We start from the raw sequence: 56,045 nt of genomic DNA, 5'->3' as shown, positions 1-56,045 counted from the left end.
CACCGTCGGTGCCCATGGGGACGCGCGACATGGACTCGACCCCACCGGCGAAGACGACCTCGTCCCACCCGGAGCGGATCTTCTGGGCGGCCATGTTGATGGACGTCAGCCCCGAGGCGCAGAAGCGGTTGATCTGCACGCCGGCGACCGTGTCGGGCATGCCGGCGGCCAGGGCCGCGATGCGGGGCAGATCCATCCCCTGGTCCCCGAGCGGGGTGACGATGCCGAGGATGATGTCCGAGATGCGGTTCTCGTCGAGATCGGGGAACCGACGACGCGTCTCCTCGATGAGGCCGACCACCAGGTCGATCGGCTTGACCCCGTGTAGGGCACCGCCGGGCTTGCCCTTACCTCGCGGTGTCCGGATGGCGTCGTAGATGAATGCCTCGGTCATGGGTGGGCCACGCTCTTTCTCTTAGCGAACAGGTTCGTATTCCAGTCAGGTTGGTAGCGACCCCATCGGGCTGTCTCTGTGAAGTTCAGCGCTGACGTGATGAGGGTTGTAGTTGTGCGAGGTGAACGCGCTCGCGGTGGCTGGGTCAACGCTCTAGATCAATTCCCGTGCCCGAGAACGCGAGTAACACAGATGGTGGATATGAGGCATGGCCGCAGTTCGAGTTCTATCTCCGATGATGGGCTACTGCCGCCTGTGCCCCCGGCCCGGGTGGGCCGGGGGCACGTATAGCTGGAAGATCAGGGCGGGCACGGTCATGTCCTAAGACTGCTCCGTCGCTCGATATGAGCGTCGATCACCAGCTGGAGTAACCCGGAGCGACTGCCGACCACGGCGTTTTGGTCTCGATCTGTCCGGCCAGACGCAGGAGTATGTCTTCGCGGGCGTAGTCAGCGGCGAGCTGAATCCCGACAGGTAGCCCGTTGTCGTCTGCCCCAGCGGGTAGGGAGATCGCGGGTTGACCCGACACGTTGAACAGGGAGGTAGTAGTGGAATAGGTGGCAGCACGGGTCCAGAGAGTCTTTGGGTCTGTCACGTCGAGATACCCGATCTCGGGGACGCTGAGAGGTACCGACGGCAACAGCAGGACGTCGACGCCGTCATCGCCGAACAGAGTTCCGAGTTGCCAGCCGATGCGCTGCGCGGCCTGAAGGTCGAGGTTGAGGTTGGCCGCAGTCAGTCCGCGCCCATTGTCGAGGATGGTACGGGTGAATGGTTCGAGGTCGTCGTCACGGAGTTCTCGGCCGAGTTGGGCTAGTCGTTTGTCGACGGTTGCCGACATCTGTGCCATCATGATCCGTCCACTGACTGTGATCGCATGGACGACGTCGATGCCTAGGTCGACTTCGTAGAGCTCGTGACCGAGCTCTTCCAGCAGCGCAGCTGTGCGGTCCACGACCTCGGTGATTACGGAGTCTGTGGGGAAGGGTTCGGGTGCTGCCCGAACGATTCCGATCCGTAGCTTCCCCGGATCGATGCCGACTTCGTCGAGGAACGGCCGGACTGGAGTCGGAGCTCCGAAGGCGTCGCCGGGCAGGTGTCCGCAGGTTACGTCCAGCAGCGCCGCGGAATCCCGGACGGTCGTGGTAAGTGCGTGGTGCGTGGTCACTGGGGAGGCAAAGCCCGCCGGGTGGGGCCAGGTCGGGATCCGGCCCCGGCTGGGCTTGAGGCCGACCAACCCGCACGCCGAGGCGGGGATCCGAATGGACCCACCGCCGTCGGTGCCGTGCGCGACCGGAACCATTCCCGAGGCGACGGCTGCCGCCGACCCGCCGCTGGACCCGCCGGTAGAGTAGCCCGTGTTCCACGGGTTACGGCACGGTCCGTAGAACAGTGACTCGGTCGTGGGCATCTTGCCCATTTCGGAGACGTTGGTGGTACCCAGGACCACCATGCCAGCAGCTTTGTAGCGTCGGACTATGGCCGAGTCGGCCTCGGCGATAACGTCCGCGAATAACCGGGAGCCGTCGGTGGCGGGTTGGCCGCACACATCAGCTCCGAGGTTTTTGATCAGAATAGGCACGCCCCGCAGCGGACCGTCCGGCAAGCCGGCGTCGATCTCGGCGAGAGCGTCATCGGCTCGCGTGGACACCACGGCGTTGAGTTCTGGGTTGAGCGCCTCGATGCGACGCAAGGCCTCTTCGGCGACTTCACGGGCGCTGGTATTTCCTGAGCGGATTTCCGCAGCCAAGCTGACCGCGTCACGGTGCGCGGAGACGGCAGGCGGTGATGCGGGGGAGGTGGTCGTGTCGGTCACGGCTCAATCCTCGAGGTAGGCGTCGTCGAAAAGAACTACCGAGTGCGTCGTTGACTTGGCCCCGTGCAGGGACTCGTCGATGATCACGTACTCCACGCCGTTAGCGAAGACGGTGTAGGGGAGCACCTCGTTGTGGACTTCCTGGAGTCTGGCGGCCGCTTCCTTCTGAGAGTCGATGTCGGCTGCGGCCTTGAGCTCGGTGATGGCTGCGGTGAGTCGGGGGTCGTCAATCCCGGTAAGGTTTGTGGCACCACCCGGGGTCATGCCAGAGGCAAACGTGGACGCCGGGTCGGCGTCGGATACGGCAAGTCCTCCCAGCACCAGTTCGTAGTCGCCCTTGAACTGGCGCGCCGTCACCTGCGAGATTGGCGCGTTCTCGATCGTCACGTCGAAACCTGCCGCGTCCAGCAGTGCCTTGACCACGACTCCTGACTCGACCAGCTCCGGTGCGTCTGAGATTAACAGCGTGACTTTGCCGTCCCAGCTTTTCTCCTGCTTGAGCTTGGTCACGAGCGCAGCCGCCCGGTCCTTGTCGAACGCCGGCCCCTGCGCACCGCCGGCAAACCGCGACGTTTCGGCAAGGATGGCCGAGTTGGGCTGCCCCTCGCCACCGTTGAGCCGCTGGTCCATCAGCTCGCGATCCAGGGCGAATCCCACCGCCTGGCGGGCACGCGGATCGGTAAACACGCCGTCGTACCCGCCCGTGCCGGAGTTCATGTTGACCACAGCACCGGAACTGACCACCTCGAGGAAACCCTTCTCCCCTGCATCCTGAGCGGCGTTGACGAACTTGGGCCCCCGAAGGAACCCCGCCTGCAGTTCACCATTCTGGAAGGCGTCAAAGGTGCCCTGTGAACCCGGAATTTGCACGAATCTCAAGGTCGGGCAGACGGGGCCACCGTAGTAGTCGGGATTGGGCTGCAGGACCACCTTCTGATTTGGGATGTACTCATCCATGACGAAGGCACCGGCACCGATGGGCGCCCGCGCCCACTCCTCCGGACTACTGGCTTCGTACGCCTTCTGCGGGATGACTTCCCCGACCGTGCCTGACAGCAATGCCGGGAAGCCCGCCCACGGTTCGGAGAGAGTCATCTGCACGGTTCGCGGATCAACCACCTTGACGTCGTCGATCTGCATGGCGTCGGTCATCGCGACCGACCGAGTAGCCGGGTTCTGATGCAGCCCAACGGTGAACGCAACGTCCTGCGCGGTCAGCGGATCACCGTTGGAGAAGTTCACGCCCTCACGGAGTGCCAACGTCCACACGGTGTTGTCCTCGTTCGACTCCAGCGACTCCGCCAGTTGTGGGACGAACTCTCCAGCCTGACTGTCCCAGCGCATGAGACGGTCGTAGATGGCCGCGGACTGAGCTCCACCGCGCACACCGAACTGACCCTGTCCCGGGGCGAACGACGGCAGCATGACGTACTCACCCATGGTGATCGTCCCACCGACCTTGTCCGGGGTGCACTCCTCACCCATGGTCGGCACCAGCGCGCCGGCGTCGACTTGATCGACGGGCCCCTCGCTACTTCCACACGCGCTCAGGACAACAGTCGCAGCCGTGAGAATTGCCGCAGCATTGGCGTATTTCATTGCGCTCCAAAAGGTGAGTTAGAGGGGTTCGTAGTACGAGACGAGGAGCCGACGACTCGACTCTGCGTGACGAGTATCACGAACTGTGGACAACTAGTCAATAGCTAAAAATGGCGACCTGATGGCGTGGCGAGATGGGTGAGGCGACCGAGTTTTCGCGCTGAGGCGTCTCGTTGACGCCTGTATCTCGACGCGTCGAAATCGAGCATAGCGGACCGTCTACCAGCAGTTATGGGCGAAGCATTGACACCGTAAGGGGCAACCCTTACAGTGCATAAATGTGACTGGAGCCACTTCTCGACAGGCGATGATTGACGCTGCTGAGCGAATTGTCGCCGAGCGAGGAATGCCTGCGCTCACCTTCACGGAAGTTCAAGCCGCGGCGAATCAACTGAATAACTCGGCCGCGAAGTACCATTTTGGTTCTCGGGAGAATCTGCTCGGCGCCGTGGTGGAATCTCGAATGGCGCGTGTCCATATTCGCCGGCAGGAGATGCTCGACGAACTCGAACAATCAGGCCGGAGCCCATCCGTGCGTCAGGCCATGGAAGTGTTGGTTCTTCCACTAGCCGCGGAGACCGTCTATCGGGAAGGGAGTCGCTGTGCCCGATTTCTGGTTCAGGCCGTGTTCGACCCCGCACTGGAGGCCGTCCTGCGCGGCCATCTCCACGCTGATAGTTACTTGGCGACAATGAAGCTGTTGACCGATCTGTCCCAAGTCTCGCCCGAGGTCGGGCGGTGGCGTGCGCAGAACGTCAACATGCTCCTCATGACCGCTCTCGCGGCACAAGAGGGCTACGAGCGAACGATCGAGGAATGTGACGCGATCGTCGCCGATCTGGTCAACATGTGTGTCGGCGCATTCGACGCTCGGACGTCGTTTCCGGCTCTGATCGGCACCTCGCTCAGAAGTAGTCACGCGCTCCCGGCCCGGCTCCAACCAGTGCCCACGCCTGTCGATCCGCTGACCTGACTCCCGGCTGCTGTCTGGTCCAGCGCTGCGTGTGCTCATCCTCATCCCGCCGCTGCTTCGACTCACCTGACCATTCGCGATCTACAGGTGTACGTACAACCGCTCCATCGAGCTATCTGTCGCTGCCCGATACAGATCAAGGACAACTCGTATGACACTCAATCTCGCCGACCTCTTCGAAGCCGTCGTCGACGCTGTTTCCGAGCGCAGTTGCATCGTCTGCGGTGACGAGCGACGAACCTATCTGCAGCTCGAACACCGTGCCAATCAGCTCGCCCACGCACTTGAGGCCTCGGGTGTGGAAGCCGGGGAGCATGTCGGCATCCACATGCGCAACAGCGTCCAGTTCGTGGAGTCGATACTGGCCTGCCTGAAAATCCGGGCAGTTCCGGTCAACATCAACTACCGCTACACCGAAGCTGAACTCATCTACCTGTACACCGACGCGCAGCTGACGACCGTGATCGCAGATAGCGAGTACTTGCCCGTCATCCAGGCCGCGCTGACATCGTGTCCCAGCATCACGACACTGTTCTGCCTGGGATCGATCGACGCGCAGGGCAGTGGAGCAGCCAAGCTCTTCGACTTCGAACTCGCGCTGGCCGCGCAATCCACCACACGAGACTTCGCCTCCCGCAGTGCCGATGACCGGTTCATCATCTATACCGGGGGCACGACAGGTATGCCCAAGGGTGTCGTCTGGCGCCAGGAGGACTTCTTTATGGCAGCACTTGCCGGTGGAAATCACAACGGCCCGCCCTTCACCGATAGCGGCGAGCTCGCCGCCTCCGCTGCATCAAATACCCAGCCTATGGTCACGTTGCTGCCCGCTCCGTTGATGCACGGGGCGGCCGTCTACTCGCTCTTCAGTGGTTTCTTCGCAGGCTGGAAGCAGGTGTTGATGCCAGCTTTCGATCCGCACGAGGCCCTCCGCCTCGTCCAAGACGAGCATGTGTCCTGCCTCATCATCGTTGGCGACGCGATGGCGCGGCCGCTAGCCGACGAGATCGAGCGCCACGGAGGATCGTTCGACCTCAGTGCACTGGTTATGGTCAGTTCTGGGGGGGCGCTGTGGTCTCGTAGCTCCAAAGCTCAGCTCCTTGAGCAATTGCCCAATCTGTACCTTCGCGACGGGTTCGGCGCCTCCGAGTCCGGCGTCGACGGCACACTCGAAACAGATGAGAACGGCATAACCCGGGTGCGCGGCAACCCGAACATGACGTTGGTCAACGCTGAGCTGCAGCCGATCCCGCCGGGGTCCGACGAGCTTGGGTTCATCGCGCGTAGCGGCCACGTCCCTCTGGGGTACTTCAACGATCCGATCAAGACCGCCAAGACTTTTCCCATCGTCGACGGTGTCCGCATGTCGGTCTTGGGTGACATGGGACGAATTGAGTCAGACGGCGCGATTGTTTTGCTCGGTCGAGGTTCAGGCTGCATCAACACCGGCGGAGAGAAGGTGTTCCCCGAAGAGGTTGAAGCGGCACTCAAGAGCTACCCGACCGTCATGGATGCCGTTGTCACCGGCATTCCTCACGAGCGATACGGGGAGCAGGTCGCCGCTGTGATCCAACTACGGGATGGTGCCCGCGACTTCGACGAGGATCACCTGGTGGAGCATTGCCGGGCGTTGATCGCCGGGTACAAGATTCCGCGCTCCATCACCCTCGTTTCCCACGTGGTGCGCTCGCCCGCAGGCAAGGCGGACTACAGGTGGGCACGCCAGGTCGCGACCACCTCCTGAGGCTGCCGCTTGCTGGGCCGCTGCAGTACGTTAGTGCACAACCGGAGTGTGACGAATGCAGCTAGACGGGCCGTCACGTTGTCGACGGAAGGTCAAGATGAACGATACTGGCCTTTCTGCCGACATCGTGGGCGGCCGACTGAGCGGGAAGGTAGCTGTAGTCACTGATGGTGGCCAGGGGGTGGGTGAAGGTATCGCCTTGGCTCTCGCCGCCTCTGGGGCCGCGGTGCTGCTCGTCGGTCGGAAGCTGTACAAGCTCGAGCGGGTAGCGGAGGTGATCCGCGCGGTTGGGGGCAGCGCGGACTCCCTGGCGGTCGACATCACAGAAAGTTCGGCACCAGAGGTGGTCTTCGCGACGGCTGTTCAGTGGCTGGGAGGCGTGGACATTCTGGTAAACAACGCCACTCCCGCCGGGCCGATGCCACTTGAGGACTATTCGGACGCCGACTTTCGCCTGGCCTTCGAAGCGGGACCCCGAACCTCGCTGAGCTTGATGAAGTTGACCTACCCAATCATGGCTGCACGAGGTGGGGGAGTGGTGATCAATCTTGTCTCCTCGGCCGGAGCTCGATGGGACGCCGCCGGCTATGGCGTATACGCGGCAGTGCATGAAGCCATCAGAGCGTTGACCCGAGCGGCGGCCTGGGAATGGGGAGCAGAGGGCATACGGGCACTCAATGTGGCAGCGCACGCTCGTAACCCCGGCTTGGACTGGTGGATGCGCCACAACCCGAAGGAGGCCGAAGAACTTCTCTCGGCCATCCCAGCTAGACGACCAGGCGACCCTCGATCGGACATTGGTGACGCGGTGGCCTGGTTGTGCTCAGACGAAGCGTCTTATCTGACCGGTGTCACAATCCCGCTCGACGGCGGTCAATCTCGCTGGGGGTGAACACCACGTCACATCTGGCCATGCCACAATACTGACCGCACCTTCGATTCGCAACGTTCCAGTTAGGCCCGATGCCCTAGTTGTGATCCCTGCGCCGCGCACGCGAGCGCAGTCAGCGATCGACGTCTCGAGACGCCGCTATGCGGACACTGATGAGGCATCTCGATTCGCGGCGGACCCATAGATCGGCGGGTAGGACGAGTGACTACTTACGTTACATAAGCCCTGGTTACCGGCGTGGACCCAAATCCTCCGGAATGTGTACAGCTTCGCTCGGCCCGGAAAGTCTGGACGCCGGCGCCGATAACCATCGACGGGCTGATCAACGGGCCACAACGGTCGAGACCATCACCTGATCTTCGAAGTAGCGCAGCGATGTCTGCGGACGGCTTCATAGTTGCCGCATCGGGCGCTGCAGTAGGCGCGCCGCCCGTTGCGGCTGGTATCGACGAAGACCTCCGGGCACCCTCTCCGCATGCAGGCCCCGAGCTGAGCCCCCGCGGACTCGACGGCGAAGATCGCCAGACCGCCGGCGGTGATCGCCCTGGTCCGCGCGAGCACGTCATCGTGGTCGGCCGTGAAGTGCAGGTGGGGTTTCATGCCGTCATGGGTACTCAGGAACGCTCTCGAGGTCGCCGCCTCCAGAAGGCCGTTGAGCGAAGCGCAGATCGATTCGACATCACCGGCCTCGAACGGCGCCCGCAACATGGTGGACCACTCACGCAGCTGTTGGGACTGCACCTCGGAAAGGTGCGGGTCGCGGACCTCGAACCGGTGCAGCGCGGCCACTGCTGCGCCGGTTTCCCATCCGCGGCCCACGAGCGAGACCAACTCCGCCGCCAGGAGCGGCCCCAACATGTTGTCATGGTTGAACTGCATCAACCCATTGCATCATGGTCGGGGTATGAGACACGGAAATAACATGCGGTCGACACTCCAAACCCACTCGGAAACGATGAATCGCGGCCCCAGCGGTGACCACCAGTGGCAGGTCAGCTCGACGCACCCAACCAGTGAAGGTCTCATCAGCTACGAATCCTGTCCGTGCGGCACGTACCGGGTGCGCCGCAGCGGCATACCCCTCGCCCAGACGTCTGGCAGAAACGGCCGAAATGCGCGGTGACCGGCACTAATGACGAGAAATGTCAGCTTCCATTAGCTGCTTTTGTCCGGGGAGCCGCTGTAAAGGGCAGCAGCCACCACCGGGTTGTCACCGGTGGTGGCCCGCCCTGTCAGTGGTGAGTCAGTCGGGCTGCCACGGCCGTGAGTAGCTCGCTCCAAGCCGACTGGAATTTGCAGATGCCTTCATGCTCGAGCTGGTGGAAGACATCACGGAGGTCTATGCCGACCTCGCCAAGGGCCTCGAACAACGCGGCGGGCTCCTCGAACTTTCCGGTTCTCGCCCGGGGGGATGGAATGGTCCCGTGGTCGGCAAAAGCTTCGAGGGTGGCCGCCGGCATGGTGTTGACCGTTGCGGGGGCGATGAGCTCGCTGACATACAGAGTGTCGGGGTACTGGTCGTTCTTCACCCCGGTCGATGCCCACAGGGGTCGCTGCGGACGAGCGCCCGCCGCGGCAAGTGCTTGGAACCGGTCGGAGCGCTCGAATGCCTGCTGGAACGCGGTATAGGCCAACCGGGCGTTGGCCAGTGCCGCCTGGCCCTTCAACGAGTGCGCCGCCGGTGTGCCGATGGCCTCGAGTCGGGCATCGACCTCGGTATCGACCCGGGAGACGAAAAACGATGCCACCGAGTGGATAGACGCTAGGTCCCGGCCGGCCCGGGATGCCGCGTCCAAGCCGTCAAGGTAGGCCTGCACAACTTGTATGTAGCGCTCCACTGAGAAAATCAGCGTGACATTCACACTGATGCCCTCGGCCAGGACGTCGGTGATCGCGGTCAACCCGGCGGTGGTCGCTGGGATCTTGATCAGTAGGTTGGGGCGATCCACGAGTCGCCACAGCTCAATCGCCTGAGCCACCGTGGCATCAACATCGTGGGCCAGTCGGGGATCCACCTCGATCGACACCCGGCCGTCTATAGTCCCACTGGCCTGATAGACCGGCGCCAAGACATCGCATGCGGCACGAACATCATCAGTGGTCACAGTCTGGATCACGGCGTCCACGCCATGGCCCTCGCCGTCGAGGTGGCCGATCTGTTCGTCATAGGCCGCCCCCGTCGTCAATGCCGCATGGAAGATCGCGGGATTGGTCGTCACCCCCACCACCGACCGCGTCTCCACCAGCTCTGCCAGGCGACCAGACGAAATCAAATCCCGGGACAAGTCGTCAAGCCATACCGACACCCCGGACCGGGACAAGTCGTCAAGCCGCTCGTTCTGAATCATCGTTATTCCTCCAAATCACGTCGACGATCGCTCGCCGCAGGTCTCGTCCGGGCGGGGCCCGATATCGAGCCCGCAGCCTGACTGCAGTCATCTGTGTACATCTGTGTTGTGTGGAGCCGCCGTATGGCGTATGGGCGCATCATTCCGCTGGGCGGGCGAGCCCACTCGGGCCTGGGTTCTCAGTGAACCCGGACATCGGCAGTTAGGCTTTGGCGCCCGACTTCTCGCTATACGGCCCTAGTGGTCTGTCACACCTGGACCTCGGTGCGGTCCCCGCCCCACAAAGTGTGGAAGTCACCCTCCATATCGACGCGGCGGTAGGTATGGGCGCCGAAAAAGTCGCGCAGTCCTTGCGTCAAGGCCGCAGGAAGCCGCTCTGCGCGGAGCGCGTCGTAGTAGGACAGGGATGAGGAGAACGCGGGAACCGGTATGCCCATGAGCGTCGCGGTGGCGACCACATGTCGCCAGCTGCTGACGGCGTGTTCGACCGCAGCGCGGAAGTAGGGGGCCAGGAGCAGGCTGGGCAGGTCTGGGTCCTCAGTGTAGGCCTCCTGGATCCGGTCGAGGAACGTGGCGCGAATGATGCAGCCACCTCGCCAGATCGTCGCCAGGTCACCGGGGGCGATCTTCCAGCCGTGCTCCGCGCTGCCGGCCATTATCTGGTCGAAGCCCTGGGCATAGGCCACGACCTTCGAGGCGTACAGTGCCTCGTAGATCGCGGAAATGAACGCGGCCTTGTCCGTCGGTGCGACGGCCGTGACGCCGCCGTTCAGCCCGCGGGCACGCTCGCGCTGGCCTGTTGCACTGGATAGCGCTCGAGCGAAGACCGCCTCGGCGATGCCGGTGGTGGAAACCCCCAAATCCAGTGCGGACTTCACGGTCCAGCGGCCGGTGCCCTTCTGCCCGGCCGAATCGACGATCACCTCGACCAGAGGTTTACCGGTTCGGGCGTCGACCTGGCGCAGCACCTCGGCGGTGATCTCCACTAGATAGCTCTCGAGGTCGCCGGTGTTCCACTTCCGGAAAACCTCGGCGATCTCCGCGATCGGCATTTTCAGCCCCGTGCGCATGAGGTCGAACGCCTCGCCGATTAGTTGAATGTCGGCGTACTCGATGCCGTTGTGCACCATCTTGACGAAATGCCCGGAACCGTCCGGCCCGACGTGGGTGCAGCACGGCTGACCGTCGACGCGGGCGGAGATCGACTCCAGCAGCGGACCGAGGTGCTCGTATGACTCCGCGGGCCCGCCCGGCATGATCGACGGACCGTTGAGCGCGCCCTCTTCGCCGCCGGAGATGCCGGCTCCGACGAAGTGCAGACCGCGCTCGCGCATCGCGGCTTCTCGGCGGATGGTGTCGGTATATAGCGAGTTCCCGCCGTCGATGATGATGTCGCCGGGGTCCATGAGGTCGGCGAGTTCGTTGATCACGGCGTCGGTGGCGGCTCCCGCTTGGACCATGACCAAGACGCGGCGCGGTGTCTGCAGCGAGTCGAGAAACTCGCGGACCGTGCCGGCGGGGATGAAGTCGCCTTCGTGGCCGTGGGCGTCGATGAGCGCGTCGGTCTTGGCGCGGGAGCGGTTGTGGACCGCGACGGTGTGGCCGTGACGTGCAAAATTTCGAGCGATGTTGGATCCCATCACCGCCAGTCCGGTGACGCCGATGTGAGCGCGGGCAGTGGAGTCGGTCATATGTCCTCGGGAGTGTCGATGCGGATGCGAATCCACGTTGTGGTTCTAGATGCTCGAGCGGGCGCGTCGGAGCGCGGTGACGAGCCCGTCGGTGGAAGTGTCGCCGGTCGAGGCCGGCGTGGTCCCCGTGATCGCATCACCGAGTTCGAGCGCCGAGGCCTTGCCGAGCTCGACGCCCCATTGGTCGAACGAGTTGATATTCCAGACCACGCCTTGGACGAAGACCTGGTGTTCGTAGAGGGCGATGAGCTGACCGAGCGTTGAGGGAGTCAAGCGAGGGGCGATGATCGTTGTGGACGGTTGGTCGCCGGGCATGGTCTTATGGCCGACCAGGCGCTCGGGTGTGCCGTCGCGCGCTACGTCCTCGGCGGTGCGGCCGAACGCCATCACTTTGGACTGGGCAAGCATGTTGGCCAGCAGCACGTCGTGCATGGTGCCTCGGCCGTCGAGGGACGGTAGGTCATTGGTGGGTTGCGCGAAGCCGATGAAGTCGACGGGGACGAGCCTTGTGCCCTGGTGGAGTAGTTGGTGAAAGGCGTGTTGCCCGTTGGTGCCGGGTTCGCCCCAGACGATCTCCCCGGTGCCCACCATGACCGTGCTGCCGTCGGTGTGCACAGATTTTCCGTTAGATTCCATGAACAGCTGCTGCAGGTAGGCAGGCAGCCGCGCGAGGTCGTGTGAGTACGGCAGGACGACGCGCGAGTCGGCCTCGAAGAAACTGGAGTACCAGACGCCGAGCAGTCCCAGAATGATGGGCGCGTTCTTGTTCGCGGGTGCGGTGAGAAAGTGCTCGTCAATGCTGCGCATGCCGGCGAGGAACTCCCCGAACCGCTCAACCCCGATCGCGATCATCAGGCTGAGGCCGACCGCGGAGCCGACCGAGTAACGCCCGCCCACCCAGTCCCAGAACCCGAATACGTTCTCGGCGGGGATACCAAACTCGGCGGCGCGGTCAGTATCGGCGGAGACCGCCACGAAGTGGCAGGGGACAGCCGCCTCGCCTAGGGCATGAGAGATCCAGGCCCTTGCTGCCGCGGCATTGGTCATCGTCTCCAGGGTGGTGAGAGTTTTCGACACGACGACAACGAGGGTGCTGGCCGGGTCGAGTTTGGCCAGTACCGAGGTCAGGTCTGCAGGGTCGACGTTGGAGACGAAATGCGCTGTCGGGCCGTCGCAGTAGTGACGCAGAGCCCGGGTGGCCATGGCCGGGCCCAGATCTGAGCCGCCGATCCCGATGTTGACCACGTCTCGGATTGGCCGACCAGTTGCCCCGGCCCATTCGCCGCTGCGCACGCGTTCGGCGAGGTCGCCCATGCGGTCGCGTACCTCGTGGACGTCGGCGGTGATGTTCTGGCCGTCGACGGTGAGGCGGTGATCTGCGGGTAGCCGCAGGGCGGTGTGCAGGACGGCCCGGTCCTCGGTGGTGTTGATGTGGGCGCCGGCGAACATGGCGTCGCGGCGATTCTCGACTTGGCGCTCGCGGGCAAGATCCAGCAGCAAGGAGAGGGTTTCCCTGGTTGCCAGGTGCTTGCTGAAGTCAATGTAGAGACCCGCCGCGGTCGCCGTGAGGTCCCGGCCTCGGGCGGGATCGGAGGCGAAGAGGTCGGTCAGACTGAGGGATCGCACCGAGCTGTGATGTTGGACCAGGGATTGCCACGAGGGGCCGTGCGGAGGCGAAGTGGTCATTGTGGGCAGTCCTCTCATTCCAGCGCGCACAGGAAGGCCTCGGTGATCGACGGCGCCAGCGATTCGATGACCCGCCATTGGCCGGTAGTGCTGATGACGGTGTCGGGGCAGTACAACGACTGTCCTTCCGGGTAGGGAGGGGAGGTCGTCGAGTCGACCCTACCGTGGTGTACACATGTGACTACAGTTCCTGTACACAAATGACTACAGTGACGGTGGCGGGCTGCCCGGTCCGGTGGCGTCACCCGTGAGAGGCCTCGAGATGAACTCGGACACGACCGTTCCCAGTCCGGTGCCCACCGCGACCCGCCTGGCCGGAAAAGTGGCCGTGGTCACCGGCGCCGGTCAGGGTGTCGGCCGGGGTATCGCGCTCGCCCTCGCTGAATCCGGAGCCGCGGTGCTGCTGGTGGGCCGCACTATGCGCAAGCTCGAGTCGGTCGCAGAGGAGATCCGGGCCCTCGGCGGCTCTGCGGATTCCCTTGTCGCCGACATCACCGAAAACGAAGCAGCGAAGGCGATTGTCTCGACCGCAGTGAAGTGGCTGGGGGCGGTGGACATCCTGGTCAACAACGCCAACCTGGCTGAGCCGCTGCCGCTGGAAGACTACTCGGACGAGGCTTTCCGCACGGCCTTTGAGGCCGGACCGCGGGCCTCACTGAGCCTGATGAAGTGCGCCCGACCCCACATGGCGGCGCGTGGGGGCGGGGTCGTGATCAACCTGGTCTCCTCCGCCGGGGTGCGGTGGGATGCGGGCGGGTACGGCGTCTACGCCGCGGTCAAGGAGGCCATCCGGTCCCTGACGCGGGCGGCCGCGTACGAGTGGGGCGCGGAGGGCATCCGGGCCCTCAACGTCGCTCCCCACGCACACAGCCCGGGCCTGGACTGGTGGATGCGCCACAATCCGGAAGAGGCCGAGCAGTTCGTGGCGGCGATCCCGGCCGGGCGGGTGGGAGACCCCGTGGCGGACATCGGCCGGGCGGTGGCGTGGATGTGCACCGAGGAGGCCTCCTACCTGACCGGCGCCACCATCCCCCTCGACGGCGGACAGTCCCGCTGGGGCTGAGAGGCGCTCCGTATCCCGATCCCGATCCCGGCTCAGCGAACCCCGAACCCCCGACCGGGCTCCGTCCCGAGACCCGATTCCGAACCCCGACCCGAGACCCCGAGGCAGGCCAGTGCAGTTCTCCACCCCCATCGCGTTCAGCCCCATCGACCAGATCCTCGACCTCGCCCGTGCGGCGGAGGACGCCGGCTTCGCGCGGATCACACTTCCCGATTCGCTGTTCCTGCCGCACCGCCAGGACACCGACTACCCATACACGCCCGACGGGTCGCGGATGTGGGACGAGACCACCCCGTGGGTCGAGCCGCTGACCGCAATCGCGGCCATGGGTGCGGTCACCTCGACCATCCGGTTCTGCCCGCAGGTGCTCAAGTTCGGCCCGCGGCAGCCCCTGCTCCTGGCCCGTCAGCTGTCCACGGTGTCCCACCTGACCGGCGGGCGGGTGGACCTGGGTGTCGGCATCGGGTGGGACCCCAACGAGTTCGCCTGGTGTGGCGTGCCCTTTCCCGGTCGCGGGAAGCGGGTGGACGAGATGCTGGAGATCCTCCGCCTGGCCGGCGACGGTGGCTGGTTCGAGTACCACGGCGAGCACTTCGACTTCGACCGCCTGACGCTCGACCCGGCCCCCGTGGCCCAGGTGCCCTTCTATGTGGGCGGGCACACCGGCCCGGCGCTGCGGCGGGCCGTCCGCATCGGCCAGGGGTGGACCTCGGCGATGATGGGGTTCGACGAGATCGTCACCACCATCGGACGCCTGGGCGAGCTGCTCGAGGCCGACGGGCGCTCGCTGGCCGACCGCGGGGACGGCCAGCCGTTCGCCATCCAGGTGGCCTGCATCGACAAGTACGGCACCCGCGGGTTCGCCGAGCTCGCCGAGGCGGGCGTCACCGACGTCATCGTGATCCCGTGGCTGATCGAGGGCCACGGTTACGACGCCCCGCTGGAGGTCAAGCGCGAGTCCCTCGCCCGCTTCGGCGAGAAGTACATCACCGCGTGACCACCCCTCCCTCCCACCACTCAGGAGCCCGAAAATGACTGACAAAGCCCCTCTCAAGCTCGGCTACAAGGCCTCCGCCGAGCAGTTCGGCCCTCGCGACCTCGTGGAGTTCGCGGTGCTGGCGGAGCAGGCGGGGATGGACTCGGCCACGGTCTCCGACCATTTCCAGCCCTGGCGCCATGACGGCGGCCACGCCCCGTTCTCCCTGGCCTGGCTCACGGCCGTGGGGGAGCGGACCAGCACCATCCAGCTGGGCACCTCCGTGCTCACCCCGACGTTCCGCTACAACCCCGCCGTGCTGGCCCAGGCGTTCGCCACCATGGCGTGCCTCTACCCGGGCCGCGTCTTCCTCGGCGTGGGCACCGGTGAGGCGCTCAACGAGATCGCCACCGGCCACCAGGGCGAGTGGCCGGAGTTCAAGGAGCGCTTCGCCCGCCTGCGCGAGTCGGTGCGCCTCATGCGCGAGCTCTGGACGGGCGAGACCACCAGCTTCTCCGGCGACTTCTACTCCACCAAGGACGCCTTCCTCTACGACGTGCCGGAGGACGGCGTGCCGGTGTACGTGGCAGCGGGTGGTCCCGTGGTGGCCAAGTACGCCGGCCGCGTGGGCGACGGGTTCATCTGCACCTCCGGCAAGGGCATGGAGCTGTACACCGACAAGCTGCTGCCGGCCGTGGAGGAGGGCGCGAAGCTGGGCGACCGCGACTCGTCGACCATCGACCGGATGATCGAGATCAAGATCAGCTACGACCCGGACCCAGAGGCCGCGCTGGAGAACTGCCGCTTCTGGGCGCCGCTGTCCCTGACCCCGGAGCAGAAGCACTCCGTGGACTCTCCGCGGGAGATGGCGCGCCTGGCCGACGAGCTGCCCATCGAGCAGGTGGCCAAGCGCTGGATCGTGGCCTCCGACCCCGACGACGCCGTGGAGCAGGTCAAGAAGTACGTCGACGCCGGCCTCAACCACCTGGTCTTCCACGCCCCCGGCCACGATCAGAAGCGGTTCCTGGGCCTGTTCAAGACCGACCTCGAACCGCGTCTGCGGGCCCTGGCATGAGCCCCTTCTAGCTACCGGAGGAGTGCCACTCAGCACCTCCGGAGCGGTCCGCTGGAACGTGAATCAGTTAGGGTCGTCGGCAATGAAGGGGCCAGTCGAACTTGCTAAGCGAATCGTTAGAGCCGAGGGGTTGGCAGCTTCTTCAAGACAGCAATACTGGAACGGCCCAGCCGTTGTGCCCGAGGGCGTTAGATCATTCCTAGCCCGTTCGCCTTGGCTACGGCGGCCGTTCGGGATGAGGCACCGAACTTCTGAAAGCTGTGTGCGAGGCGTGTCTTCACCGTCGCCTCGGACATGTGGAGCGCCGCTGCTGCTTGGCGGTTGGTCTCTCCCGCGGCCACGGTTTTGAGTACGTCGCTCTCTCGATCGGTGAGTCTTGACTGCGGTGTCCGCAGTCGGCCCATAAGGGTCGCTGCAAAGGTGGGAGAGTGCGCTTTCGCCGGCGGCGGCGCGGACGGCCCCTAGAAGTTCGTGCGGCGCAGGATCGAAGCCGACTCGGGTCGAGGCTTTGGGTCGCTGCATGTCGCAGTCAGTGTGAGGGGAGTCCGTAGTGATTGGCGAGCAGTTCGACCGTCTGGTACTGGGAGCGGCGGGAGTGCCCCATCACCACGAGCATCACCTCGTCGACTTTGGTCCGCGCGTGGAGCTGATCGAGTGCGCTGGCGACGTCTGCTGCGGTCCCGTTGCGGAACAGTTCGGTGTAGGTATCGAGGATCTGCCGTTCTTGCAGCGTGGCCGGGTAGGCTTTGACCTCGTCCGGCGGCAGGAGGCTGTAGCCCTTGCGTTGGAACATGCGCAGCATCGCCATGGCGCCGGTCGCGGCTTGCCGGCGTGCTTCCACGGGATCGTTGTCCGCGACCACTGGGACGCTGATCAGGCTGTACGGCTCGGACAGGACGTGGGAGGGGCGGAAGTGCTCGCGGTAGAGCCTCATCGCCGAGTCCACGTCCGCGTCGCCGAACTGCAGGGCGAAGGCGTAGGGGCGCCCGAGCTGGCCGGCCAGGACGGCTGAGTACTGGGAGGATCCCAGGATCCACAGTTCGGGGGAGGTCTCGGGGCGTGGCACGCGGTTTTGGTCGGCCTGCCACGGGCCCGGGACGGCGTGGACGTCGCGGTAGCCGTGGCCGTCGGGGAAGTCGTCACCGAGGAAGCCGAGCAGTTCCAGCACCTGTTGGGGGAACTGGTCGTTGGCCTCGTGATGCCGCCGCAGGGCGGCGGCGGTGGCAGGGTCTGTTCCGGGGGCTCGTCCCACGCCCAGGTCGATCCGGCCTGGCGCGAGCGCGTTGAGCATGCCGAACTGCTCGGCGATGAGCAGTGGCGCGTGGTTGGGGAGCATGACCCCGCCCGCACCGAGCCGGATCCGTTCGGTCTCCGAGATCAGTCGCGCCACCATTAATTGCGGAGATGACGTGGACGCCCCCGGCATCGCGTGGTGTTCCGACATCCAGAACCGACGGAACCCTCGGCGGTCCGCGAGTCGGGCCAGTGAGATCACCTCCTCGAAGGCTTCGCTGGCCGACTGTCCGACGGCGGTGTGGGCATTGTCGAGCACGGACAGCGCGAACCCCGCGGTCCCTGGGGCGGGGTTGCTGCCCGTGGCCCGGGCGCGTGTCGGGGACGGGCCGTTCGGCTGCGGGGCGGGGGTCATTGTTCTCCTGGTCTGTGGTGGATCGCCCGGGTCAGTGCTCTTCGCGGCCCTGCATCGCGGAACTGCCGAGGTCACTGCCGGGAAGGTCGGCGCCGGTCGGGACGGATTCGACCCAGGAGTCGGTGGTAGCGACCCGCGCGAAGTTGGAGTTGAGGACCGCCATCAGGGTCTCGTGCACCTGTTTGGCCGGGATCGAACCGGCGGCGTTGGCGATATGGATTGCACCGGTGGCGTCGGAGAGCACCTCGACGGTGATACCGAGCGGCTCGGCGGTGACCGCGGTGCCGATGATGCAGTTATTGGTCATGTAACCCGCCAGGGTCACCCGGTCGATGTTCTTCTCACGCAGCCAGTCGGCGAGCCCGGTGCCCTCGAGGACGCTGGCGTACTGCTTGGAGACCCGCTTCCACTCGGGCTTCACCTTGTTCTCGATGCCGCTGTGGAGCGACCAGCCCGCGCCGCCCTTGCCGAAGACCGGCGCTTCAGTCGGGAGTTCGTGCTGGACGATCACGATGGGCATGCCGGCCTCGTCGGCCACGTCGATAGCGCGTGTGATCTGTGCCAAGGACTGATCGCGGGGCGGGTACTGGATCTCGAGCGGGCCGGAAAAGTATTCCTGCTGGACGTCGACGACGATGAGGGCGCGATTCGGCTTGGACATGGGAAACCTCCGAGGGTAAGGGGTGGGGTCGGTGCTCAGTCGAGCTGTGTACCTATTCTGCGCGGTCCTGGTCGACTACCGTGAGCGGCACAAAGGAACGCTTTCGATGGATTGAGGCCAACAGCGGTGCGTATCGCGATCCACGTCTTCGACGACATGACGATGTTCCACCTCGCGGCGCCGCTGCTGGTGTTCGGCGAGGTCACCCGCCTAGGGCTCGCCCAGGGGTGGGAGGTGGTCACCTGGAGCATGGACGGCCGCGCGGTCCGCACCACCGAGGGAGTCGTGCTGGACGACCTGGCGGGACCTGAATCGGTGGAAGACGCCGACTTACTCGTCTTTCCCGCGTGGCCGGCGGAACTGCCGGTGCCGGACCCGCAGTTGCTCGGCCTGGTGCGTGACGTCCACGAGCGTGGTGGGGGTGTCGCCGGGCTATGCCTCGGTGCCTACCCGGTCGTGGGCAGTGGTGTGCTCGACGGCCGGACCGTGGTGACGCACTGGGGCGGGGCTGACGAGCTGGCCCTCCGGTACCCCGCAGTTCAGGTCCGCTCCTCGGACCTGTACATCGACCACGGGGACGTGATCACCTCGGCGGGTACAGCGTCCTCGCTTGATGCCTGCCTCCACATCGTCCGGATGCGCCTGGGGGCCACGGCGGCGGCCGCGGTGGCCAGGCACATCGTGGTGGCGCCCCACCGCGAGGGGGATCAGGCGCAGTACATCCAGCGGCCCCTGCCAGAGAACGGGGATGGCGGCGCGATCGGGGAGACTATCGAGTGGGCACTGGCCCACCTCGACGCGAACCTCTCGGTGGAGGAGCTCGCGCGTCGAGCATGTATGAGTCGTCGGAGCTTTGCCCGCCGTTTCGTCGAGGTCACGGGCACGAGCCCCGGGCGGTGGGTACTTTCCCGTCGGCTCGATCACGCGCGGATGTTGCTGGAGACCACCACGTGGCCGATCGAGGCGATCGCCACGGAGTGCGGCTTCGGCAGTGTCGTGACGTTTCGGCAGAACTTCGTCCGGGCGTTCTCGACCACCCCGACGTCGTACCGGAGCCGGTTCGGAGGCGCGGATGCCGAGGTGGCGAGGTCAGGCGTGGGTGGGCGTGTAGGTGCGGCTGGGGGAGGCCGGGACGGTGGGCTCCACACGGGTAGTGCGGGCCCGAGCGGGACGAAGGCCAACGCCGATCACCCAGACTTCGGCGACCGCAGGGGCCGGGGCAACGACCACTAGTCGGAGAACGCGGACGGGCGGAGGTCGAGGCGGCGCAGCAGTTGGGCGTTGAGAGCGACGACGACGGTGGAGGCGGACATGAGGATGGCACCGACGCTCATGGGGAGCACGAAGCCGATCGGGGCGAGCACTCCAGCGGCCAGGGGCACGGCGGCGAGGTTGTAGCCGGCGGCCCACCACAGGTTCTGCTTCATCTTGCGGTAGCTCGCCCGGGACAGCTCGATGACCGAGAGCACCGATCGGGGATCCGATGAGGCCAGGATGACCCCCGCGGAGCCGATCGCAACATCGGTCCCGGCGCCAATGGCGATGCCCACATCGGCTTGTGCCAGTGCGGGCGCGTCGTTGACCCCGTCCCCGACCATGGCGACCTTCTTGCCCTCGGACTGCAGTTCGGCGACCTTGGCGGCCTTGTCGTCTGGCCGGACCCCGGCGAAGACCCGGTCGATGCCGAGCTCGGCGGCGACGGTGTCGGCCACGGCGCGAGCATCGCCGGTGATCATGACGACTTGAGCTCCGGCGACGTGCAGGGCATCGACGGCCTCGCGGGATTCTGGCCGGATCTCGTCGGCCAGCCGCAGCGCGCCGATCACCCGGCCCTCGGCGAGGATGTGCAGGATGATCGCGCCCTCGCCTCGCCACTGGTCGGCGACGGGGAGTTCATCGCGTCCGTGCTGATCGAGCAGATAGGGGCCGCCAACTTCGACCACGGTGCCGTCCACCGTGGCCTTGACGCCCACGGCCGGGGAGGAGGAGAAGTCGGTCGCCTTCGACACGGTGAGGTCCCGGGCCCGTGCGGCCCCAACCACAGCTCTGGCGAGTGGATGCTCGCTGTCGCTCTCGGCGGCTGCAGCCAGAGCGAGCACCTCGTTGGCGGTGTGCCCGTCTATCGATTCGATTCCGGTGACGGTGGGTTCGCCCTTGGTCAGGGTGCCGGTCTTGTCGAACAGGACGGCGTCGACGGTGCGCATCGACTCGAGCGCGAGGCGGTCCTTGATCAACACGCCGCCGCGGGCGGCGCGTTCGGTGGCGATCGACACGACCAGGGGGATCGCCAGGCCGAGAGCGTGGGGGCAGGCGATGACCAGCACGGTGACCGTGCGCACCACCGCCGCATCCGGCAACCCGAGCACGCTCCAGACGGCGGCGGTGATCGCAGCCGCACCGAGGGCGAACCAGAACAACCAGCCAGCCGCGGTGTCGGCGATCCGCTGGGCGCGAGAAGACGAGGCCTGGGCGTCGGTGACCAGTTTCTGAATCCCGGCCAGCGCTGTGTCCTCACCGATCGCGGTAACTTCGACGCGCAGGCCCGAGTCGGTGGCGACCGTACCGGCGACGACCTGGTCGCCGATCTCGCGGCGGACCGCCCGGGATTCGCCGGTGACCATGGATTCGTCCATGCTGGCCGAGCCGTCGATGATCCGCCCGTCGGCGGGAACCGACGCCCCCGGGCGGACGATCACCACATCCCCGACCTGCAGCTCGGCCGGGGCGACGGTGATGACGTTCTCGCCGTCGACCTTCTCGGCCTCATCCGGCAGCAGCGCCGCCAGTGAATCAAGCGCGGACGTGGTCTGCGCCAGGGAGCGCATCTCGATCCAGTGGCCCAGCAGCATGATCACCACCAGCAGGGCCAGTTCCCACCAGAAGTTCAACGCATGATCGAGCACGCCCAGGCTGGCACCCCAGGAGGCGATGAACGCCACCGTGATCGCCAGGCCGATGAGCAGCATCATTCCGGGCTGGCGAGCGCGGACCTCGGACAGCGCGCCGGTCAGGAACGGCCGGCCACCCCGGAGGTAGATCACCGTGCCCAGGGCGGGGGAGACCCACCACACCCAGCCGGCCTCCGGCAGCTCGTAGCCGATGAGGTCGGCGAACATCTCGTTGAACGCCACCACCGGCACTGCCAAAACGAGCATGATCCAGAACAGCCGTCGGAACTGCCCGACGTGGTCTGCGTGCCCCGCATGACCGCCATGGTCTTCATGACCGGCGTGATGCTGCCCGGTGTGGCCGTGGCCCGCCGCGTCGTTTGCCGCGCCCGAGTGATGATGGTCGGCTACCGAGGTGGCCATCTCGTCGGGGCGCCCGGCCGAACCGTCACCGGGTCCGCCGCGGCGATCATGGTGGTGGTGATCGTGTGGCTGACTCATTTGTCTGTCTCCGTGTGAGCGCCGGCGGCCACGGCGGCATCATCGTCAGCCTGCGGACGGCCGGTGGCGGCGATCCGTCCTAGGCCCGTGGGCGTGGAGCAGCACGAACACGCTTCCTTGACCGCTGTGAGTGGGAGCGCAGAGCGCGTTGTGGACAACATGGATCTTCCTCTCCGCGTGGTGTGGTGTCTCGGGTGTCGTGCCGGGCCGGTGTGGCCCCTGGCGATCGGGTGGTTAGAGCGAGGTGAGCAGGTCGCGCATGGTGTCGATCTCCTGCTGCTGGGTGTCGATGATGGTCTGGGCCAACTCGACCGCAGGCTGGTAACGGCCACCTTCGACCTCGTCCTCGGCCATGGCGATGGCGCCCTGGTGATGGGCGATCATCTGCTCCAAAAACATCCGGGCGGCGTCGGCTCCCTGGGCCTGGGACAGCTCCCGGAGCTCATCATCGGAGAGCATTCCCTCCATCATGGACATGTCGTGACCGCCGTGACCGTCCTGCGCCTCGATGGGCTCTTCCCACTGCTCGAGCCAGTCGGTCAACTGCGCGATCTCCGGGCCCTGAGCAGCCTTGATCTCCTCTGCCAGTGCCGCGACGTCGGCGGGGACGTCGTCTTTAGCCAGGGTGATCTCGCTCATCTCGATCGCCTGCTGGTGGTGCGGGATCATCATCTGCGCGAACATCACGTCGACCTCGGAGTGCTGCGCGGCCTCGCCGGGGGCGGTCGCGAAAGTAGTAGTTCCGGCCGGAGTGGTGGGCGCGGCCGCCGTGTCGTCACCGCTATCGGTACAGGCGGACAGCGCCAGGGCGACGGCGGTCACGGCGGCGGAGACGAAGATCTTTTTGCTGGTCATCGAGGGGTGTCCTTCCGGTTCGCGTGTGCATCCGTTGCTGGTCAGCAGAGGTGGGACTACTAGTCGTGTCAGGAGCGGATGAATCGGGCGATGGCGTCGCTGGCTTCTTGGAGCTTGATTGCGGCTTCGTCGTCGCTGAGCTTGGCCGCGTCCAGCACGCAGTGCTTGAGATGGTCGTCGAGGAGGCCGGTGGCGACGCTCTGGAGCGCACGGGTGAGGGCGCTGACCTGGGTGAGGATGTCGATGCAGTACTTCTCATCGGCGATCATCTTGGACACGCCGCGGGCCTGACCTTCGATGCGGCTCATGCGCCGGAGATACGCCTGCTTGTCGCTGATGTACCCGTGCTGATGCTCGATGGGCGCCTCATTAACAACGGGCGAGTTCTCCCGGCCGCTGGCGGGTTCGGTGGCTGTGGTGCTGCAGCAACTGGATGTGGGATGCGGGTTGGTCGTCATGGCGGAGCCCTGCCTTCTATATACCCCGCAGGGGTATGTGGATGATGAGACTGTATACCCCTGAGGGGTATATAGGCAACGGGGCTTTCAGCATTTCGGCAGTCGGGGCCCGAGTGCGTCAGGTATGGGGTGGGGATATGGGTTGTTGATACCCCCCCGGGGTACTGTACGGTGCGTTTCGCGCGGCATCGGGCTGCGCGGAGGAGGGACACCTGATGACGTCCATAAAGCCGGTCGGCGGCGGGTTAATCCCACTGCTGGTGATTGCCTCGGCCCAGCTGATGGTGGTGCTCGACGACTCGATCGTGAACATCGCCTTGCCGAGCATCCAGCGCGAGCTCGATATCGCACCGACGCTGCTGCCCTGGGTGGTCAACGCCTACATCCTCGCCTTTGGCGCGCTTCTGCTCCTGGGCGGCAGGGTTGGCGATCTCTGGGGCCGCAGGCGCACGCTGCGACTCGGTCTCTCGGTCTTCGTCGGCGCCTCCCTTCTCGGCGGCCTCGGCGTGAGTGTGGAGATGCTCATCGCTGCCCGAGCCGTGCAGGGAATCGGGGCGGCGATGGCTGCTCCCAACGCGCTCGCGCTGATCGCGACGACGTTCTCCGAGCGGAAGATGCGCGATCAGGCGCTCTCGCTCTATGGGGCCATGTCCGGCCTCGGAATCATCCTCGGCCTCCTACTCGGGGGTGTGCTCACCGACGTGCTCAACTGGCGGTGGGTGTTCTTCATCAACGTCCCCATCGGAGTGCTGGTGCTTCTGGGTACCCGTACCCTGGCCTCTGCCGGGCGCCACGGTGGTCGCCTCGGTGGGATCGGGGCCGCCCTAGCTACCGCAGGCATGGTCAGTCTCGTCTACGCGATCACCCGCTTCGGCGAGGACGGGCTCACCGACGCCGTCGCCTACATCCTCATCGCGGTCGCCGTTGTTCTGCTAGCAATGTTCGTCCGCACGCAGCGTTCCACCAACAGTCCATTGGTGCCGCTGAGCCTGTTTGATGATCACAACCGTGCCGGCGCATATCTGACGATGCTGGGCCTGGCGATCGGGCCGATGGGCACGTTCTACGTAATCACCCTCTACATGCAGCAAGTTGCAGGCTTCAGCCCGCTGCGCACCGGCCTATCCTGGCTGCCCTTCGCCCTCGGCATCATGCTCGGCGCCGGAATCGCGCCAAAACTACTTCTCAAGACCGGGCCCCGCTACGTGGCCGCCATCGGCGCGACACTGGGAGCGGGAGGCGTGTTCTGGTTCTCGCTAATCGAGATGGAGACCAATTACTGGTCGCTGATGGCACCGGCGATGCTCCTCATCGCACTGGGCTTCGGCCTGGGCACGATCGCACTGACCCAAGCCGCCGTCTACGGCGTCCAGCCCGACCGGGCGGGCATTGCCTCAGCGCTGCTCAACTCCGCACAGCAGATCGGCGTCGCCCTCGGCCTGGCAATCCTCGCCGGCGTCGCCGCCACCGTCACCGCCAGGGCCGGTAACTCTGGCCCACAAGGGCTCATTGATGGATACAGCACAGCCTTGATCGTCGGCGCGGGCGTCCTACTGGCAACCGCCGTGCTCGCCCTGGCCATGCTCAGCAAAGAACCACAGCCGGTCGAAAGCTCCACGCATGTGACAGTCGTTTGAGCATTTTTGCATCGGCTAGCGACCAACGCAGAACGACTCGCGAAGCAATGGCCCGCAGTCCGACCATGCGCGGTTCCGGACAGGGCGCACGGGCAACCGGGGAATGGTTGAGTTCGCTCGGCCGACAACCCGGCACCTTTGACTTTACATAAGGTAAATTATCGGCGTTAACATCTTGGCTGGCAGGAGTACTTTTCTGGCCCTATGTCCACTCAGGGCAGGTTTCAGAATTGGCTGCCCTGAGCGGGTGAAACGATTACTTCTGGGGGCACCGGGCGGTCGGCCTAGTTTGCCGCTGCGTACGCGTCGGCCACGTCAGCGGGAATCCGTCCGCGGTCGGAGATGTCGTAGCCATTGTTGCGGGCCCAGTCGCGTATCGCTTTAGTGTTTCCGGTCGGGGCCGCAGTTCTGCGGGCGGCCTTGGTCTTGCTCCCGGTCACCCGATGGCCGGCCTGGATGTACGGCGCTACCGCCTCGCGGAACGCCTCGGCGTTGTCATCACTGAGGTCAATGGCGTACTCCTTGCCCTCAAAGGCAAAAGAAATAATGTTCGCCTTCTCGCCTAGGTCGGTTCCGTCGAGATCGTCGATGAATCTCACCTGAAATTGCTGAGCCATTGCTTCCCCTATTGTGATGCGTGCCTTTTGCAGGATCACAGTATGCATGAGGCGGATAAATGACGCGCAATAACATTCGTTGACGCTTCATGCCAAGGGCCTCTTGGGGGCTGCATCCCGGTCGCATGCCGCGTGGGCAGCAAGGTCATCCGTAGTGGTAGCGGCAGGTCGCGATGCGGACTTCGGTTTCGGTGACTTTGTAGACGAGTCGGTGCTCGTCGGTGATGCGTCTGGACCAGTATCCGGCGAAGTCGTATTTGAGGGGTTCGGGTTTGCCGATTCCTTCATTGCCGTTGCGGGTGATGTCCTGCAGGAGCAGGTTGATGCGTTTGAGGATCTTGCGGTCCTGTTGTTGCCACCAGAGGTAGTCCTGCCAGGCGTTGTCGTCCCAGACGAGCAGCACGTCAGTCGGCGTCGAGCAGGTCGCGCGCCTGTCCGCGGCCGGACTCGAGCCGCTCCATCGCATCGAGCAGACGTCGGGCGTTAGCCGGTGATCGCATGAGGTGGGCGGTCTCGCGCAGGGACTCGTAGTCGTCGAGGGAGACCATCACCACCGGTTCGTGGCCGGCGCGGGTGATGATGACCTCTTCGCGGTCGTTGGTGACCCCGTCGAGGACCTCGGCGTAGCGGGCCCGGGACTCGGTGTAGCTCATTGTCTTCATCTCAACCCCTCCTGTACGCAAAAGTGTACAGGATGCCGAGTTGGTGCTCCATTGTGACTTCCCGCGTCCCGCGCCTGTATGCAAAAGCCCGGCCGGATGGCGCAGCGTTGGAGTGTCGAGAGCTCCTGCGCGGGAGTCCTCACACTTCTGGGCGTGGTCTCGATGGCCGGATCGGCGCCGCCGCACGGCGCGGGCCTGCCGGTGGCCACGCCGGCCCGCGGGCGCCCAGTGGCCGCATAGCGGTTAGGTCTCGGCCCGCTGTCTCGTCCGCGGCTGGGGCCACAGCGGCGTGGCCAGAATCTGGCTCTCCCTCGCCGCGCCGGCGGCCCCCGTCGACGGCCAGCTCGCGCCCGCCCCCGGCCCTGAAAGCGCGGATGGCTGGGCCCTGTCCAGCCTCGGTGGTAACGTGGGTAACGAAAGGGGTTACCGGTTACCCGCTACCTGACTGGAGGGCTGTCATGTCGACGCCGGAGAAGATCGCTCGAGCCTATGGGGTACTCGTTGCACGGGGGGACAAGGTCACCGTGCGCAGCGTGCAGCGCGAAGCGGGGGTACGCATCGGTGAGGTGGCCGCATGGATGCGCGAGCACGCCACCGGCGTTGCCGGGGATGTGCCCGAGGCCCCAGATCTGTCGGAGGCAATGTCGGCGATGGTGGCCTCGGTGTGGGCCGCGGCGTGGAAGCGGGCCGCCGAGCAGGCGGACGAGCAGGCCGCTGTGGCGCTCGATGCAGCCCGCGGCGGCGAGGCCGCCGCACTGGAGGCGGCCGAGCAAGCGGAGTCGCAACGCGACGAGGCTGTCGCGGTCCGCGACCGCGCACTCGGCGAGCTCGAGGCAGTGCGCGGCGAGCTTGAGCAGCTGCGCGGTCAGCTCGAGACCGTGCGCCAGGACGCCGCGGTCGCGCGCGCCAAGGCCGAGGAGTCCGACCGGGCACGGGTCCGGGCTGAGGCCACCTCGGACACCCTGCGTGAGGTCCTGGACTCGCTGCGCGAGACCGCTCGCAAGCCAGGCCAGTCGGATCAACCGGGCCAGTCATAGCCAGCTCGCCAGAGCACGAAACGCACTGACTGTCGGAGGGGAAAGCCACACTGACAGCCGATCCGGCCGTGAGGTCTGTGGAGCGCCGCGGCCCGTGTGGCGCCGCGGAGGGAAGGCGTTAGCGACAGGAGTGTGGAATGTGGGATCTGGAGACCGCGCTGCTGGCTATCGCTGTCGTCGCTGGCGGCGCGGTGGCCTTGCCGCCGGTTGCGCGTGGGGTCGGCGGTAGCGGCGCTCGGTCTACTTGCGTGGTTTGTCGGTCATTGGTCGTTCGCGGTGCGCCACGGGCGTGCACTATCGGTCGCGGTTGGCGCTGTGGGTGATCGATAGGACCCCGCTGCGGTGGACGGTCCCGCGGTACTGGCAGCTGCGCCGGCTACGCCGACAAGCAGCGCCCCGCTGACACATCCTGGCCCGGTCCGCCAACGGCAGATGGCCCCGCCGCCCGGCGAGGCCATCTCTTGGGGCGACTGTACTGCAGCCTTCAGAACAGTGGGGGTGTGTCGAGCGGTGCGGCGTTGCCGGATGCCCGTGCGTAGGCGACCGGGTCCCAGCCGTCTGCCACGGCGTTGCGGACGGCCAGTGAGCGGGCCTGGCGATCGTGGCGCTCGGCCAGGCTGCGGATGATCCCGGTGCGGCCACAGGCCACCGCGTAGAGCAGGTTCGCCGACTGAGTGGAGGCGATGAGGTGAGCCGGGTCGACGCGCACGCACAGCGGTTCGTTGCAGCGGTGCTCGCCGATTGCACCCGCGTCGAGTTCGCCGGCGATGACAAGTGCGAAGCGGTGGGCGTACTCGGTGCGGCTGATTCCGCCTGATCGCCAGCTGATCCTTCCGTAGCCATCGGAGATTGCTCCGGTCCAGATCCAACACCCGCCGGCGGGTGCCTTGACGACGCGGGACCAGAACGCGGTGATTGCGGCTCTGGTGGGAGGCAGTGTCGGATCGTACGGACGAGAAGGCCGCACCGACGTGTGGGACCCCGCCCCGAGGTCCATTCCGGGCAAGGGAATGTCGGCGACCCCCGGGTCGTGGTGGGGGTCAGTGATCGTGGGCACCGTTGTTGTCCGACTGGGAATCCTCACCGCGAGCGTCTGCGTCGATGGAGGAGTCGGGCGATGTTTCAGTGGGCTCGCCGTCGACGAGCTCCTTCGCCGCGCGAATGGCGGCGCCGACCTCGCGAGCGGACAGTCCGGTCATCTCGGCCAGGTCGGCCTGGACGACGCCGAGGTCTTTGAGCTCGATGAGCGCATCACCGAGTGCGGCTTCGGCGTCGGCGCGGGCGTCGATCGCGGAGAACACCGCCACGAGCTTGGACTCGCGCTTGCGCGCCCGCTCGAGCTCGTCCGCCATCGCTTGGCGGGCACGGGCCCGCGCGGTCTGTGAACGCGAATCAGTCTTCGTAGCAGCCATAAACCAAACCCTAAAGCACTCCTACGACACCCGCTAGCACCAACCACTCCCCACCCGACCACCTCGTCGTTCACGCTGGCCCCCGTAGATCCGCCACCGCCGTGGCCAGACTCGACACTCGCTGCTGCTCGCTCTAACAGCCACACACAGTAGGCACTACTAGTGACGTCCGGAAAATGCCTTCTCAGCGCGCCGACGGCGCGGCGTGCGTAGACGCCGCCCCGGGGCGCCTCTACGCTGGGGCTCATGATGAGCCTCCGAGCGGTGCACGCCGGTACTGGATACCAGTACCTGCTGCGCTCGGTCGCCACCCATGACGCTGACCCCGAAGGCAAGTCGCTGTCGGACTACTACGCGGCCAAGGGCACACCGCCGGGGCGGTGGATTGGCAGCGGATTGGCCGGCCTTCTGTCTGAGACAGCAACCGCCGGCACAGTCGTGGGCGAGGTCCAAATGGCCGCCCTGTACGGCGAAGGGCTACACCCGGACACCGATCAGATGATGGCCGAAGGGAAGAGCCTGGCCTCCTGCAAGCTGGGCCGCTTCTACCCCCTGTACTCCGGCGATGTCCCGGTCCTCGCCGCGATCTCCGCCGCCGAAAAGTCGTTCCTCGCCGCCGAGGGCCGCCGCCCCACTCCCGACGAGAGAAACCACCTTGCCGAGAGCGTGGCCCGCCCGTTCTACACGAGCGAGTTCGGCTACGAACACGCCTCCGGCAAGGACGTCATCGCCTGGGTAAACCGCGAACGGGACAAGGTCCGCCAGGCCGTCGCCGGGTTCGATTTCACCTTCTCACCGGTCAAAAGTGTCAGCGTTCTGTGGGCGCTGTCCGACAAGCAAACGGCCTCGAAAGTGGCGGCGCTACACCATGAGGCCGTGGCCGAGGCCCTGCGATGGGCCGAGGAGAATGCGATCTACACCCGCGTGGGCGCCGGCGGCATCGAGCAGGTGAAAACCAGGGGCATCGTCGCAGCTGAGTTCACGCACTTCGACACCCGTGGCGGAGACCCGGACCTGCACTCGCACGTGTTGATCGCCAACAAGGTGCAAGGCCCCGACGGCCGGTGGCGCACGCTGGATTCGCGGACGATCCACCAGATGCACCAGGCGATCTCGGCACGCTACGACGCGGTCCTGCACGACCTGCTCTCCCGCCGGATGGGGCTGGACTTCCAGGCGCACTACCCGCACCCGGACAAAGCGCCGATCTGGGAAATCAAGGGCATCGACCGCCGTCTCATTGACGTGTTCTCCACGCGTCGAGCACTAGCCCGTCCGGTCTACGAGCAGCTCGTTGCCCAGTACGTAGAGAAGAACGGTCGCCAGCCCACCCAGCGAGCGGCGTACGCCCTGTGGCAGAAGGCGATCCTCGACACCCGCGACGCCAAAAAGCCCGCCCAATCCCTCGATGAGCACCGAGCCGCCTGGCGCCGGGTGGCCGAGCAGACCATCGGCGCCGACGCCGTCTCATCCGTTGTCCGGGACGTCACCGAGCAGGCCACCGTCGATGCGCCGCGCGAGGTTTTCGACGCCGAAAGCCACGCCCGACAGGTCGCCGCGCAGGCCGTCCAATCGGTGTCGTCACGCCGCGCTCAGTTCCGCCGGTCGCACGTCGACACCGCCGTATCCACCCTCCTGAAGGGCTACCGGTTCGCCTCCTCAGGCGCTCTCGACCAGGCCCACGCCACGGTCATGGACATCGCGCTCCGAGAGCTCATGGTGGAGCTGACGCCCCCCGAGCCGCTGAGCCTGCCCGAGCCCCTGACCGGTCACACCGGCGCAGGTATAGACCGGCACGCCAACGCCGAGAAGTACACCACCCAGGCCGTGCTCGACGCCGAGACCCGCGTCCTCGACGCAGCTCGCACACCCGTGGCAGTGATCGCGTCCCGCGCCACGCTAGAAAAGGCTCTTGCCGCCCACGCGAGGGCCACAGGATGGCCGCTCAACACCGGCCAGACCGAACTGGCCCACCACCTCGTCGGAGCTGGAACCCTGCTCGCCGCCGGCGTCGGACCGGCCGGCACCGGCAAGACCACCGCCATGAAAGTGGTCGTGCAGGCATGGGAGAACACGGGCCGCCACGTCATCGGTCTAGCGCCCTCCGCGGCAGCGGCCAGCGTGCTGGCAGGCGACATCGGCACCGACTGCCACACCATTGACTCCCTGACCTTCACCTGGCTCGGTCGCAACCCAGGCGCCCCGGGAAGGAGCCTCGAGGCGCTGCCGGTGACCATCCGCCCCGGCGACATGCTGCTAGTCGACGAAGCGGGCATGGCCAGCACCGAAAACCTCGCCGCGCTGACCGAAATCGCCGCCGAATCCGGCGCCGTCCTGCGCCTGATCGGAGACCCGAAACAGCTCGCCGCCGTCGAGACCGGCGGCCTGTTCGCCGACCTGACCCGCACCCCGGGAACAGTCGAACTGCGCGAAGTCATGCGCATGGGAGCAGACACCGAGCAGGCCGAGGCAACGCTCGCCCTACGCGAAGGCAACACCGACGCCCTGGACCTCTACGCACACCGTGGCTGGATCCGTGGCGGGCACCGCGAACAGATGCTCACCGACGCCGTTCAAGCCTTCCTCGACGACACCAGGGCCGGCCGCAGGAGCCTGGTCATCGCCTCGAACAACAGCGACGTCGACTCGCTCAACGAGGTCATTCGCGCCGACCGGATCGCCCACGGACACGTCGATGACACCCGCACGACGCGCCTTTCCCGAGGCGACACCGTCGGCGTCGGCGACACGATCATCGCCCGTGAGAACGCCAAGCTCTACACCTCCGACAGCAAGTACCTCGGCCGGGTGATCAACGGCCAACTATTCACCCTCACCGGCATCGCCGACGACGGCTCACTAAGCGTGCGTGACATCAACACCGGCAACGAGATGCTCGTGCCTGCCAGCTACGCGACCAGGAGCATGCACCTGGGCTACGCCACGACCATCCACCGTGCCCAGGGCGCCACCGTCGACACCACCCACGCAGTCGTCGACACCTCGGTGGACCGTGCCGGCCTGTACGTCGCAATGACCCGCGGCAGACGAGAGAACCGCGCCTACGCCGTGTGCGAACCCACGGTCGACCTGTCAGCCGAAGACGCCCACATGCACTCAGCCGGCGACCACGACGCCCCCACCGCCGCCGAGGTACTGGCCGCCATTCTCAGGCGCGACACCCACCAAGCCTCCGCGACCGCAACCCTGCGCGAGGAGATGGATAACGCCACCGACCCGGCGCGCATTGAAGCGCTGTACCGCCACGGCGTCGACCTCGCTGCTGAATCCTTCACCAGCTCCACGCTGCCCACCTACATCGACGCCCTGCCGCGCCTCTACAGCCGACACCTCGAGCCCGGAGGCGACCAATACGACGCTCTCGCCCGAGCCTGGACCGACGCCGCCAAGACCGGCTACGACCCCCGCGTGCTGTGGGCCGAGGCCACCGCGAACCTGGAGACCGCCGACAATCCAGGGCCCGTCATCGCGCACCGGATACGTCACGCGACAAATGAGGACCGGGACCGGGACGCCCTGCCCACCCCTCCCCCAATCGCGCCGGCCACCGACACCGAACTGGCAGCGTGGCTGGCGACCACGTACGGCTCGCTCACCACCGCGCCGGCACCCGCGGCGTCTGACGACTTCGCTGAGTCCTATCTGGCCCACCGTGCCGCAGAACAAGAACGCGGCCCGGACGTCGAGTCGACATCCGGACCGCAATGGGATTGGGGAACCACCACCGATTCCTCCCCCGACCCGTGGTGAGCCAGAGACGACAGGGAGTTGTCAGCAGTACTTGTCGTACTTGTCCATCGCCTTCCACGGCTCGGGGTTCTCGTTGTCCAGGGCCGTCATCCTCAGCGCTTCACAATCCAATGGGCTAAGACGGGCGCCACTACTACTTGAACTGCCGCTGCTCGAGCTGCCGGGGCTGCGCGATGTGCTGTCGTCGTCAGAGGACGAACACATTCCCAACCCCAGCAAGAGGGCAACACCTATGGCAACGGCACATCCGCAGCCTGCACCAGATTCGCTAGACACCGCCTAAGCATAAGTTAACACGCGTCCTGGTCCTACTTGGCTACGTCTCGATCACGGGGGGCTCAGCAAAGTCCGCTTCCGTCACTTCGGCGGCCCTGGCCTCGAACGTACGATCAGCGCGGTGGCTCAGGTACGACTCCGTGAACGGATTCGCCGTCGGCGGCGAATCGGCCGAGGTAACCGGACCGGGAGACCACGCAGGCGGGGGAAGCTGCCCAATCTTGATCTCGTCGCCGACTGGGTATGTAAGGGCCCATCGGGAATCGGCGGTGGTGCCCGTGGTCTGGTCGAGACGGTCCTCAATCGCGGCCCTTGCGCGTGGACCGATCAGGTCGGGGCGATCGAGGTCGATGTGGTCGATCGGAACGTCGATCTCCATATCGGCTGAGTGCAGATACACGCTGAGCAGGCCCGAGTACATGGCTATCTCGGCGCCACGGTACGTGTCGACGGTGTACCAATCATCGGGGTATTCCGTGAGCGCCATCGCGATCTCACCGACCGCGGACCGGTACTCAAGCCCCCTTTGCGGCGGCTCCGGGAGACCTGGTGTCGAGCAGGCCCATCAAGCGGTCCTGCCTGATACTCATGTGCGAGTCGAACCGTGCGTCGTGAAATCGGACATCCCACGGGTCCTGTGGGTCTTGCGGCATGACCGTCAACGGGGAGTCGGCCACTGCCAGGGTATCGGCGAGGTAGGTCCTCATCTGGTCGTTGCCAAACGCCTGTGCGCTCATAGCTCTTCTACCTCCGGCGCTGTATCGACGGACACCGCAGCGCTGTCGAAGGTGGCAGCGGCGGGCTGAGCTTCCTGCTCAGATTGGGTGATGAGCTGGGACGGTGTCTGTGCCCCTACGCCGGTGTCGATGACGTCTGCGACTACCGGCGAGCCGCCGACGGCGGCCACCTCGGTGTGCAGCAGCTCCTCGGTGAGGCCGACCCTGCGCTCGCCTGCGAGGTCGGCGGTATCGGCCGCCGAGAGGCCGGGGGTGTCGGTGATCGCCGCATCGAACACGCCGGCCAGCTCGTACTCGGTGATCTCCAGGGTCACCGCTGCGATCACCGCCAGGGTCAAGAAGTCCGGGTCCGGTCCTGACCGCTCGCGTGCGCGGCGAACGGCCTCATCGCGCTCTTGCTCGGCCTGGGTCCGATCGAGTTCTGCCTGCCGGCGCGCTTCCTGGGCGGCCTGCACCAGCCGCCTGCGCTCCAGCTCGGCGGCGATCACTTCTCGCCGCGCCTGAGCGACCTCTTCGGATACGCCGGTGTCTGCGCGAGCGGTCTCCATAACGAGCGATCCGACCGAGTGTTGGCGGGCGGAGTGCTCGCCGAGCGAGCGAGTCCGCGGCGGGTACGGATTAGCTGCCGCGCCCACGCGGGCGTGACGGATCAGATCGGCGACCACCGGGTCGCTGGGATGCGAGCTCATAGCGTGCCTTCCTCAATGGGGTCCGATTTCAAGGGCTTGCCCGGTTGGTGACCGGACGTGCAGGCGACCATTGGCGAGCGCTCTCCCGTGAGCAGCGGCATGTGGTGGTCGCCGATCGTGCGGAGGAACACCTCATCGCAGGTGGCCGGGTCCCGGCGGGCCAGTGACTCGTACGCGAGCCACATCGAACGGATACGGAATCGGACCGAGCGGTGCGCCCACCAGCGCGAGCACCACTTCTGGCTCATGCCCGTCGACTCGTAGGCCAGTCGCAGGTAGTCGTCGAAGAAAGCGAACTCGTCGGTGAACCGCAGGATGGGCGGCACGCCAAGCTCAGTTTCGGCGAACCGCTGGACCTCCCTCTCCACGGTGCGGGCAAGGTGGTCGGTGAGGCCGGGTGTTGCCAGAACATCCTCTACAGCAGCAGGTAGCGACTCTTTGGTCACCGCCGCGAGGGTCTCACCGAATGCCTCGACGATCTTCTTGTCGAACAGGTGGCTCACGCTGCGGCCTCTTCGGTCTTCTCAGGTGCGGAGGGGAGGTCCTGGTGGTCCCACCGGACCATCCGGGCCAGGATGGGGCGCCGGCCGGTGGCCAGGACGATCATCCGACCGAACGGCAGAGCGGCCAGCTCGGCGGCGGTGATGGTCTGCTTCTCGACCGTCTGGGTCGACACGGACCGCCCGCGATCGCCGCCGCCGCTGGAGATGGAGCGTTGCTGTTCGGTGTGGGTGCCGATGAGATGGGCCAGCTCGTCGAGGAATCGGTAGTCCTTGTGGCCGGGGCCGATGACGACGATCGCGGCGGCAGACCACAGCTTCTTCATGCCCTGCTCGCCCCACACTTCCACGCCTTGGGCGTAGGACTGGAGCACGGTCGAGCAGATGATGCCTCGGGAGCCGAAGGTCGAGTAGTAGTCGGGAAGCCTGGGCCACCGCACGATGTTGGCGATCTCGTCCAGGGCGGCGGTCACCGGCACCGGCAGGCGCGAACCGGGGCAGGTGTCGGCCCGGTCGACCAGGGCCTTGAACACCGCGACGGTCAGGATGGACGTCACCGGCCGGCCGATCGGGTTCTCTTCGTCGGAGACCAGATACAGCGTGTCGGCCTCAGAGTTTGCGAAGGCGACCGGGTCGAAACGCTGGGCGCCGGCCTGGGGGGTCAGCCACCGCACGATCTGCCTGCGCCCCAGGCAGGAGATCATGTTCTTGGCCGCGGAGAACACGTTGGAGCGGGTGCGGGGCTCGGCGTTGTACTTGCTGGCCAGGTCCGCGGCCTGCGGCTTCCACTGGCTGTCGGCCAGGATGTCGACTGGGGTGGCGTCTTCGAGATTGGAGACCCATCCGTAGACATCGGTGATGGGACGGTTCTTCATCGCCGCTGCCAGGAACAGCGAGGCGAGCAGGTCCACGGCCTGGGAGTAGAAGTACGCGTTGGGGTCGCTGCCGGCCTCCCCGCGGGCGGTGGCGGCGTTGAAGATCTCGGCGAGCTCCTCGGCGTTGCCGTCCCACCACTGGTCGCGGCGCACGAAGTCCAGCGGGTCGAAGTACCACTTGGAGGTGTCCAGCCCGACCGCCTTGTCCTGCGGGTCGAGCACCCAGACGCGGCCGACCTGCTGACGGAACGGCATCGTGGCTTCGATGACGTCGCGCTTGCACGAGGTGGAGATGCAGATGCCCGGTGCGCGGCGGATCATCGGGATGATGCGGCTGGAGGTCTTTCCCTGGCGGGGACCCCACAGATCCAGATGCAGGTCTTCCCACCCGCCCCAGAGATCTTGGCCGGTAGCGACCTCCTTGCCGATGTACACCCCCGGGGTCTGGGTGGTGTCGCCTCGCTCGCGGTTGGCGCGGACCACGCTCTTGGCCGACAGTGACTTCACGTCAGCGCGGCCCGCCAGGTGCTTGGTGATCCCATCGACGCGGGTCCTGCGGCCCTGCCGGCGCCCGACGAGCGCCGCCACCACGGCCACGAGCACGACGGCGATCACCACCAGGGCCACGGCGACGACCGTGGCGCCGGTGGTCCACTGCACCTGCCCCTGGGCCAGGTCGATCACCGCCACCGCGGGGTTACCGGGAACCTGTTGACCGGTGGGGGCGATGGATTCGCCGAGGGTGATACTGCCCCACACCGCGATCACTGCGGCCGCCACCACGCCCATCATGACCAGCGCGATCGTGGGTCCGGGCTCGCGGGTCTGGGACGTTCGTGCCAGGTCCTTGCCTGCCATTGTTGCCTCCCTGGTGTGATGTGCGCGGTTACTCGCCCACAGATCGGTATTGGTAGCTGGCGACCTTCCACGTCTCGCCGGTGCGCTTGAGCTCGACGGTCGCGGTGATGCGCTCGAGCGGGGTCGTTGCTCCGTCGGGGTGCAGCACTTTCTGCTGCACCGTGACCAGGCGTCGAGCTTCGCTCGCGTCCTGCGGGACGGGGTCCTGATCTCCGGCCAGGCGCGCGGCGCCGATCACGCGGTCACCCGAGCGCGCCCATGCCGACCACTGCCTAGGGGCAGGATCTGGGTCCGGGCGGGTGGTGGCCGCGTCTGCCAATTGGCCGGTGAGCTGGCCGGAGATTGCGTGCATCGCATCCCACGGGGACTGCTGCTGCGCGGGGGTCCACGTGTGAATCCCTGCCATCACCGCCACCGCCACTTCGTCGGCGGTTGTGATCGGGTCGATGTGCACGTGCGCATCGGTTCCCGGTTCATCATCGCGGCCAAGTGTCAGAGCCATCGCGACGGCGGCGACCACTACCGCCACCACCGCCGCGGCGACCACGGCTACGCCTTTGGTGTTCATCGCTGTCTCCTCCTGTCGTCGGCGGTGTTCATGCGGCGGCGAACCTTGCGGCCTCTTGCGGCACGATGACCACGTACTTTTGCGTCTCGGCATACGGCGGTACCCCGCCGAACTGCTGCACGGCGCCGGGGCCGGCGTTATAGCCGGCCAGCATCAGCGTCTGCGGGTCGCCACTGAGCTCGCCCGAGGCGATGCCCTCTCGCTGGCCCTCGGCGATCTCGCACAGGTAGCGGGCGGCGGCCATTGTCGCGTCCGCCGGGTCCGACGGAGAGCCCGAGCCGGGAGGTCCGGCGATCTGGCCGTTGTCGTCGACCTTGGCGCCCTTGGCCGCCCACGTGCCGGGCATGAACTGCCCGTACCCTTGCGCCCCGGCCGTCGAGACCGCCGTGGCCTGGAAGCCGGCTGATTCGTGGTACAGCAGCCCGGCCAGCAGCGGAGAGTCGACTTCGCGGCAGACCTGGCCTCCCAGGTCGATCCACTTGCGCAGTTCGGCGGGGATCTCGCCCGCGTTCAGGCTGCGATGCCCGAAATCCGGGGCGCAGTCGTCGCCCCCGGCGGCGCCGGTGGTCTCGGAGGAGTCGTCGGCACCGTCGGTGGGGGCGGCGCCGTAGCGCTGGTCCGGGGTGGGCTTTCCGCCGCCGGCGACGGTGACGTGCACGTGGTCGAAGTGGTTCTGGGTCGGGTCGCCCCGGTCCTCCATCTGGTTGGGCTGCCCGGTGGCGGGGATGTACTGCTGCCGCCAGATCAGGTACTCGATGTTGAAGAACTCGCGGTGCGTCAGCAGGTAGTTCTTGATGCGATTGCCCAGCTCGCGGCCCTCGCTCGAGGAGTAGTCCGGGATCATGATGTCCACGGCGCGGCCCGACGGGTGATCGGGGTAGGCATCAACAGGCCGCCACCCGCCGATGGTCTTCACGTCGGGAAAGCGCTGCGCCACGGCCCGGGCCACCCGGATCGAGTCGACCTGCAAGTTCTCCTTGGAGGCGATCTTGTCCGAATCGGGCATCTCCCCACTCGAGCGCGGAGACGGCTGGCGGGAGGTCGTTGACTCGTCGGTGGGCGGCTCACTGCCTCCCGAGCCCGGGTTCGCCGCTCGGTCGAGCCACGGCTGCGGATCGGTCTCGCTCCCACCGGTCAGGCGCCCGCCCTGCCACACTTCGAAGTGCAGGTGGGCGCCGGTGGACTGGCCGTTGTTGCCGACCTCACCGATGTGCTGTCCTGCGGCAACGGTGTCGCCCACCTGCACGGCCACTCCGTCGTCCCACATATGGCCGTAGACGGTCGAGTAGGGCTGACCGTCGATGGTGTGGTCGATGACGATCCAGTTGCCGAACCCGCTGGCGGGGCCGGCGGCTGTCACCACGCCTGGGGCCATCGCGTACATGGGCGTGCCGTCGGCGGCGGCTAGGTCGATGCCTCGGTGGCCGGGCCGGTCTGCGCTCTTGTAGGTCGAGGACACGACGTAATCGCCTTCGGCGATCGGCAGGCTGAGCTCGCCGGCGGGCACTCCCCCGCCGCCGGTTATGGCCCCGTTCGGGCGGCACCGATCGTCGCTGCCGTCTCCGAGGATCACCACGACCACCAGCGACAGCAGGATGATCCCGATGACGATGCCCACGACGAGCTTGGCCGACCGCATCCGTCTACAGCCCTAGCTGCGCTCGAAGGGCCGCGTTCTCGGCTTGCAGCGCCCGCAGGGTGGACGAGTTGTGCGCCTGCCACGTCCCCGCGGCGACCGACCAGCGGCGCACCGAGTCGCGGCTGATGCCGAACTCGCGGGCGACGACCTCGGCGGCTGCTGAGGTCGAGGGGAACTGGGGCTCGAGCTCTGCCAGCCGCGCGACCACCTGGTCGCGGAAATCGGCGTCGTACGCGGCTGAGCTCATGCTGGCACCGCCTGTCCGGAGTGCACGCCATCGAGCAGTTCGCGGAAGCGCACGTTCGTGTCGTGGATGTTGGTCTCCCGCTCGGTCGCGGTCAGCAGAACCTGCACCGGGATCCCGGCGGTGCCGTCCTTGGAGGACTTGAGCATGAACTTGCCTCGCCCCAGGGGTGGCTTCTTACGCTCGCGGGCTTCGGTGCGCTCGATCGGCGCGCCCTTGGACCAGGCGGTGATCATCGCTGCTTCAGCGTCGGTGAACTGGAGGACGCCCTTGAGTCGCTCCAGCTCGCCGGCGGGAAGGCCGCCGCAGATGACCATGCCGGCCCGCTCGATGAAGCCCATCGCGGTCTTGACGTCGACCTCGTTGGGCAGCGTCTCCAGGTCTCGGCCCGTGTGGGTGATCATCAGCAATCCGGTGCCGTCCGTGCGGTTCAGGCGCGTGAGCTCGTCGACGCGCTGCACCATCCCCGCCCCGGCGCCCAGGGTCGCCCACATCTCGTCGAGAATCGCCAGGAAGTAGCGCTGCGGCGCCAGACCGCAGTCGGCCAGCACGTGCGCGGCCTCCATCGCTCCATAGGCATCGGACCAGCAGGCCAGGAGCACGCCCGCCTTGAGCGACTGGTCTCCTCGAGCGATCGCCGAGACGTCGATGCAGATCGCCGGGGCGTCGAGGTCGATCTTGGTGGTGGTGTGCTCGGCGAACACCTGGCCCATGACGCCGTCGGTCAGCGACTCCAGCGTCTGGACCAGGGTTCGGACCGTGCGCCGGTACTCCGCTTCGTCGGCGACGAACAGCGCTCGCCGCAGGTCGGCGTTTCCGGATCGGATGTAGTCGACCAGGTCCCGCAGCAGCGGCGGGGAGGCGAAGGAGAACCTGCCGCCCTGGCGCATCTCCCGCAACGAGGTGGAGATGACCAGACCCTCGAAGTCGGCCAGCGGCCGACCGCGGATCAGCTCGGCCAGCGCCACGACCATCGTGACCTGCCGCGAGTGCACCGACTCCTCGGTTTCGGTGATGGCCTCGGCAAGGCGCGTGCTGTCCTCGCCTCGGTCGCGGAGCTCGTCCAGATGGGCCTGCATCACCGGGATCGCCTCGCCCAAAGCGCCGGCGGCCAGCGGGTTCAGGTGCCCGTGCCCATGTCCGAGACGGATCACCTGCCCGCGCTTTCCGGCCGGGGTGACCATCGCATCGGTCACCGCCACGTACTCGCCTTTGATGTCCCCAGCCACGATCGGCACATGGCCCTGGGCGACCGCGCCGATGAACTGCTTGCGGATGATCGTGGACTTGCCCAGCCCGGGCAAGGAGAGCACGAACGCCGACGGGTTGCCGATGATGCCGGCGCGGAACCACGACAACACGTCGCCGGAGACGTCCTGGCCGGTCTGTGCGTGAACCCCCAGAGGGACGCCGACCGCCGGGGCGGTCGCCCCGACCACCCACGGGTTGAAACCACAGCCGTAGTTGGTGGAGGTCTGGGTGGCGGCCGGGGCGGAGACCACTGCCATCCGCCCCGAGAACGCGCCCTTGAAGCCGCGACCATCGAGGGAGGCGTAGCGATTAGTGAACCGGGGCTTTCCGTAGCGGAGCTGCGGTGCCTGGCGAGCGGTGCGCGCCTGCTCGGCCCGCTCGGGGTGCTCGTCGCACCACCGCTTGTACGCACGGCCGGTTCGTGTGTGCGGCCAGGGAGGGAGCTGATCGCCGGCGGTGATACGGGCGTGCAGCTCTTCCAGCTCTGCCGGCCCGACCGGGGTCTTGGTGCGCCTGGCCATCATTCCGCCTTCGCAAACGAGGAAATCGTGGACTTCTGATCGAGCAACACGCCCAGACCCAGCGCGGCGGCGAACGCCGCATCCTGCTGGCCGTTGGTGGCGTGCAGCCGAAGCTGAGACCGGTTGCCGAGCTGGCCGATGATCGCCGAGCCCTGGTCGAGCAGTTCAGGGTTGCGCAGGGTGAGCGTCACCAGCAGCGAGTACTCGCCGAGCTGGCCGCCTCGGGCCAGCGCCTGCCGCGCGGCCTCGGTGCGCTCCAGGCGCAGGCCGGCAGAGGCCTTGCCGATCGAGCGGGTCTTGTTCGCAGCGTTGACCGCGTCGGTGTGCTCCTTCTCGACCTGCCTCACCCCGTCCCCGGCGGCGATCGGGCGGTAGATCAGTGTCACGCGCTTGCGGGGAATGTCTGACTTCGGCTCCAACAGGGGCCGCAGGACGTGGTCCGGGAACGCGGCGGCCGGCGGGGCGGCCATCTCGAACGAGCGGGACACCCAGTCTTCGTGGCGGTAGTGATTCCACTTCGCCACAGCCTCGGCCGGGCCGGCGTCGTCCCAGTCCACTCCGAGCGGCTCGCCAGACAGGCGAGCGCTGTTGATGGTCTCCTCCAGGTCGGGGCGGTAGCAACGCAGCGCCAGCCCGATCGCGTCCTCCGGGTTCATCGGTGTGGCAGACACTCCCGCGTACTCGAGCCGCTGGTACAGCCCGGGCAGCCGGAAACCCAGATCGGTGGCCATCGCCTCGGGGTCCTTGCGCTGCATCGCGGTGGCGGCCTTGAAGGTGACCGCGATCCACGACCGCGTGACGAGCTTGCCGCGAGCGAACTCCACCGCCGACTCCGCCTGGATGCGGCGGGCGATCTCCGGGGTGGACTCGCTGACCGAGTCCTTCACCGCGGCGATGAGGTCCTGCCCGGTCGTCGGGTACGACTCGACGGTCACGGTGGCCGCCACGACGTCGTCGTTGAGCGACAGCTCGGCGAGCCAGGCGCCCCATTCGGCGGTCATGTCGTTGCGGTCGGCCACCGTCAGCGGCTCCTGGCCGCGTGAGGCCGCGTCCAGCAGGACGGTGTACTGGTTGAGCGCGCGGTCTCGGATGAGCGCGAAATCGTTGCCGGCCACGTCGCGGCCGACGTGCAGCTCGGTCTTGGCCAGGGCACCGGGCAGCCGGTAGCGGCCTCCCGGTACCCGCGAGTTGGGTCCGGACCGGTACACCGTGGAGCCAGCGGCCTGTGCCCGCCAGAATTGCCAACGCATTTGAGCCACCTCGTAGAGAGTTCGATTACCGATACGCAGCACTGCCGGGGCCAGGTACGCCACCGCCAGCACCGCAATGAGCGCTCCCGCGCCTAGTCCGCCCTGCATCAGCACCAACATCGCCGCGATGAAGGCGATCCCGGCGATGATCGTGGCCCGCAGCGGCAGGCCGAACATGCCGGTGCGCTGCGACTTCTCACCCAGCGTGTAGAGCCGAAGGTCCGCCTGCTCACCTGATGCAGACACCAGCTATCTCCTTGCCGTCAGCGGTAGTGGTGGGGTGTCGGGTGAGCTGCCAGCGCACCGTCGATCATCTGCTCGGTCGTCTGTGTCGCTCGAGCCGTTGTCTGAGCTGCCGTCGCCACCGCGCCCACGCCGGCGGCGGCGAAGCCCGCTACGGTGCCGGCGCCGCGGGCCGCACTTGCTACTGCCCCGCCGACACGGCCCGACGAGCTGGTGCCCGTGCCCGAGGAGCTCTTGCCTCCAGCTGGTGCGCCGCCCCCCGAAGGTGCCGACGGAGTCGGAGCCGAAGAGCCGGCCGCCGGCGGTGACGACGAGCCTCCTGAGGAGTGCGGGCCGAGATAGGCCGCGCCGTTCGCGGCACTCTGGTTTCCCGAGCCGGAGGATGACGCTGCGCCGGAAAAGCTCTGCTGGGCGTTGCCCAGCGCAGCGCCGGCGGCGCCGGCGACAGCGCCCGTGGCTCCGGCAGCGGCGGCGCCGATGCCTGCGGCGCTGCCGCCGGACACCGAGGCAGACACCGCCGGGGCGACGACGCGCATCAGTGCGGGCAGTACGAGGCCGGCGGCGGCCAGCAGCAGCATCGAGGAGACCGCCTCCATCATCGACGGCTGTTCTGTTCCCGAGCTGAGCCAGAACGCCACCAGGTACAGCAGTGTTGCCACCGGCTTGAACAGCAGCGCCGCGACGACGAACCCGATCATCGACTTGAAGGCCTGCTTGCCGGTGCTCAGCGCGAACGACGCTGCCGCCAGCGGCAGCAGGCCCACCACCACCACCAGAAGGCCCTCGCGGATCACTAGCGCCAGCATCTGCGCCAGGGCACCCAGCAGCGCGAACACCACCAGGATCAATACCGCGGCCGGCCCGAGTCCGGTCTCCTCGTCGATGAGCGCGACCGCGTTGATCTTGGCCTCTGGATCCCCGCCCAGACCGTCGGTGAGCCACTGCGTGGAGACCAGGTCGGTGGCCATGTGCAGCGACATGATCACCGCCGGAAGCGCGGCCCCGGCGAGGATGAAGTTGAAGACGAGTTGTCCGACGTCCTCGAACCCATCACCCAATCCGCGGTTCCGGGCGACCGCCATCCGTGCCCCCGCAATGATCAGCGACACTACGAACAGCAGTACCTGCGCCCACAGCGTCAGGTTGAACACTCCCGCCACGGACGACTCGAAGTCTGCTCCGGAGAAGGGTGACTCCTTAATCCACATCGTCATGATCAGCGACAACGCCTGAGCATTTCCCTCCAGGAGGGACTTGACGAAGTCTCCGATCGGGTCGCCCCAGAAGCCGGACGTCACTGCCTCGATCGCATCGGTCGGATGAAGGGCTGCACCGGCGGTGTTGCATGCGCCAGAGACGACGCCGCGCGCGGGCGCGGTGAGCGTTTCACGCAGACCTCCGGCCTGAGCCGACTCCCTCAACCACTGATGGGCGCCGGTGCCGGCGAACAATCCGCCGTCGAGCACATCACCGTCGAGATCGCCGTTGCGGCAGTCCTCATAAAACGACTGAAACTCATTCTGGTCCGTGTCCTGAGCAGCAGCCGGTGCCGCGAAGGCAACCGAGGCCAGGACCGCGGCCAAGAGCGCGATCGCGAGTCGCTTGAGGCGTGTCAGATCCACAGAACCCACGACCGATCCAGCTCCTCCACGGGCGGCAGCGAGCGCCCGGAGACGATCTCCCACTGCTCGCCAGTCCACGACAAGGACACGCGCATCACCGGGTGCTCTGTTGCGCTGACGTCGATGGTGTCGACCTGGCCGACAGCCTCAGACACCGACGGCATCGCCGCCTCCACGGTGCAGAATTCGGGCGAGCAGTGACTGAAGCGGAACCACCGGGGTGCCTGAAACCCCTCGGCTGCCTGCATCGCCCGCCCCTGGGTTGCCGCGCCGCGTGCGCGCAGCTCCTCGAGCAGCTCCGGATCTTCCGCGACCAGATCAGGCGCGTATCGCTGCATGAAGTCGGCGTAGACCGGCCCCATCTCCAGCCCCAGACCGATGTAGTTGGCCGTGAGCAGCGCCGCGCCAACGGGAGAACGGGCGTACCCGGTCATCACGCCTCGCTCCACCGCTGTCGGGCCATCCGAGGACGAGACCATCAACGTGGTCCCGCTCGGGACACGCTGAAGCGCTAGACCCGCTGGCGCCGCGACCGGCTCGGTCCCGCCGGGAAACGCGCCCGCCTGGCCGGTCTGTGCAACAGGCTCGCCTTCGGGAGCGTCCACGACCGTCACTTGCCGGCCCACGAGGTCGCTGACCACCCGCCCTGGCTGCTCCGCAGGCGCCGGGCTCTGTGACGCAGTGGGCGTGGCCGGCGCAGGTGCCGCCTGGTCGCTCTGCTCATCGCGTCCGCTCATGGCGATGACCAGGACCAGCACCGTCAGAGCGACGATCAGCACCGCTGCGCCGCTGATCCATGCCTTCTTTGTCATTTGCTGTCCTCATCCCAGGTCGTGAAGCCGTCGAGTGCTTGAATCTCGGCCGCGTCGATGTCGTCCTGCTGTGTCGGAAGCACGAGCTTCCAGTCCGCCCCTGTCCACGCCACCTGCACTGGATAGGCCGTCAGCAGGGGCTCCTGTTCTCCCGGCGCCGGCGGGGTCGATGTCGCCAGCAAGACAATCGCCTTCTCGGGCGAATAGTCGGTGACCTTGAACGCGGTGAAGGTGGCGGCCACCGACGGATCGACTGCACCCGACACGCTCATCAGCACGCGGGCTTGCGCCCACTGATCCCGGCCGGGGCCGGGAGCGGTGACCGTGCGCACCACTTCGGGCCACGTGGAGTCGGGCGCCGTGGCCAAAGCCGCCTGCCCGTTCGCCGCCGCCAGAGCCGCGCCTTGCGGGGTATGGCTGTACCCCTGGGGCGGAGACGTTCGCGCCGGCCCGTCGGCGCGGGAGGTCGGCACCTTGAGCCCGGCTACGTTCCGCCACGTCAGATCGGCCGGGGCAGAAGCGGTGTCCACAACTGGCGGCTGCTCGACCTGCTCATCGTTTGAGCAGGCGGTGCTCGCCGTCAGCAGCAGCGTTACCGCCGCAGCGGTGAGAACGCGTCGCATCTTGGACAACAGGAACTCCCTCTAGATGAATACGTCGGCAATGTGCCCGGCGGAGGCCACGATCACGCAGCCGAGGATGACCTTGATCGTGATGGCCTGGATCGAAGGGCCGTACTGGTCGACTAGGCGGTTGTCGATCGTCAGCAGCGCCCCGATTGCCATTACTCCGGCGACTACGACGGCGGTGGCTCCCCACTTGACCCAGCCGACCGCCTGGGTGAACCGGGTCATCGCCTCGGCTGGAGGGCCGACAGGGCTGGTCGGAGGTAGCACTACCGCCGGGTCCTGCGCCAGAACGGTCACCACGTCGGTGAGCATGGCGGTTAGGAGACCAGGGCGTTGACGATGGGGCCGGCCAGCATGATCAGCAGGCAGCCGCCGATGATCCGTGCGACCGTGCTTTGGACCTCGTCGCCGTTGCCGGACCGGCGAGCCATGATGAAGTAGGCCCCGGCGGCCATCACGCCCATGACGCCGAGCGCGATGCAGCCCCACATGAAGTACGCCAGGGCGGTGTCGACCTTCTCGCCGGCACCGGGGATCTCCATCGGGGACAGGTTCTCTCCGACGGCGATGATCTGCTCGGCCACCGGGGCGGCGGCGTGAATCGTCTCGACAATCATGGTGGTGCTCCTTGTGGTGAAGTGATGCGGTTGAAGATGGAGTTAGGGCTTGCCAGGGCGGTTGCGCCACTGCTCGCCTGCCGCGGCGAAGATCTCTGCGGCAGCGGTAGCGACCGATCCCGGGACCGCGTCGGTGGGCGCTAGCGGACGGGCGAAGCGCTTTGCTGGTGGCGGGGTGTAGTCCGGGGTCCACTGCGCCAGTTCGGTTGGCTCGCAGGCCAGCAGCTCGGGAACCCAGTCGATGTGCCAGCTCGCCCCGGCAGCGGCGGCGACGAGCTCGCGGCGACGGGACAGTGTCAGGTCCGGTTTGCCGGGGGCGGCGGCAACGGTGACCAGGCCCAGCAGCGAGCAGCCACCGACCTCTCCTGCTTGGTGCTGAAGGCACAGCCGGTGCGCTGCATTGAGGCCGACCGTGTGCATCCGAGCAACGACGACGACGAACGGTGCCTTTTCGGCGGACGGCCAGCCTCGCTGACTGTCCGCGGCCGGCGCCCACATGGATTCCAACGTCGACACCCCGGCCCCTCCGTGGGCGCCGAGCAACCAGATCACCGGGGTTCGACTGTCGGCGGGGCGAGGAACGGGTGTGTCCCACACCGGTGCGCGGTCCCCTTCGGCTGGCACCGCCAGCCACCCGGGAACCGCCTTCGATGATGGGCGTGGGAGTTTGTGGGCGCTGGTCATGCTCGCCTCCTTCGTCTTGTCCCTTGCGGGCGTCACGCGGTCACCGAGGCCAGGGCCTCGGAGAGTCCGGCGATGTCGGCGGTCTGCGACGTCGCCGGGAGCTTGGACAGCTGGTCGTCCCCGGCTCCCGACCGGATCAGGGACATGCGGTCGGCATCAGTGGAGTGGCTGATCTCGCTGACCGGCTCTATCCCCCGGGCAACGGCGAGGTCGTTGGCCGCGGCCAGCGCCCACTGCTGGGTGATCGCCGCCGGGGACTGCCCTGATGCCGTAAACGGGGTGCGGTCGTACATGCCGTGGGCGTCGATCGCGTTCCAGGTCTGGGTCTGGGTCGCCAGGTCGACCAGGCCCGTCGTGTCGGACACCGTGTGCTCGATCTCGCCGATCACCCGCTGCAGACCGGAGTCCACGGTTGCGGGAGTAATGACCTCAGACGCCGCAACAGCGAGCTGGCCCACCAGCACCGTTGCTGCCGCTGCCGGGCTCGCTGCGCCGGCCACCGCGATCTGCGCGATGTTCTCCGGCGTCAGGGTCTTCTTCGCCACGGTGATCGACGCTCCGAGCGCCATCCCGGCCAGCTTGGTCCCGGCCTCCACCAGCAGTGCGGTCGGATCGGTCGGGTTCTGCACCTGGGTCGGATCGGAGTAGCGCGCCATCCGCGACAGCGTGGTGTTGCCCCGGCTGGCCGGGGCGATGGTGAAACCACTTCCGTCGGAGTACTCCACGTCTTCGGCGATGGTCTCTGCGGCCGTGAACAGTACCGACTGCCCCGCCACGGTGGCGACGTTGACCAGCGCACGGATCGGGTCTCCCCCGGTCTCGCTCTGTCCGGCGATGTTGGCTACGACCTGGAACAGATCGGAGTCGGGCGGGGTGTCGCATGCCAGGTCTCCGGGTACGCAGAACGAGGCGACTCGATCGGCCACCGCACCAAAATCCGGTGCCGACGTGTTCGGGGAGATTCCGCGCCCCTCCGGCCGCGGGGCACCTTCACCCACGTTGATCGCCGACACCGCGGCGCCCTCCGTGCCCGGCACCGCCCCCGGAGTCGTCCGGGACGAGCCTTCCTGGAAGATCGGAGCGCCCTGAGCGCGGGTGGGATCACTCATCAGTGCCGCACCGGCGAACTGCTCGGGAGTGATCGGCCCGGAGCCGGCGCCGATTTCTCGAGCCAGCGCCGAGGCGACCTGGGCGCCCTGGCTGTAGCCGGAGACGAAGATCTTGGTCTCCGGGCATCGCTCGACCGTCTCGGCGATGAGCTTTCGCCCGTTCTCTATTCCGACGGTGACGCTCTCGGCATAACTCGACTGATCCTCTGAGGGGACGAAGCCTCCGAAGGATGCCGGGTACGGCACGTAGGTGCGGCTCATACGCGCCTGGCCGTCGGCGTTAGCCGCTCTGACGGTGGGACTCACCACGCGAGCCATCCATCCCGTGTCCGCGTCGGTCTTGGAGTTTCTCGTTGACTCCGTCGTGCCGTTGATCGCCACGAGCTGCACCAGCGGGCACTCATCGCCCTCGGGCAACGCCACCTCCGAGGTCCCTCGAGCCGAGGTCGGGACCGTAGCGGTTGAGGTGAAAGGTCGAGCCGTGGTGGCGGAGGGGGTAGCGCTAGCCGTGGTTTGCGCCTGGACCCCTCCCGCTTGGGCCACTACTGCCAACGATGACGCCGTGATGACAGCGCCGATCCTTGCCACGTTCCCCGGCTTCATTCGCTGGCTCCTTCAGAGTTCTCTTCGATCGAGACGATCCGGACCTCCCCGTTCTCACGGGTGGTCGTCACGCGCTGGTAGTAGGTCGTTTCGCTGCCGTCAGGAGCGGTCTCGGTCAGCTCGACCACGGCGTCGTCACCGTCGCGCTCGATATGCAGGCAGTGCGTTGTCCCGCGGGCCACTGAGTCGATGCCCTCCTGAAGAGCATCGAGATTGGTGATCGGTGAATCCTTCGCCAACAGCGGCTTGATGGCGTCGGCGTCTCTGGCGACGTAGTAGGCGTGCTGGAAGGCCAGGACCACGCCGGCGGCGGACTCTCGGTCGCCTTTGCCGTTGCCCGACACTGTGGTGGCCGAGTCGGAGGACTCGCACTCCGATTCGGCCACCACCGCCTCGCCGCTCTGCGGTGCGCTGGTCGCCGTCGTGGGGAGCGTCAACGTCGGGGAGGCCGACGTCTCGGAGCCAGACAGGAGCGACGACAGCATCCAGGCGCCGCCCCCGATCGCTAGCAGTACCGCCGCGACCGTGCCGCCGAACAGGAGCTTGGTCCGCTTCCGGCTGCTATCGCGCGCTGGCGGGGTTTCGACAGCCGAGGGGGTGGCCTCTGCTTGGTCGAACCACTCGTCGTCGGGCTCCGGGCCTCCGGCCACGGCTTCTAGGTGGCGGGGTTCGTTGCGGTCGTCAGCAGAATTTGACGACTCTGAGAACCACTCGGGCAGATCGTCGTCGCGGCTCATTTCCACTCCCCTCGATCGGTGCGGCGATCAGTGCGCGGGATCAGTTGAAGTGGACCGGGGGAACGCCCGGGATGTTCAGGTTGTTGATCGACCCGGCAACGTGGTCCTTGGCCTGGTTGATCGAGTCGTTGATGCCGTTCTGGACGCCGAGTGCGGCGTGCGGGTTGGCGTTGACCGCGGCCCCGCCGGCACCGAGCGAGGCGGCACCACCGGCGGCGCTTCCGGTGCCGGCCAGTCCGGCGATCGCGGTACCAGCGGTGGCAATTGGACCGGCGGCGGTGGCCGCTCCGATGACGGGGGCAGCGATCGGGCCAAGGGTCGCTAGCGCGGCGATGATCGCGCCGGAGATGGCAGAAGCGGCTGTGAGCATTGTGTTTCCTCTTTCTCTACGGGTGGGACCGGCGACCGGGCGGTCGTCAGCCGATACGGAGTTCCTTCGGGGGGATCGGGGCCTGCGGCACGACGGGCGCGCGGCCACCCAGGTCGATCGTGATTCCCTGCGGTGCAGGTGCAGGTGCAGGTGCAGGTGCAGGAGCGGGTGCAGGAGCGGGTGCCTGTCGAACCGGAGCCTGCTGCACCGGGTACGTCGGGGCTTGCTGAACGGGATACGACGGTGACTGCTGCACCGGCGCGGGCTGCGGAGAGCGGACCTGCTGTGTGGGGGGAGCCTGCGGCGCCGGAGCGGTTTCGACCTTGGGGGCCGACTCTCGGCGCTCGTCGGGCTCGTTCTCCTTCTTCACCTCACGGGTTGGCTGGACCGCCTTCGCTAGGCCGGCCTGTTTGGCCTGGGCAGAATGCTGCTGCGTAGCCGTCCGAGACGAAGTCGCCTGAGCGGCCTTCGCGGAACGCGGAGTCGCGCTGGTCTTTTGGGCCACGTCCACGCCGGCCTGAGTGGTCGACGGGCGAGCTGCGGGCGCAGTCGCTTCCTCGATTCCCGACTGCGTCGCAGCCAGGGCTACCGATACGCCCCCAAACGCGATTAGGGCCGTTGTCGCCCCAACGAGGGCTCCTCGTAGAGCTGGGCCCGCTGTGGACCGTTGGTCGTTTTCTGTCACTTCGGCTCCTTGCTCCCCGGCGCGATATTGGTACCAATATTGGTAGGGTACCGCCAACGATCCCGGCGTAGGGCTTCGACCCGCCGCGAGCGGCTGGTCCGCTGTCGGCATGAGAACACTCTATAACTCCACGATATATTCCGCTAGTGGAAGGTTTAGGGCCGTTCGTTGGACAGACTTGTCGAGCAAGACACGCCGACGAAGGGGAGCCGATGCCTCGCCGTGCGGGGCAAATCAGCCCCACCACCCTCCGGGCCGCCATGTCCCGTCGAGGGGTGAGCGTCGACGACATCGCCGCCCACCTGGACATCTCCCCCAACACCGTGCACAGCTGGTTGGACGGCACTCGCGCCCCATCCGCCCCCCTGCTCGTTGGCCTGGCTCGAGCCTTGGGTCTCCGGCCGGCGGACCTCACCCTGGTCAGCGAGGGCGAGGAGCGGCTGCACGATCTTCGGCTACACGCCGGCCTTCTCCAGCAGGAGGCGTGCGAGGCGGCGGGCCTGCGCCAGCCGCAGTTGTCGAAGATGGAACGGGGAGTGTCGGCGCCCCGCGAAGAGCTCTGCAACGCCCTGGCCGCGGCTTATGGTGTCCCTCCTGCCCGCGTCCTCGAGGCTTGGAACCGCACCCGAAACGACCGACGACGGCAGTCCGGGGCGAAGTTCGTCTAGTCCCACGCTATATTCGGACACGCCCGTGTGGCGGCAAATGCTCGACGCCGAACTACACGCGTGTTATTAATAAGGCCATGACGACCTTCGGCCGCCCGCGGACCCGCGATCACCGCACGCAGCTCAACGGCGAGATCGACAAGGCTCTAGTGGCCGACTTCAACGCGACCTGGCGCAGATCTGGCCGGAAGCGGTGGGAGGTGCTGCAAGACGTCGTCACCTACGGTCTCGCCGAGTACAAGCGGCGAGAAGCAGAGGCGCCCAGTGCGCTCGACCTTCTCGGTCGCACTGGCTGACCATCACTGACTCTAAGAGATAGGAGGCGCACGGGACTCAACCAGCGTCGTTGACAACCGCATAGCGCACCCACACAAAAAAGCGATCGCCCCCCGGGGCCGAATCCGAAGGGCGATCGCGAACGTGTGACCGGGACGAGTTAGCCGCTCGTAACCCCGGTTTTGGTGCCCACCCGAAAGGCGGAACCAGCTTGCGTAGCTGTTCCGAGGGTAGCGCACACCCAAATGCCGTGTCCAGCATGCCGAAGCTGGGCGCGTCGCAGGGTGCGCCAACAGACCTCGATACCACCGAAGACCTCGACCTCGGCGCCGTGATCCGTACGCGGATCGAAGACGCCGAAAAAGAAAACCAGCTTCGCGGTCAGCGCGGGCGTTCGTGGGCTCTCGACGGCCGACAGCCGGCCCTGGTGTGGCAATCCCGTACCAAGTGGCTTGCCGGCACCGCGGCCGAGCTGGCGTGCATTCGTGGCCGGCAGTTGTGCCGCAAGTGGCGCGTTTCCGCACGCACCGCCCTGCTCGTCGCCCGGGCCTGTGCTCGCCTCGCCGACGCGGATACCGGTCGCCGTGTCACCGCATCCAACGAGACCATCGGTCGTATCGCGGCCGAGCTAGCCGACCGTTCTCGGCCGTTCTGCCACGATGTTGTCTCCAACGCCCGCGCCGTCCTTGCGGAGCTCGAGCTCGCGGTCGAGGTCGCGAGGGGCCGGTATCTCACCGTCGATGAGCGTTTCCAGGCCGCCGTGCACCACGACGGCGTGCAGCTTCGAGCTGCATCCACGTGGGCTCTGACGACTCCCCGCAGGTGGTACGCAAAATCGTATCTACCCCGTAGGGGTCCTACGGGGAGTAAAACTCCCCGTAGGCAATGTTCCCCTACACACGCGCGCAAGCGCGCGTCGGCGCCCTTCGGGCGCTCACAAGGACTCCAAGAGCGAGAGCGACCTCGCCAGGCACACATCGTCACCGCCCAGCTCGTCGCCGCAGCGACGAGCCTCGACAACGGCCAGCATCTGGGCGCACTCGTCGACGTAGTAGCCGAGATGGTCGACTGCGACCGCTGGACAGGCCGCGATCTAGTGGCGGTCCTCAACCAGGATGCGCGAGAAAACCCCCGCGACTGGCCCTCCACCATCCAGAATCCAGCCGGTTTCCTGCGACATCGCCTCTCCTGGCTCCGGGACGTGCTCGCCGGCCCTTCGCCTAGCGAGGTGGCCGAGCAACACCGGCAGCGCACCCTCGAAGAGCAGCGCCGACGGGCCGAGGCCGCCGCCGCGGCCGATGAACGCGCGGCTACTCCCGAGCAGGTGTCGCGCCACATGGACGCCATCCGCTCGATTCTGCGACGCCGTCAGCGAGGACCAGTTGCGAATGATCGCTTTGACCTCGCTCGATAGTCAGCGCAACCGAGGCATGAGTGAGCACGCGGGTGTTGGTGTTGAGGCTGCCCCCAGCTCAGACCCGGTTCGCCGGCGGAGTTTCGGAGTGGACTCAGTCGGCGTTGTCGCCGTCTTGACGCATCAGCATCAATGTAAGATTGGCTTTCATGAGGTCACGACCGAGCACAAAGCAGACGTTCGCTGAACGCCTGTCGACGCTCGTGTCCACCGCCCATCCCCCGGGACGCGGGCGCTTTACCCAGATGGAAATCGTCGCGGGAGTCAAAGAGCTCGGCGGGGATCTCAGCCAGCCCTACCTCTCACAACTCCTACGCGGCACCCACGAGCCGTCCGAGCGAGTCGTACGAGATCTCGCAGCCTTTTTCGGTGTGTCACCGGAGTACTTCGTCGATGACGACGAGTACCGACGCACCAACGACTACATCGCTCTACTGCGCAAAGTCAGCGACAGCGAAGTTCTAGCGGTGTCGGCCCGGGCCGTCGATCTGCCTTCCGATGCCCTCGAACGGATAAGCAAGGCCGTTGAAGAGGAACGGCGCCGAGCCGGTCTCGACTAACGCCGGCCGCCGCCCCAGTACCCGCCCGCCAATCCCAACGCTGTTCCGAGCGCTGTCTCAAGCGGGCTGTGATGGCTGATCTTGATCCGTGCCCAGGCTACGACCGGGACCGCGCTGAGGCCCCACCAGTAGCGGGGCGACAGCTCCCGCGCCAACACCGTGACAACGCCGGCCAGGACCGCGGTGTGAAAGCTGACTTTGACTTTGAGCGTGGCAGCGCCAGCGACTCCTAATGAGACCAGAGCTGCTCGAGTTGTGCGGCGCAGCTCCGCCGGCGCCTCGAGCTTGCTTTGCGCAATCAACAGCGTCGTCACTGATACCGAGATTCCGGCGATGACCAGCGGTCGATCCTCGCGACGAGTGATGTGATGATCGGTGAGATTCTTACGCAGAACGCGCAACGCAATCGCGGCCTGCGGAACCAATCCGAGCCCCGTCGCCGTTGCCACACCCCAACCGGGCGAGTCCACCGCCCTCCCAAGGTGCGTCGCTCCAGCAGCGAGTACCACCCACGGTGCAAAGACCTCGGTGATGACCTTTTCGGGAGTCACGTTCTCGTCCTCTCTGAGTGGCGCTTGCCGAGGTCTGCAACGACCGCGGTCAGCTCTGAATCGCTCACCTGGGCCGGTGGCCGAGGAAAACCCGTGTCGCGGTGTCCAGTCGTCCGCTGGATTTGGTGCAACGCATCCAACACTTCAATGGCGCGGTCGTGGACCCACATATCCACTCCGAAACGGAAGTCGGAGTGCTTGCGGACAGCTGGAACAACGTCCAGGGCACGGTGATTGAGGCTGCGAAACTGCCGCCAGTGTCGAAGCGCGGACACGTCGGTCTCTGCTGTGGACCAGATCAGTCCGACAGTGAGCAGTAGACCGCCGGCGAGCGAAAGCAGCTGAGTTACCAGCAGCTCCTGTTCCGAGGGGAGGGTCGTCGACTGGGAAGCAGCCCAGACATACCTCATCCGCAGGATGCACCAGCCCGCCAGAAAGGGCGTTGCCGACGCCAAGATGGTCAGGCCCCGCCCGGCCGCCGTCCTCAGATCCAGTGGCCACAGCACGAACAACAGACCGGAACATGCGCCCAGTCCGCCGATGTAGGTAATGATCATGGCGACGCGTAGAGCACCGACGGAGTGGGACCACTCGACATAGTCCACGCTGGTGAGCAACCCTCCCCCACCGGCGCTCACGTGCAGACCTGCAACGGTCAGCGAGACGACGATCAGCAGTGCCCAGACTCCCGATTCGGAACGACCGTTGAGCCGGCCCCTCTCTGCCAGCGCCAGCAGAAGCACCCCCGCACAGCAACCGAGGACGCTCAAGTGTTTCAGCAGTGTCGGCAGCCAGACGAGCGCTCCCCCGGCCCGAAGGACAGCCTCGATCGGTTCTGTCACCGACAGCAACCCGATCAAGACCGCTACGGACGTGAAAGTCGTTGCCCGTAGCACTGGAGTCGGCGCTACCTGGTACCGCAGAAGTCGAGTGACGATGTAGCCCGCCATCATAATCTCCAGGGCCAACAGGACCAGGAGAACGATCATCCGAACGCCTCATCGAGGCGGGACATGTGGCGCGTGGTCAGTCCACGGCGAAGACGCCGAGCCATCGTGCAAGCGAAGATCTCGGCTTCGGCCTCGCAGGGCGCCTTCCCAGCCGTGGGCGACGCCGAGCACACGGGGGGTCCACCGCCCATGATCTGCGCCAGCCTGTTCGCTCCCGGCTCCGATGTCGCCGTGTGACCCAGCACAACGTGTCCGAGCTCGTGCAGGACTGTGTGGAACCGAAGATCGCCAGGTAAGTCGGGATCAACTCGAATGTGGTGGCCCTGACGGGTGCGAAGTACAACGCCGTAGTGACCGTGCGGCATTGGGTGCTCGGAAAGTGTGATGGTCGTGTTGCACAGCTGCTCCGCGGCGAGAAGAACAGCTAGTTCTATATCAACTGCTGGCACTGATGCCATGATTCCCATGAGCTGGTCGACACTGTCATCCACTCCCGTGCGACTGTGACGGAAGAGCTGGAGGAAACGGGGCACGGGCTACACCCTAACGACACCTAAGTCACTCGATGCACGTCATCGTTGATGGGCCCCTCGAGCGGTGCTTCGCTCGGGACACTGAACTGCCGAGCCAGCACCGGGACCGGAGGTGACCCTTCCCGCTATCTCCACAGTCTCCAACCCCTCCCCCCAGATGCTGACCCGGCCGAGCTCAGCCCACGGCGCAGCGCTCAGGGCCGACTACGCTGGGCTCTCGACCGCAGTCACCCCGAACCAGAAAGGACCCCACATGGTCATCGACGGCAACGTGATCGAAATCGGCACGCTGAACCAGCTCAAGTCCGGCTCGAACGTGCTCACGATCAAAGTCCTCCACCGGGCCTACAACCCCACCGCCCGCAAGTTCACCGGCCAGGTCGTCTACGACGTCGAGCTACGCAAGCAACTCGCCGAGAACGCCCACGCCAGCCTGACAATCGGTGACGACGTCATCATCGACGCCGACGAACACGACCTCGCCGCCACCATCTACACCGACAGCAACGGCCAGGACCACCCCCTGCTCACCGGAGCCAAAGCACGCAACCTCGGCATCAGCATCCGCTCCGAGGCCCTGCCCGTCACCCCCTAAGCCAGCCCGACTGTCGGACCCGCAGCGTAGAAACAGCCACAGCGGAAGAACTCGGCCCGGATTTATTGCACACGGCGGTGGGCCAGACATAACATCACCACACAAGGAAAGCGCCGGGGTTGCAGCCCCGACGCCTTCCCGGAACTAGCACCTAGGTGTCAGTTCCGAAGCGGATGAGATCCAAGAGAAGTCGACCGACCTGGGCCGTGGCTCCTACCACAGCGACCCAGAAGGTCGGCTTCTCGCCATTTCGACGGGTTCCCATCACATCACCTCCTTCCATCTAGGCAACGGCTCCGGATGAGTGAGCCGAACCCCCAATCGAAGGAAGCGCGCCCAGTTTAAGGGCACCCCCCGACACAAGCGGCATGACCTGTACTCCCCCCAGACAAATCGGTGTGGAATACGTGGGGATCGCCTGTGAACAGGGCTTTTAACGACTATTTGCCCGACGGGTGCGGGTGTTCTGGGGCCAGCTCACGCGTGCAATACCGTCTGTCACCTCCCGGGGCGTAGTCCCCTGGCGTGGGTGGGTGGCCGGCCTTGGGTGGTGGGGCGTTTCTGGTGGTCAGCCC

At 66.5% G+C, this 56,045-nt stretch carries 54 protein-coding genes (1 of these 54 running past the window's edge); 16 read left to right on the top strand and 38 right to left on the bottom strand.

Going from position 1 to position 56,045, the window contains the following annotated elements:
• The 3 genes from ACWIFB_RS15795 to ACWIFB_RS15785 form a co-directional block, all read right to left on the bottom strand.
• Positions 1-394, bottom strand: the 5' end (the start) of a protein-coding gene (locus tag ACWIFB_RS15795) for an acetyl-CoA C-acetyltransferase (RefSeq protein ID WP_378002096.1). It extends 818 nt beyond the left edge of the window; only the first 394 of its 1,212 coding nucleotides appear in the window; it begins with the start codon at positions 392-394; the stop codon falls past the left edge of the window.
• Between the two features lie 355 nt (positions 395-749).
• Positions 750-2,210 (bottom strand): amidase, encoded by a 1,461-nt coding sequence (locus tag ACWIFB_RS15790; RefSeq protein ID WP_378002095.1) that lies wholly within the window; start codon positions 2,208-2,210, stop codon positions 750-752.
• Between the two features lie 3 nt (positions 2,211-2,213).
• Positions 2,214-3,650 carry an ABC transporter substrate-binding protein gene (locus ACWIFB_RS15785; protein WP_454058745.1) on the bottom strand — a complete coding sequence of 479 codons (1,437 nt, stop codon included), beginning with the start codon at positions 3,648-3,650 and terminating at the stop codon, positions 2,214-2,216.
• 439 nt (positions 3,651-4,089) lie between these two features.
• On the opposite strand from ACWIFB_RS15785, the gene ACWIFB_RS15780 reads away from it, so the two are divergent.
• The 3 genes from ACWIFB_RS15780 (at position 4,090) to ACWIFB_RS15770 (ending at position 7,418) form a co-directional block, all read left to right on the top strand.
• Positions 4,090-4,782 carry a TetR/AcrR family transcriptional regulator gene (locus ACWIFB_RS15780; RefSeq protein WP_454058744.1) on the top strand — a complete coding sequence of 231 codons (693 nt, stop codon included), beginning with the start codon at positions 4,090-4,092 and terminating at the stop codon, positions 4,780-4,782.
• Positions 4,783-4,933: 151 nt separating this feature from the next.
• A complete protein-coding gene (locus ACWIFB_RS15775) occupies positions 4,934-6,526 on the top strand; it encodes an acyl-CoA synthetase (RefSeq protein ID WP_378002092.1) in 1,593 nt (530 codons plus the stop codon).
• 97 nt (positions 6,527-6,623) lie between these two features.
• Positions 6,624-7,418 (top strand): SDR family NAD(P)-dependent oxidoreductase, encoded by a 795-nt coding sequence (locus ACWIFB_RS15770; protein ID WP_378002091.1) that lies wholly within the window; start codon positions 6,624-6,626, stop codon positions 7,416-7,418.
• Positions 7,419-7,766: 348 nt separating this feature from the next.
• On the opposite strand, the gene ACWIFB_RS15765 is transcribed toward ACWIFB_RS15770, so the two are convergent.
• The 4 genes from ACWIFB_RS15765 to pgi form a co-directional block, all read right to left on the bottom strand.
• Positions 7,767-8,297: a CGNR zinc finger domain-containing protein gene (locus tag ACWIFB_RS15765; protein ID WP_378002090.1), complete on the bottom strand. Its 531-nt coding sequence runs from the start codon at positions 8,295-8,297 to the stop codon at positions 7,767-7,769.
• Positions 8,298-8,650: 353 nt separating this feature from the next.
• A complete protein-coding gene (gene tal, locus ACWIFB_RS15760) occupies positions 8,651-9,766 on the bottom strand; it encodes a transaldolase (protein WP_378002089.1) in 1,116 nt (371 codons plus the stop codon).
• A 248-nt stretch (positions 9,767-10,014) separates the two neighbouring features.
• Positions 10,015-11,457 (bottom strand): NADP-dependent phosphogluconate dehydrogenase, encoded by a 1,443-nt coding sequence (gene gndA / locus ACWIFB_RS15755; RefSeq protein ID WP_378002088.1) that lies wholly within the window; start codon positions 11,455-11,457, stop codon positions 10,015-10,017.
• 45 nt (positions 11,458-11,502) lie between these two features.
• Positions 11,503-13,143, bottom strand: a complete 1,641-nt coding sequence (gene pgi, locus ACWIFB_RS15750; protein ID WP_378002087.1) for a glucose-6-phosphate isomerase — start codon at positions 13,141-13,143, stop codon at positions 11,503-11,505.
• 262 nt (positions 13,144-13,405) lie between these two features.
• On the opposite strand from pgi, the gene ACWIFB_RS15745 reads away from it, so the two are divergent.
• The 3 genes from ACWIFB_RS15745 to fgd all read left to right on the top strand — a co-directional run bounded on the left by ACWIFB_RS15745 (position 13,406) and on the right by fgd (position 16,257).
• Positions 13,406-14,206, top strand: coding sequence for an SDR family NAD(P)-dependent oxidoreductase (locus tag ACWIFB_RS15745; protein WP_378002086.1), 801 nt, complete (start codon positions 13,406-13,408; stop codon positions 14,204-14,206).
• Between the two features lie 112 nt (positions 14,207-14,318).
• A complete protein-coding gene (locus tag ACWIFB_RS15740) occupies positions 14,319-15,203 on the top strand; it encodes a TIGR03619 family F420-dependent LLM class oxidoreductase (protein ID WP_378002085.1) in 885 nt (294 codons plus the stop codon).
• Between the two features lie 34 nt (positions 15,204-15,237).
• Positions 15,238-16,257 (top strand): glucose-6-phosphate dehydrogenase (coenzyme-F420), encoded by a 1,020-nt coding sequence (gene fgd, locus ACWIFB_RS15735; RefSeq protein WP_378002084.1) that lies wholly within the window; start codon positions 15,238-15,240, stop codon positions 16,255-16,257.
• A gap of 188 nt (positions 16,258-16,445) precedes the next feature.
• Here fgd and ACWIFB_RS15730 read toward each other — a convergent pair whose 3' ends face one another.
• From ACWIFB_RS15730 to ACWIFB_RS15720, 3 genes are all read right to left on the bottom strand, one after another.
• On the bottom strand, positions 16,446-16,661 hold the full coding sequence (locus ACWIFB_RS15730; RefSeq protein ID WP_378002083.1) for a response regulator transcription factor: 216 nt from the start codon (positions 16,659-16,661) through the stop codon (positions 16,446-16,448).
• Between the two features lie 125 nt (positions 16,662-16,786).
• A complete protein-coding gene (locus tag ACWIFB_RS15725) occupies positions 16,787-17,905 on the bottom strand; it encodes an LLM class flavin-dependent oxidoreductase (protein WP_454058743.1) in 1,119 nt (372 codons plus the stop codon).
• 31 nt (positions 17,906-17,936) lie between these two features.
• Positions 17,937-18,566, bottom strand: coding sequence for an isochorismatase family protein (locus ACWIFB_RS15720; RefSeq protein WP_378002081.1), 630 nt, complete (start codon positions 18,564-18,566; stop codon positions 17,937-17,939).
• Positions 18,567-18,692: 126 nt separating this feature from the next.
• Between ACWIFB_RS15720 and ACWIFB_RS15715 the strand changes: the two genes are divergently transcribed.
• Positions 18,693-19,799, top strand: coding sequence for a GlxA family transcriptional regulator (locus ACWIFB_RS15715; RefSeq protein ID WP_378002080.1), 1,107 nt, complete (start codon positions 18,693-18,695; stop codon positions 19,797-19,799).
• Here the strand turns inward: ACWIFB_RS15715 and ACWIFB_RS15710 are convergent.
• Entirely contained in the window at positions 19,796-21,721 is a 1,926-nt protein-coding gene (locus tag ACWIFB_RS15710; RefSeq protein WP_454058742.1) for a heavy metal translocating P-type ATPase, read from the bottom strand. The two genes, ACWIFB_RS15715 and ACWIFB_RS15710, sit on opposite strands and share 4 nt — an antisense overlap.
• 48 nt (positions 21,722-21,769) lie before the next feature.
• Between ACWIFB_RS15710 and ACWIFB_RS15705 the strand changes: the two genes are divergently transcribed.
• Positions 21,770-21,973 carry a hypothetical protein gene (locus ACWIFB_RS15705; RefSeq protein WP_454058741.1) on the top strand — a complete coding sequence of 68 codons (204 nt, stop codon included), beginning with the start codon at positions 21,770-21,772 and terminating at the stop codon, positions 21,971-21,973.
• Between the two features lie 216 nt (positions 21,974-22,189).
• Here ACWIFB_RS15705 and ACWIFB_RS15700 read toward each other — a convergent pair whose 3' ends face one another.
• Together ACWIFB_RS15700 and ACWIFB_RS15695 are read right to left on the bottom strand one after the other, a co-directional pair.
• Complete coding sequence (locus ACWIFB_RS15700) at positions 22,190-22,810, bottom strand: DUF305 domain-containing protein (RefSeq protein WP_378002078.1); 621 nt, start codon at positions 22,808-22,810, stop codon at positions 22,190-22,192.
• Between the two features lie 68 nt (positions 22,811-22,878).
• The gene (locus ACWIFB_RS15695) at positions 22,879-23,268 is read right to left on the bottom strand and encodes a metal-sensitive transcriptional regulator (protein WP_378002077.1); all 390 of its coding nucleotides are present in this window, start codon (positions 23,266-23,268) and stop codon (positions 22,879-22,881) included.
• A 215-nt stretch (positions 23,269-23,483) separates the two neighbouring features.
• On the opposite strand from ACWIFB_RS15695, the gene ACWIFB_RS15690 reads away from it, so the two are divergent.
• Positions 23,484-24,905: an MFS transporter gene (locus tag ACWIFB_RS15690; protein ID WP_378002076.1), complete on the top strand. Its 1,422-nt coding sequence runs from the start codon at positions 23,484-23,486 to the stop codon at positions 24,903-24,905.
• A gap of 284 nt (positions 24,906-25,189) precedes the next feature.
• On the opposite strand, the gene ACWIFB_RS15685 is transcribed toward ACWIFB_RS15690, so the two are convergent.
• The 3 genes from ACWIFB_RS15685 to ACWIFB_RS15675 all read right to left on the bottom strand — a co-directional run bounded on the left by ACWIFB_RS15685 (position 25,190) and on the right by ACWIFB_RS15675 (position 26,184).
• Entirely contained in the window at positions 25,190-25,570 is a 381-nt protein-coding gene (locus ACWIFB_RS15685; RefSeq protein WP_454058740.1) for a histone-like nucleoid-structuring protein Lsr2, read from the bottom strand.
• A gap of 97 nt (positions 25,571-25,667) precedes the next feature.
• The gene (locus ACWIFB_RS15680; protein WP_017836491.1) at positions 25,668-25,925 is read right to left on the bottom strand and encodes a Txe/YoeB family addiction module toxin; all 258 of its coding nucleotides are present in this window, start codon (positions 25,923-25,925) and stop codon (positions 25,668-25,670) included.
• A 1-nt stretch (position 25,926) separates the two neighbouring features.
• The gene (locus tag ACWIFB_RS15675) at positions 25,927-26,184 is read right to left on the bottom strand and encodes a type II toxin-antitoxin system Phd/YefM family antitoxin (RefSeq protein ID WP_017836490.1); all 258 of its coding nucleotides are present in this window, start codon (positions 26,182-26,184) and stop codon (positions 25,927-25,929) included.
• Between the two features lie 458 nt (positions 26,185-26,642).
• Here ACWIFB_RS15675 and ACWIFB_RS15670 point away from each other — a divergent pair, with 458 nt between their 5' ends.
• A complete protein-coding gene (locus ACWIFB_RS15670) occupies positions 26,643-27,221 on the top strand; it encodes a hypothetical protein (RefSeq protein ID WP_378002074.1) in 579 nt (192 codons plus the stop codon).
• Positions 27,222-27,705: 484 nt separating this feature from the next.
• Here ACWIFB_RS15670 and ACWIFB_RS15665 read toward each other — a convergent pair whose 3' ends face one another.
• Together ACWIFB_RS15665 and ACWIFB_RS15660 are read right to left on the bottom strand one after the other, a co-directional pair.
• Positions 27,706-28,278: a hypothetical protein gene (locus tag ACWIFB_RS15665; protein ID WP_378002073.1), complete on the bottom strand. Its 573-nt coding sequence runs from the start codon at positions 28,276-28,278 to the stop codon at positions 27,706-27,708.
• On the bottom strand, positions 28,262-28,633 hold the full coding sequence (locus ACWIFB_RS15660; RefSeq protein WP_378002072.1) for a hypothetical protein: 372 nt from the start codon (positions 28,631-28,633) through the stop codon (positions 28,262-28,264). The genes ACWIFB_RS15665 and ACWIFB_RS15660 overlap by 17 nt, the downstream gene beginning before the upstream one ends.
• Before the next feature lie 246 nt (positions 28,634-28,879).
• Here ACWIFB_RS15660 and mobF point away from each other — a divergent pair, with 246 nt between their 5' ends.
• A complete protein-coding gene (mobF, locus tag ACWIFB_RS15655) occupies positions 28,880-32,404 on the top strand; it encodes a MobF family relaxase (RefSeq protein WP_378002071.1) in 3,525 nt (1,174 codons plus the stop codon).
• Positions 32,405-32,720: 316 nt separating this feature from the next.
• Here the strand turns inward: mobF and ACWIFB_RS15650 are convergent, their stop codons facing one another.
• The 18 genes from ACWIFB_RS15650 to ACWIFB_RS15565 all read right to left on the bottom strand — a co-directional run bounded on the left by ACWIFB_RS15650 (position 32,721) and on the right by ACWIFB_RS15565 (position 49,238).
• The gene (locus ACWIFB_RS15650) at positions 32,721-33,167 is read right to left on the bottom strand and encodes a hypothetical protein (protein ID WP_378002070.1); all 447 of its coding nucleotides are present in this window, start codon (positions 33,165-33,167) and stop codon (positions 32,721-32,723) included.
• A 246-nt stretch (positions 33,168-33,413) separates the two neighbouring features.
• Positions 33,414-34,106 (bottom strand): hypothetical protein, encoded by a 693-nt coding sequence (locus ACWIFB_RS15645; RefSeq protein ID WP_454058739.1) that lies wholly within the window; start codon positions 34,104-34,106, stop codon positions 33,414-33,416.
• Entirely contained in the window at positions 34,103-34,609 is a 507-nt protein-coding gene (locus ACWIFB_RS15640; protein ID WP_378002068.1) for a DUF4913 domain-containing protein, read from the bottom strand. The genes ACWIFB_RS15645 and ACWIFB_RS15640 overlap by 4 nt, the downstream gene beginning before the upstream one ends.
• Positions 34,606-36,339, bottom strand: a complete 1,734-nt coding sequence (locus tag ACWIFB_RS15635; RefSeq protein ID WP_063935022.1) for a type IV secretory system conjugative DNA transfer family protein — start codon at positions 36,337-36,339, stop codon at positions 34,606-34,608. Before ACWIFB_RS15635 ends, ACWIFB_RS15640 begins: the two co-directional genes overlap by 4 nt.
• A gap of 28 nt (positions 36,340-36,367) precedes the next feature.
• Positions 36,368-36,907, bottom strand: a complete 540-nt coding sequence (locus tag ACWIFB_RS15630) for a hypothetical protein (protein WP_378002067.1) — start codon at positions 36,905-36,907, stop codon at positions 36,368-36,370.
• A gap of 28 nt (positions 36,908-36,935) precedes the next feature.
• Positions 36,936-38,546 (bottom strand): peptidoglycan DD-metalloendopeptidase family protein, encoded by a 1,611-nt coding sequence (locus ACWIFB_RS15625; RefSeq protein ID WP_454058738.1) that lies wholly within the window; start codon positions 38,544-38,546, stop codon positions 36,936-36,938.
• Between the two features lie 4 nt (positions 38,547-38,550).
• Positions 38,551-38,793, bottom strand: a complete 243-nt coding sequence (locus tag ACWIFB_RS15620) for a transposase (RefSeq protein WP_131886296.1) — start codon at positions 38,791-38,793, stop codon at positions 38,551-38,553.
• Positions 38,790-40,562 (bottom strand): ATP/GTP-binding protein, encoded by a 1,773-nt coding sequence (locus ACWIFB_RS15615; protein ID WP_378002065.1) that lies wholly within the window; start codon positions 40,560-40,562, stop codon positions 38,790-38,792. Before ACWIFB_RS15615 ends, ACWIFB_RS15620 begins: the two co-directional genes overlap by 4 nt.
• Positions 40,562-42,058 carry an SCO6880 family protein gene (locus ACWIFB_RS15610; protein ID WP_182639396.1) on the bottom strand — a complete coding sequence of 499 codons (1,497 nt, stop codon included), beginning with the start codon at positions 42,056-42,058 and terminating at the stop codon, positions 40,562-40,564. Before ACWIFB_RS15610 ends, ACWIFB_RS15615 begins: the two co-directional genes overlap by 1 nt.
• A gap of 17 nt (positions 42,059-42,075) precedes the next feature.
• A complete protein-coding gene (locus ACWIFB_RS15605) occupies positions 42,076-43,686 on the bottom strand; it encodes a hypothetical protein (protein ID WP_378002064.1) in 1,611 nt (536 codons plus the stop codon).
• On the bottom strand, positions 43,668-44,489 hold the full coding sequence (locus ACWIFB_RS15600) for a hypothetical protein (RefSeq protein ID WP_378002063.1): 822 nt from the start codon (positions 44,487-44,489) through the stop codon (positions 43,668-43,670). Before ACWIFB_RS15600 ends, ACWIFB_RS15605 begins: the two co-directional genes overlap by 19 nt.
• Positions 44,486-45,112 (bottom strand): hypothetical protein, encoded by a 627-nt coding sequence (locus ACWIFB_RS15595; protein WP_372502717.1) that lies wholly within the window; start codon positions 45,110-45,112, stop codon positions 44,486-44,488. Before ACWIFB_RS15595 ends, ACWIFB_RS15600 begins: the two co-directional genes overlap by 4 nt.
• A gap of 21 nt (positions 45,113-45,133) precedes the next feature.
• On the bottom strand, positions 45,134-45,430 hold the full coding sequence (locus ACWIFB_RS15590; protein ID WP_061229512.1) for a hypothetical protein: 297 nt from the start codon (positions 45,428-45,430) through the stop codon (positions 45,134-45,136).
• Between the two features lie 5 nt (positions 45,431-45,435).
• A complete protein-coding gene (locus tag ACWIFB_RS15585; protein ID WP_378002061.1) occupies positions 45,436-45,735 on the bottom strand; it encodes a hypothetical protein in 300 nt (99 codons plus the stop codon).
• A 42-nt stretch (positions 45,736-45,777) separates the two neighbouring features.
• A complete protein-coding gene (locus tag ACWIFB_RS15580; protein ID WP_454058737.1) occupies positions 45,778-46,419 on the bottom strand; it encodes a hypothetical protein in 642 nt (213 codons plus the stop codon).
• A gap of 32 nt (positions 46,420-46,451) precedes the next feature.
• Positions 46,452-47,951, bottom strand: coding sequence for a cutinase family protein (locus tag ACWIFB_RS15575; RefSeq protein WP_378002059.1), 1,500 nt, complete (start codon positions 47,949-47,951; stop codon positions 46,452-46,454).
• A gap of 176 nt (positions 47,952-48,127) precedes the next feature.
• On the bottom strand, positions 48,128-48,868 hold the full coding sequence (locus ACWIFB_RS15570) for a hypothetical protein (protein WP_378002058.1): 741 nt from the start codon (positions 48,866-48,868) through the stop codon (positions 48,128-48,130).
• Between the two features lie 40 nt (positions 48,869-48,908).
• Positions 48,909-49,238 carry a hypothetical protein gene (locus tag ACWIFB_RS15565; RefSeq protein WP_378002057.1) on the bottom strand — a complete coding sequence of 110 codons (330 nt, stop codon included), beginning with the start codon at positions 49,236-49,238 and terminating at the stop codon, positions 48,909-48,911.
• 897 nt (positions 49,239-50,135) lie between these two features.
• Between ACWIFB_RS15565 and ACWIFB_RS15560 the strand changes: the two genes are divergently transcribed.
• The 4 genes from ACWIFB_RS15560 (at position 50,136) to ACWIFB_RS15545 (ending at position 52,841) form a co-directional block, all read left to right on the top strand.
• On the top strand, positions 50,136-50,591 hold the full coding sequence (locus ACWIFB_RS15560) for a helix-turn-helix transcriptional regulator (RefSeq protein WP_378002056.1): 456 nt from the start codon (positions 50,136-50,138) through the stop codon (positions 50,589-50,591).
• A gap of 77 nt (positions 50,592-50,668) precedes the next feature.
• A complete protein-coding gene (locus tag ACWIFB_RS15555; RefSeq protein ID WP_259823378.1) occupies positions 50,669-50,887 on the top strand; it encodes a hypothetical protein in 219 nt (72 codons plus the stop codon).
• Between the two features lie 230 nt (positions 50,888-51,117).
• On the top strand, positions 51,118-52,281 hold the full coding sequence (locus ACWIFB_RS15550; protein ID WP_454058736.1) for a hypothetical protein: 1,164 nt from the start codon (positions 51,118-51,120) through the stop codon (positions 52,279-52,281).
• Positions 52,282-52,430: 149 nt separating this feature from the next.
• Positions 52,431-52,841 (top strand): helix-turn-helix domain-containing protein, encoded by a 411-nt coding sequence (locus ACWIFB_RS15545; protein ID WP_378002054.1) that lies wholly within the window; start codon positions 52,431-52,433, stop codon positions 52,839-52,841.
• Here ACWIFB_RS15545 and ACWIFB_RS15540 read toward each other — a convergent pair.
• On the bottom strand, positions 52,838-53,392 hold the full coding sequence (locus ACWIFB_RS15540; protein ID WP_378002053.1) for a hypothetical protein: 555 nt from the start codon (positions 53,390-53,392) through the stop codon (positions 52,838-52,840). The genes ACWIFB_RS15545 and ACWIFB_RS15540 overlap by 4 nt on opposite strands.
• Positions 53,389-54,381: a hypothetical protein gene (locus tag ACWIFB_RS15535; protein ID WP_378002052.1), complete on the bottom strand. Its 993-nt coding sequence runs from the start codon at positions 54,379-54,381 to the stop codon at positions 53,389-53,391. Before ACWIFB_RS15535 ends, ACWIFB_RS15540 begins: the two co-directional genes overlap by 4 nt.
• 747 nt (positions 54,382-55,128) lie before the next feature.
• Here ACWIFB_RS15535 and ACWIFB_RS15530 point away from each other — a divergent pair.
• Positions 55,129-55,470, top strand: a complete 342-nt coding sequence (locus ACWIFB_RS15530) for a hypothetical protein (RefSeq protein ID WP_119192483.1) — start codon at positions 55,129-55,131, stop codon at positions 55,468-55,470.
• Positions 55,471-56,045: the final 575 nt, after the last annotated feature.

This window comes from Dietzia sp. NPDC055340, assembly GCF_053645335.1.
Note: the sequence above shows the minus strand (reverse complement) of the source record. Positions and strands in the feature narration are given on the sequence as shown.

What these genes read in the sequence shown, in the direction of transcription:
- ACWIFB_RS15785 (WP_454058745.1), bottom strand. Translation starts at nt 3,650, where the DNA reads ATGGGTGAGTACGTCATGCTGCCGTCGTTCGCCCCGGGACAGGGTCAG.
- ACWIFB_RS15775 (WP_378002092.1), top strand. Translation starts at nt 4,934, where the DNA reads ATGACACTCAATCTCGCCGACCTCTTCGAAGCCGTCGTCGACGCTGTT.
- ACWIFB_RS15770 (WP_378002091.1), top strand. Translation starts at nt 6,624, where the DNA reads ATGAACGATACTGGCCTTTCTGCCGACATCGTGGGCGGCCGACTGAGC.
- ACWIFB_RS15765 (WP_378002090.1), bottom strand. Translation starts at nt 8,297, where the DNA reads ATGCAGTTCAACCATGACAACATGTTGGGGCCGCTCCTGGCGGCGGAG.
- tal (WP_378002089.1), bottom strand. Translation starts at nt 9,766, where the DNA reads ATGATTCAGAACGAGCGGCTTGACGACTTGTCCCGGTCCGGGGTGTCG.
- gndA (WP_378002088.1), bottom strand. Translation starts at nt 11,457, where the DNA reads ATGACCGACTCCACTGCCCGCGCTCACATCGGCGTCACCGGACTGGCG.
- pgi (WP_378002087.1), bottom strand. Translation starts at nt 13,143, where the DNA reads ATGACCACTTCGCCTCCGCACGGCCCCTCGTGGCAATCCCTGGTCCAA.
- ACWIFB_RS15745 (WP_378002086.1), top strand. Translation starts at nt 13,406, where the DNA reads ATGAACTCGGACACGACCGTTCCCAGTCCGGTGCCCACCGCGACCCGC.
- fgd (WP_378002084.1), top strand. Translation starts at nt 15,238, where the DNA reads ATGACTGACAAAGCCCCTCTCAAGCTCGGCTACAAGGCCTCCGCCGAG.
- ACWIFB_RS15730 (WP_378002083.1), bottom strand. Translation starts at nt 16,661, where the DNA reads ATGGGCCGACTGCGGACACCGCAGTCAAGACTCACCGATCGAGAGAGC.
- ACWIFB_RS15725 (WP_454058743.1), bottom strand. Translation starts at nt 17,905, where the DNA reads ATGACCCCCGCCCCGCAGCCGAACGGCCCGTCCCCGACACGCGCCCGG.
- ACWIFB_RS15720 (WP_378002081.1), bottom strand. Translation starts at nt 18,566, where the DNA reads ATGTCCAAGCCGAATCGCGCCCTCATCGTCGTCGACGTCCAGCAGGAA.
- ACWIFB_RS15710 (WP_454058742.1), bottom strand. Translation starts at nt 21,721, where the DNA reads ATGCTCGTTTTGGCAGTGCCGGTGGTGGCGTTCAACGAGATGTTCGCC.
- ACWIFB_RS15705 (WP_454058741.1), top strand. Translation starts at nt 21,770, where the DNA reads ATGACCGCCATGGTCTTCATGACCGGCGTGATGCTGCCCGGTGTGGCC.
- ACWIFB_RS15700 (WP_378002078.1), bottom strand. Translation starts at nt 22,810, where the DNA reads ATGACCAGCAAAAAGATCTTCGTCTCCGCCGCCGTGACCGCCGTCGCC.
- ACWIFB_RS15695 (WP_378002077.1), bottom strand. Translation starts at nt 23,268, where the DNA reads ATGACGACCAACCCGCATCCCACATCCAGTTGCTGCAGCACCACAGCC.
- ACWIFB_RS15690 (WP_378002076.1), top strand. Translation starts at nt 23,484, where the DNA reads ATGACGTCCATAAAGCCGGTCGGCGGCGGGTTAATCCCACTGCTGGTG.
- ACWIFB_RS15685 (WP_454058740.1), bottom strand. Translation starts at nt 25,570, where the DNA reads ATGCATACTGTGATCCTGCAAAAGGCACGCATCACAATAGGGGAAGCA.
- ACWIFB_RS15675 (WP_017836490.1), bottom strand. Translation starts at nt 26,184, where the DNA reads ATGAAGACAATGAGCTACACCGAGTCCCGGGCCCGCTACGCCGAGGTC.
- ACWIFB_RS15670 (WP_378002074.1), top strand. Translation starts at nt 26,643, where the DNA reads ATGTCGACGCCGGAGAAGATCGCTCGAGCCTATGGGGTACTCGTTGCA.
- ACWIFB_RS15660 (WP_378002072.1), bottom strand. Translation starts at nt 28,633, where the DNA reads ATGGCTGCTACGAAGACTGATTCGCGTTCACAGACCGCGCGGGCCCGT.
- mobF (WP_378002071.1), top strand. Translation starts at nt 28,880, where the DNA reads ATGATGAGCCTCCGAGCGGTGCACGCCGGTACTGGATACCAGTACCTG.
- ACWIFB_RS15650 (WP_378002070.1), bottom strand. Translation starts at nt 33,167, where the DNA reads ATGGCGCTCACGGAATACCCCGATGATTGGTACACCGTCGACACGTAC.
- ACWIFB_RS15645 (WP_454058739.1), bottom strand. Translation starts at nt 34,106, where the DNA reads ATGAGCTCGCATCCCAGCGACCCGGTGGTCGCCGATCTGATCCGTCAC.
- ACWIFB_RS15635 (WP_063935022.1), bottom strand. Translation starts at nt 36,339, where the DNA reads ATGGCAGGCAAGGACCTGGCACGAACGTCCCAGACCCGCGAGCCCGGA.
- ACWIFB_RS15630 (WP_378002067.1), bottom strand. Translation starts at nt 36,907, where the DNA reads ATGAACACCAAAGGCGTAGCCGTGGTCGCCGCGGCGGTGGTGGCGGTA.
- ACWIFB_RS15625 (WP_454058738.1), bottom strand. Translation starts at nt 38,546, where the DNA reads ATGCGGTCGGCCAAGCTCGTCGTGGGCATCGTCATCGGGATCATCCTG.
- ACWIFB_RS15620 (WP_131886296.1), bottom strand. Translation starts at nt 38,793, where the DNA reads ATGAGCTCAGCCGCGTACGACGCCGATTTCCGCGACCAGGTGGTCGCG.
- ACWIFB_RS15615 (WP_378002065.1), bottom strand. Translation starts at nt 40,562, where the DNA reads ATGGCCAGGCGCACCAAGACCCCGGTCGGGCCGGCAGAGCTGGAAGAG.
- ACWIFB_RS15600 (WP_378002063.1), bottom strand. Translation starts at nt 44,489, where the DNA reads ATGACAAAGAAGGCATGGATCAGCGGCGCAGCGGTGCTGATCGTCGCT.
- ACWIFB_RS15595 (WP_372502717.1), bottom strand. Translation starts at nt 45,112, where the DNA reads ATGCGACGCGTTCTCACCGCTGCGGCGGTAACGCTGCTGCTGACGGCG.
- ACWIFB_RS15590 (WP_061229512.1), bottom strand. Translation starts at nt 45,430, where the DNA reads ATGCTCACCGACGTGGTGACCGTTCTGGCGCAGGACCCGGCGGTAGTG.
- ACWIFB_RS15585 (WP_378002061.1), bottom strand. Translation starts at nt 45,735, where the DNA reads ATGATTGTCGAGACGATTCACGCCGCCGCCCCGGTGGCCGAGCAGATC.
- ACWIFB_RS15580 (WP_454058737.1), bottom strand. Translation starts at nt 46,419, where the DNA reads ATGACCAGCGCCCACAAACTCCCACGCCCATCATCGAAGGCGGTTCCC.
- ACWIFB_RS15570 (WP_378002058.1), bottom strand. Translation starts at nt 48,868, where the DNA reads ATGAGCCGCGACGACGATCTGCCCGAGTGGTTCTCAGAGTCGTCAAAT.
- ACWIFB_RS15565 (WP_378002057.1), bottom strand. Translation starts at nt 49,238, where the DNA reads ATGCTCACAGCCGCTTCTGCCATCTCCGGCGCGATCATCGCCGCGCTA.
- ACWIFB_RS15560 (WP_378002056.1), top strand. Translation starts at nt 50,136, where the DNA reads ATGCCTCGCCGTGCGGGGCAAATCAGCCCCACCACCCTCCGGGCCGCC.
- ACWIFB_RS15555 (WP_259823378.1), top strand. Translation starts at nt 50,669, where the DNA reads ATGACGACCTTCGGCCGCCCGCGGACCCGCGATCACCGCACGCAGCTC.
- ACWIFB_RS15545 (WP_378002054.1), top strand. Translation starts at nt 52,431, where the DNA reads ATGAGGTCACGACCGAGCACAAAGCAGACGTTCGCTGAACGCCTGTCG.
- ACWIFB_RS15535 (WP_378002052.1), bottom strand. Translation starts at nt 54,381, where the DNA reads ATGATCGTTCTCCTGGTCCTGTTGGCCCTGGAGATTATGATGGCGGGC.
- ACWIFB_RS15530 (WP_119192483.1), top strand. Translation starts at nt 55,129, where the DNA reads ATGGTCATCGACGGCAACGTGATCGAAATCGGCACGCTGAACCAGCTC.